Genomic DNA, 45284 nt, shown 5'->3' with positions numbered 1-45284 from the left:
CTTGCGCGCCCGGAGGCGTCCACACATGTCCTCAAGCCTGTGCTTGAGCCTTTCTGCTTATGCCGACTGTCCGGTCGAATTGGGGGGCAGTTCAGGTCGACACTTTCTCACGCTACGTGCCAGCGCTTGATCCGCGTCGCAGTTATCGCGGTGAAGACGTGGTGCAAACGCCGGAACGGGTGTGCCGCCAGGTTGGCTAACCGAAGACGGTCCGTGTTGATCAGGGTTCGGAATTTGTGTCCCGCGATCTGACGAGAAAGAATTCGTTGCTCGCCGGCGGTGCGAGCAGCGGAGAGACTTTCGCTGTGCTCGCATCGCTCGTCAACACACAAGGGACGACGGGACGGCCGAAGCTCGATGACGCGGCGTTCGCAGCGTTCATCAGGGCACGTCGTCCAGTGTCGCCGATCTGGTCGATGAGCGGCCTCCGGCTCTCGTCATCGGCCCGAGGTTTATCGATCCACTTCAGTGGATTCCGGAACTGACTGGCCCGGAGGCCCTGAACCTGCCAATGGAAACAGCCGAGCATCGGGCCGTGCAGACCATCGTTGCGGAATACAACGGGATATCGGCGAGCCTCCACCGTAAGGCCTCGATTGCTGCGCCCAGCGCAGACCATTGGAAACCATTCCAGTCAGGCCATGATGCTGGGCCGTAGCCGGAAAGGGCGCATTCCGGGAAGTGCGCGACGTCAGCACCCGCCATTGCCGCATGTGGTATCAGTTCTAGGATGTGTTGCAGATTACGACGGATGTCGTACTCTACCGGGATTTGGCAAGTGGCCACCTTGAGGCGGGAGGGAGCCTTCGTTGCCGATGGTGGTGCATCCCAAGTGTAGTCGCCATCCCACTTTGCCATCCCCATCTCCCTCGAATCGGATCACATGGCCATCTTAGTCTGGGAGCAGGCATTGTGGGATAAGCGGTACGGCCTGCTTTCGAAGGTTCGAACCAACGGCAGACCGCGTCCCTCATCAAAGACCGCGTTGCCTCGCATTACCAAGGGTATGGTTGGGCCGGCTCTTCGCACACGACCAGATGACAATCATTGTCTCAAGTCAGCACCTTTTGGCTAACGGGAGCCCAAACATATTTGGAACCACCATTAAGAGAACACCTTGCCTGCAGGCGCTGCCGGCGATAGGAGGGCGGTCTCTATGTGCGCGCGGCCACAACTTGACAGACGCAATTCGTTTCGGCAGTGTCGCCACAAGGTTGATGCTACCGGCCGCTCACCTGCAGAATGCGATGGTGAAAGCATCCGATTGACGATCAATCCTCCTGCGATGGTCGGTCCGTAAGTAACGTGAGCACTGGCCTGCTGGACTGACCAATCACAGGACAACAATGAACACTTACCGAGACGCCAAACGCATGGCGAAGGTTCTCGAGGCATGTTTGGCTGCCCGCAATGTTGAAATCTCTCATGGTGAGAGTCTTGACATCATCGCCAGGCAATTCGGGGTGGACAATTGGAATACCTTGTCGGCCCGGCTCAAGCGAGAAAGAGCCACCGAGGAGCGCCGCATTCAAGCCCTCCAGTCCTGGCACTTCATCGGCGAACACCCAACCGAATTTGACCACGGTGCGGATGAGAACGCCTTCAGTTCTGGACGGCGGGCCGCACTCATCCACTTTGAGTATTTGCCCCATAGCCGCTACCGGGACACAAAGCGGGTATTCGGCTGCCTCCTGCAACAAGTATCACCGGTTCCTTACCGCGGCCAGCGTATAGAAATCGTGGTTGAGCTAGCGAGCAAGCGCGTAACTCACGGAGCAACGGTGTGGGCGCGCGTCGACAAATCACCGGGCATATCCTTGCCTTTGACAACCTCAAACATTGCCCAAACGGCGGATGGCTTTATGGCGACAATGGTTGGACAAAGCGCAGGATAGTCATGGACGTTCCGATGCAAGGCACGACCCTTGATTTCGGCTTCTTTCTAAAGGGTGGCGGAACGGTCTGGCGGCGGACTTCTCAATCAACGTCGTGGATAAAACCAGCCCGATCACGGGCAAACCCTACGAAAACAGCACACCCTCTCCAGAGCAATGGATCGTACCCGACAATCTCGACTTTTCGAAAGTCGTCGAGCGGGTCGTGTGACCGGCTCCAGGCTCGCCGAACCCAATCGCGGCCTTGAGAAATTCTCAAGGCCGCTTGCGCCGCGGGGCCCGCCGTCACGCGCTAGTACCAGCAGGGTTCCTGAACCGCAGACAAAATCGGCTGGCCTGGCAGCGATCTTGGAAACCAAAGTGCACCAGCTATTGCCACCAACTGACGGTCACCTTAGCAAGTCGCTGTAAGCAGGCGAACGTGTAGAGGCTTGGATGTTGTATGTGGTGAGGCATGGGCAGACTGAATTCAACGCCGCTGGACGCTGGCAAGGCCAATGCGACTCTCCGCTCACGGATATCGGTCGGGCGCAGGCTTCTCAAGTCGCGGGTATTCTCCATAGGCAGGGCGTAAACGAGAGTGCCGGGATTGTTTCAAGTCCTTTAGGACGAGCGACCCAGACTGCCCAAGTTATCGCTGAGAATTTGGGGCTCGTCCATCCTGTGATACTCGATGATCGACTTAAAGAAGTCGGTATGGGCTCATGGGATGGGCTGACCAATGCAGAGATCGAGGCCAAGTGGCCAAACGCCCGAGACGGGCTGGGGAGCAATGAATGGTTTTTTCATTCTTCCGACGGGGAGAGTTATGACGAGATGCTGGCCCGTGTGCGGGAAGCTTTGGGTGAATTGATACTCGACCTTACCGTTCCGAAGATCGTCGTATGCCATGGCGTAACCAGCCGTCTACTCCGGGGCCTTCATTGCGGCCTCGGTAAACGTGAAATGCTAGACTTGGAAGTTCCTCAAACCGCCGCGTTCCGCTTGTCGCCGGCCGGTTCAATTGAGCGGCTAAGCTAAGACGTAGACGTCACGCGACGTATTCTGCGCGGCTATCGCGTTGATGATGACAGAAGCCCTTGGGCACGTAGCCCGAGATCGTGCGTCTTAAGGCATGACGATGTTTGAGATGGGCTTAACTACGTGGCACGCCGCGATGATCTTTGGGCAATTCATGTTCTAAGTTCAAACTCGCTCGGCGTTGTTCAATCTGGTTGCGGCGTGATTGGTCGCCGGCGCGGCTCTCGTGGATCGCATCAAAGGCGGTCCGAATAGCCAGTGACACATTAACACGCAGAAGCCCTAGCGCATTGCGCCGAGCCTTCAACCAGGCATCCTCAAGCTCTTTGGCGGCTGTTTTCTTTTCCGGATCATCCATCATGCTAGAAAGATCCACCAGGTCTGAGAAATGGCGCAGGCTTGCTTCCCGTCCTCGTTCCCAACCGACGATCTCATATTCGACGTCGGGTTCGTTGCCATCGGTGATGCCCCAAGGCTGTACACGCCCGAGATTCGGGATGCGCCCGAAGTAGACGATGCGGGTGAACACATACCTGCGGTCTGCGATCTCCAGGATCATGTCGCCATTCAGCCTCGTGTCGGGAAGATAAACGTCCGAGTAAAGGCGGAGGGTGCGATGCAGCCAGAAATCATCGTCCGCCCAGTTGCCCTCGGCAGCATCCGCCGTCCACGGGAACTTGGGGTGCAGATCATTGTAGTCCTTGTCGAGAAACATATCGAGACGAGAGGGGAGTCGCCCTCGCGCGGAGGTGAAATCATCGAGAATGACGTGAGACAAGCGCGCTGCGGTGAACAATTCGGCGCCCGCCCGGATCAAGGCGCCAGTCAGCGCCATTTCGCCGATGCCGAACTGGTCCCAGTATCGCGTGCTGTGCTTACCGGACTGATCACGATCCGTCGGCGGAGCAAGCCCGTGTTCGATCAGCACATTGAAATTGCGCAGCGATATGCCTGCGGCCAGCGCAAGCTCGGAGGACGTGAACAGGTTCATGGGTGCGTCTTTGCGGGGTCTAGCCATGTTCATTAGATAACATCCACAAAACGGAAGTTCAAGCTGATACATCCGCTTTGTGGATGTATTTCCCATCTCAACAGCATAAGCCTCATCGTCGGGCGCGATATTCCGGAAAGGCAGCCTCGAGTGCATCTGTATAGTCGTTGACCGAGTGACGCAGGACATGATCTGCCATGGCGACGAAGGTCTTGAGCCGTTCGCCATATCGCCCCGTCAGGTGGCGATTGCCTCCTGAGATAATAGCGCGGATCAGCTTTGCGCGCATTTGCCCTTCCAGGCCTTCTTTCGAAAGAGAAGCAATGTCCGACAAAACGCAGTCATGGAGATACCCCGCAAAGGTGTCGCCAATCCTGTTGGAAAGCGCAACGGTCGCCATGGCCGTACCAAGAGCTATGGCAGCATCCATCGGGATAACGCCTGACGCAAATTCGCCGGCGTCGGAGATCGCGGCGTGCGGCGACGATTTATCGAGGTGCCGGATATTTTTTACCCAGTCGCCGAGGACGGCGAAGATTTCGTACATGAGGCGCGCATTGCGAGTGGGAAATTCGGTGATCGTGTCGATGGTTTCGCTGGACGTATCGTAGATCTCGTCGAGCTCCTTGAGGATGAGCGGCAGATAAAACAGCCACATGTGATAGGGCACACCCTGTCGCATTGCCTCATTCACCATGATGTCGAAGTACCTGATGCCGACAAAGGTGGGGTCTCGCCACCGCTCGTCGTCGAAATTATCCGGAAGGTCGTTGAGGTCGGCAGCGTAGCCGGTCTTCGCCCCGCCACGGATCATGTTAATGATCGCGTCGCCGACAGGTTTCCAGGCTCCGAGCTGATGAGCGACCTCGGCATCCCCGAACAGATGCCGCAATAGGACATTCTCTTCCGGAATAGCATAGCCGCCTTTTTCCGCGAGATTCTGGTTATGTTCGATCTCCTGATAGAGCCTGCTGCCACCGTCAGCGATCAAATCCCGCAGGACCTTGTCGGAGAAATCGAAACGAAGTTGCAGCTTGATCGCCATGAGGTCAGGCAAGGCGTCCGGCCGCAGCGTCACGAGGAACTTCCGGAACTCCTCAGAACGCAAAAGAACACGGGCGACGTTCTCGGCGGTGACCTGAGCTTTATGGCCACTCGGGATAAGGTGCCTTAAAAAGCGAATTTGATGCCGGAAGGCCTCGTACATCCGTTTCCTGTAGCCAGGAGTTGGCAGCTCATCCTCATCCGCGTCCTCCTCAATTGGAACGAACGATCGGACTTTCTGGCGGCGAAACCAGTCTGTATCGGCTACCCAGTCATAAAGCCTCTGCCGCCGAAGACGCCGTTCGGCCACAGCTTCGATCAGGTCGAGATGGGAGCGAAGGAAATCCAGAAGCTCCGCGAAGCGATGCTCATAGAGCAAGGTCTGCACGATTTTGCCGATGGTGGTCAGCGACCGCGGCCCGGGTTTCAGGAGGAAGTTCAGGCCGCCTGCCGCGATCATCCAGACGAACACGACAAGAAAAGCGGCCTGCGGCGGCGTGAAACTGCCGTCATTCGGAAAAACCAGCCAGCGGCAGGCCTCGGCGTTTGGCAGTTGGCACGGTTGCCCCAGAAGCGAAAAGAACTCGAAATAAAGAACAAGCAACACCGCCAGAAGCGCCAAGGGGATTTGAACCGCAAGGTGCAATTGCGCGCGCAGTCGCGTGACCGGCGACACGATGGCGTAGAACGCGATGAAGAGTGCGAGAAAACTCAAGAAACCGTCGAGGGTCACCGAATGTCTCCCATAGCGCCCGGATGACGGCTAAACCTGCCCCCCAGGAAGTCATCGTGATCGAAGTCGACATAGTCCTGAAATACAGAGACGAGGACATCGGCCTCAACCGGCGTGTACCCTGGCGACTGGCAAAGAATCACGTAGTCGAATGGCTCTGTCGCCTGATAACGCTCGACCGAAACCTTCTCGAACGGGATCTCTGGTTCCAATACGTGCCGTAGGGTGCGCAGTTCCTCCTTCGAGCTCGCCTCGTCGAGACGGGGGACGTATCGCAACTCCATCGCGCGGCAGCCCGTGTCGAAATCCCGGAAAAGGAAAGGCATCAGGTCATCACCACCTTGAGCATGATGCACATAGGTCAATGATCTGAGCCAGCGGCATGCCAGTGCATAGGACAGGTAGTTGCTCGGCGCGAGGCGCTGCATTCCTTCGCGTGGGATCGCTCCAACGCGCTGTTTTGGGGGCAAGCCAAGAAGCCTCCCACCGATGTCCTTCCACGACGCATCGCCAAAACCAGTTCCCAGATCGGAATGGGCATCGATGTGGGTGAGTGTGAGCGGTCTGGCGCCGTTTCCAGACAGCGCTTCCAGGATGGGGACGGCTTCGTCATGATGGATGATAAACCGACCTTTCGGCCGCGGCCCCATTGGTCCGCGCTTCAGCACGCACTGGTCTTCAAGAAAACCCCGAAGCTTGGCCTCGTTCCAGGGACGCATCGTCGACGCTGCCCGGGGCCGCCGGTCGATCGAGCAAATCTGATCGAGGAATATGTCGAGGTCGATATCGGCGAGGTGCAACTTCTGCTTCCGGACGTCTTTGATCTCAAAATACTGTTGCTTAAGGGTGCTCTTCTCAAGCGCGCGTTGATCTCGAGCCGGCAGAATGAAATGTTACCAACAGAATTTGTCGGCAAATATTGCGAGGCCTTCAGAATGAGCGAACGAGCGGCTCCTCCGACCATCGATAGCATCACCTCCGGCCTCGTGACTGAGGGTCAGCACTACGAGTTCAAGGCTCGTCTTAATCTCGAAGAGCAACGGGGAAAGTCGAACTTCATCGATGATATCGTGGCTTTCCTAAATTCCGGCCCTGGTTATCTGGTCGTTGGCGTATACGAAAAGAAGGGCGCCTTCGAACGGTTCGATCCTCTGGATGGCGATCGCGACGCCTTGCAGCGCCGCATCACCTCGATCATCCAGGACAACATCGAACCCAAGCCGTTGGGTGTGCGTCTCGAGTTCCTCGATCTCGACTCGTCAGGGTTCGTCCTGTGCCTCGAACTTCCTGACCATCGGCTCCGGCCCTATCAGAACAAGATCACGGGTGGTTTCTATCTGCGCACTGGCGCGCAGAACACCCCGATCCCCCGCGACCAGCTCCACGCTCTTTTCACGCCGATAGAGAAGCTGGAGGCCGATACGGCAAAGCTGATGGAGCGTGAAAACACGGCCATCGAGACGCGCGACATCATGCAAAAGAACGGCGCTACGCTGCATATCGCCATCGTGCCGCAAGAACATTACGAACGGGAGCGCGCTCCCTTCGATCCCGGACGAGGCGTTCTGAAAAGGATGCGCTACTATCACGCCGAAGATGGTGGCATTTACAAGGGATGCGAAGACGGTGTCGAGGTCCTGGAAAAGACTTTTCAGGAAGGCCGCTCGATCTCACGCTTTTTCATCGGAGATGACTGGCTCACGCATTCGTACGTTTCCCATCCGTTCGCTGTCCGCAAGGGCGAAGGCCGCCTGACGCTCCATGAGTTTCGCCCCGCCTTTGCCCGATACATGGGCGATATCCAGCGTGTGTTCGACGACGCCGGCATACGCGGACCGTTTGGGGTCCTGTTCGCAGTGAAAAACCTGCAACGCAACCCGGACCTTAAATGGGCCTTTCCCAACGCCAGCGCTGCGAGTATCGGCAGGCCGATCCGCGTCGCGCGCGTGGATGACCCGGTGCTTCTCGATCGCTTCTATGAAAAAGTGAGTAGCGTAACGGTGTACGGTCGATAACCGTCGGTAGGTGTAGGCATTGACAAATCACCGCCGTCTCGCGATGCTTTTGAACGGACCGTAGCTCCCAACCTGTCGCCAAGTTAAAAGCTACCCTCTGCCTCGACTTTGCAAGCCGAACCCTGTCCATCGGCTGCTGATTAAATGGCGTCCGGCTGCCGAAGCGATGAGGTTTCGCCATGCATTTGCTCGTCCATCAAACCAATCTGCCATCCATCAAAGAAAGCCTGAGAAAGGCCCATCCTGGCACAAAGCCAACGCACCGCACCGAGGCGGCCGCGAAGGGCTGGGGGTTCTTCACCTATGCCAGTTTCCTGGACTCACTGAACACGAACGATCTGCCCGTGAGCGTTGACGATGCGCTCTATTGCTCCAGTCTAGGCGTTCCCCCGACCGTGAACAGTGGCAAGCACGAGCGGGCTCTTTCGCGCGCTGTCGCTCGAGCCATGCTGCGCAACGTGCTTGACCAGCATCCGGACCTGACGCTTCGGGGTTTCGATTCCATCTGGCAGGGCAATAACAATGAGGTGCGCAAGTCGACGACAGAACGGGAAGCTCTTTTTGCGGAAAGGCGGCGCGAGGCCTATGACGGCGACTGGGCCGCAGACCAGTTCGAGTTGGCGCTGATTTTCCTCGCACGGCAGGACAGGATCAAGTCGCTCAACCGCCAAGCGCGGAGCTATGGTCTGAAGCATCGCGCTGAAAACCTCTCCCGAGCATTCGGCCTGTTCACCCATCTGGGCGATTACGTCGCCAACGGCATGCTTATCGCCGCGGCTCTCGCAACGGGCTTCACGGTGAAGCGTGCCGCGTTTGATTCATACGACGCCTATCTCAACATCTCCATGCAGACGGTGAACGCGTCTCGAGGCTGGAGCAAGAACTCGCGGGAAGAGGATCGTGCAATCGTCCTTGCGATGTACGGGCCGCGGGTACTGGCTCACGCCGCATGAACGGACAAGGGCGGGACCCCGTTTCCCGCCCACCTTCATCAAGACGCGATGTGGCAGCAACAACCTCGTCCGATCGTGTTGCTGGCTTTTCGACAATCATTTGCTTTGCATTTCAGAGGGTTCGACGTCTCACGCTCGGGGTAGCATGACCGCAGCATCGATGCGGCGCTGCATCAGCGAAACCATTGAGAAAAGATCTTCTGCATCGACTTTCGACATCTGCCAATGGACCCTTGGGGCATGCGCGGTGGTGTTGCGAAACATGCTGAAGGTGCCTTTGACCAAGTTGCAAAATCCCCGCTGCTCGCCCTTTTCGCTGTCGCTTGCCAGGGTGTTTATCGCGAGCATCGGCTGGTCACCGCCAAAGGCTCGATCGACGAGCACTGCCCCATCATCCGCCAGGCCGGTACGTTGCCGGATTTTTTCGGCAACGCTTTTCACGGCCTCGAGCACGGCATGAAAATAGTTATCTGAGAGCAATTCCTCCCGGCAAAAGCGCAGAACGTCCGGGTGAACGCCCCGGCTGGTCAGATCCGACCTCAATTCACGCGCGCGCCGTGTCGCTTGTGAAAGGGTCTCGGCCGCCTCGACGGACCCCAGAGCGCCGGAGGCTTCAACAGCCAGGCCGGCGAACGCCAAGGCCCGGTTGAGATTGAGCCGCATCGGTTCGAAGCGCTCAGGCTCACGAGCGAAACGCTCAGGCTTCATGGCCTTTCGGATGAAAGCCATGATGTGGGTGCGCATCTGGCGATTGTTCTGCTCATTGGCAAACGCATTATAAAGCCTGTGGCGCTTGGTCATCTGGGGCGTCGTATCAATGATTTTCACCGTCGCCGTCAGGCCGTGTTCCGTATCCCCCAGCGCATCCGCAATGGCCTGCAACTGCGACTGCGTGAATGTCTTCAATGTCAGTCCTTTCTTGCTTCTCATGATCGGGCGAACTCCAGCAAGGGTCCTATATCGTGATCATCGGCTGCTCGAAGCGCCGCAACATAACGGGCGCGGGTCTCGTCCGCATCCACCAGGTTTGCTCGGCCCCAGCTAAACGGCGGTCGCCCAAGCTGGCGCCCGAGCAGATCGCCGGCGAGGCGAGAAAATCGGCCGTTTCCGTTCGGAAAGGGATGGATGGCCACGAGCCTGTGGCTGAACCGGACAGCGATCTCGTCGGGCCGATACGTCTGGTGTTCGACCCAGTAGCACACATCGTCAACCACCTGCCTCACATCCATTGCAATTCGATAGGCATCGACGCCGATGTTGCGGTGGGTTGTCCGATACTGGCCAGCCCAATGCCAAACGTCCCCAAACATGCGGCGGTGCAACTCGCTGAGGAATTCCTGGTCGAGCACGTTCCTTTTTCGCGACGTCGCCCATCGCAAGCCTTCGCCGATGTTGACTTGCTCGGCCTCGTTCAATTCGTGCCGCAAGGTGATGTAGGAGGGAATAAGCTGCTCCCGCTCCTCAGCGGTTAGCGGCGTATTTGCTTCATCGTCGTCCTGAAAAAGAGCGTCCTCCTCCATGGATTCAATCCTCTTCCCACAGGCGTCGTCCGGAGTCTGCAAGCAAAGCGTCAATAAGCCGGCGACGTTCGTCCTCCAGGTCTGACCTGATCAACGCCTGGTTTTCCAGACGCATCGTGTGATCGAGTCGCGTCATCTCCTCATCGACCTTTTCGGCCGCGCGCTCGCGAAGGATGTCGTCAAGCGGCTTGATCGGCACGAAAGCGTAGACGAAGGTGCAATTCATTGCCGCGGCCGCCTCCCGTAACGTCCTGATCGTTGTCGCTCCCGAAACTTCAGCCTTCTCGATCGCCGGTATGCGGGATGGAGCGGCACCCATGCGCATGGCGAGCTGACGCGTTGTCATGCCGAGGGCCTCGCGGATAGCCTTCATCCAACCTCGAGGCGGTGCGATGAGCTTCATCTCCCGCACAGGCGCGAGACGTCTTTCCAACTGTTTACGAGCGAGGGCAGCTTGCTTTTTGTTCATCTATTTATGTCCATTTGTTGGAACAAATAGCATGTAAAAATGAGCAATGATATCTTTTTTGCGCACATGAAAGTATGCATTGTTATTTTGATCGATCACAAATATTTGCGCAACCGTTCAGAAGCTCGGTCTTGATAGCCGCGAGTTTCTCGCGATGGGCAATGGGCCGAGCTGTCGTTGGAGAAGGTTCGCAGCACCGCCGCCAGAGAGGCGATCAATGAGGCCCTTGCGGCGAGCCGCTGACAACCGGAAAATGACAGACCCATCCGCGCCCGCGCCGTGCACCTTCCTCATGGAGGCTTCCTCATTTGTAAGGGTTCCAACCCTCCACCGGCCCCAAGTTCAATAGGATCGATGATCTAACCTTCCATGCCATGGACTGGGACGTCTGCTTCCTGATAGGAAATGGGTTCGCCCCAAGCTGTGGCGGCCCCGCCATCCCCGAGGATGCTGCTGCCATCGCCGAAGCGCTCGTCAATACCCGAAGCTACTTCATGCCAAAGCGCGCAAAACAGAAGTTCTGAAACAACGGGCGGCTCCTCGCCCGTCAACAGACTAAACCGTGGGTTGCTCGTCGCCGCTCACCAACGAAACTCTCTGTTTGAATGTATTCAGTTCAGCGCGGAAAGAGATTCAGTGTCCAATCAGTTATCGTCGCTGACAGCAGGACGTATGATCGCGATCAGTTGCATGGCGAGCACCAATATCGACATCGCCAATCTTAATTGTGCATCAACCCCTAAATGGGTCCGGAACCTGCCATATCACGTTCGTTGGTACTGCAAGGTTTTGAAGTTGATCGACAGGCTTTCCGTTAATTGCTCCGATAAGTGCCTTCGTCAGTTCGCGCCCAGCATCTCGTACGTCTTCGTGAATTGCATGATATTGTTCTCGGAGTATCGGCAATTTCAAGAACAATTGTTTGGTGACAATATCGACCTCTCGTCCAGGAGTTACTCTAGCGTCCGCGAGGCCCGCAATAATCGCCAATAACGCACCGCCGGTTCCGCTAACACCGCCAGAACTATTAATAATGCCATCCGGACAATTTGGTTGATTAAAAAGGTCTCTGACAGCATATCTAATCTGCTCGATCGAATTGTCATTTGTAACGGCGGTGAACCGTATCTCCTCTAGTTCACGCTCTTTCAGTTCTTGTCGGAATCCTTGACGCATATGGTCATGAAAGCTCAAGTCGGAAGGTGGCGCAAATAAGGCTATCCGCCGTCTCCCTAAATTAGCGAGACGGCGCACTGCAATTCTGGCGAAAGCTTCGTTGTCAAAATCATAGAACGGATGCTGCAGGCCCATGAGTGTTCTTCCATGTGCCGCAAACGGCATATTGTGCTCGACCATGTAGCGTACACGTTCGTCGTTCGGCTCCATACGCGAGATAATTATACCGTCTACTGATTCTGTCTCGACGAGATATCGGATAGGTTCCATCGGGTCTTTGAGCCTTGAATAAGGCGTGACAACTAGATGATACGATGTATCAGCCAAGATCTCCGTTATACCGAAGATCATCTCTGACACAAAGCTGCCGACTTGCTCTTGTGTATCAAGCACAAGACTGATGACGTTAGTTTTTCCCGTGCGCAAGCGCAGGCCTGCTCGATTGGGACGATAGCCAAGCCTTCGGGCCGTTTCCTGCACTGACTGGCGAGTTTTAAGGCCGATTTTCGAATCGTTTTTTAATGCACGGGCGACAGTGGTAACGCCGAGACCGAGCAGCGAGGCTATGGTCTTCAACGTGGGATGACTACCGTTGCTAGCCAACCGGGCACCTCTTTTCTTCCTCACCATCGCCTCCCTAAAACCACCGAGGATTCGGGAGAGACAGTTTATTCTAAGGCGGAGCTACCTTTTGGCAAGTATTAAGCGCCGTTCGCCTCGGCGCCTCGGCTCGCTAATCCTTAAAAGGTCATAGACGCTGCTGCCTACGTCTGGCGCGTCACTGTTGCGAGCCCGCGACGAATTGGATTGCCGTCAGTCAAAAGTCTGGTGGACAATTTCGATGTGTATCGATACAACTAACGAGAATTCTCACAGAAGTGCTGATTTGAAGTTTTTATTCGCCACGGTTTGGTATCCGAGGAGTGGATGATTGTGTCGGGAGATATTGTCTCCCCCTAGCAAATATTCATGCGCGGTTTCGGCACGGAATCGCGTGTTAAGTCCCAGGTTGAGTAGCGAAGATTAGTCAAAAATAGGAGCATGTCATGAAGTGTGTTCTCATTTTGGATGGCGAAGCGTCGATGAAGCAAAGGACGGCGCATGACTACTCCCAGCATCAAGTCATTGCGGGTCGTAATGATGCTGGGGCCGTACGGCTTCTAGCCACCAGTATGCCTGATCTTCTACTCTTGATTTGCCTGTAGGAATGAGGCGGCATGGAGATCGTTAGCGATTTCGCCGACCGGGCCGATGCTTCTAACGTGATCGTGAACGGCGACCGTTTCGGGGCGGTTGGCAAGGCTGCCGCGTTTGAATTGAACGCCGGGGGCTATATCGTGGCGCCACTTAATCTACCGGAGACCCCGGCGTTTGCCAGGATCACGCGGGAAGTCAGGCCGCGTCGCAAACAGCGGCGGACGCAAACCCGTACGTTCGATGGAGAGCGTTTGAGCGGGCAGCATTGGCGCCAGTGCAGCTTGGCGGACAATGCAGTCTCACCAGCTAGAGATGAATTAAACCTGCTGACGACTTCCCCTAATTTGAGTCAAGAACTTGTACAAAACGACGATGAAGGCAGGCGTTATATCAACAAACGTTGGGCCCCCGTTTTTGTCTTCGATTGCGTGGTCCGCGCCGAAACACTCGAGGGGCATTCGCCATGAGAATAGCGATCGCTTCATCGGGTGTTGTCGTTTTGGGCCTGGCGATAGCCAACTCAGCAGCGGCTAGGCAACCGGCTGTGCGATCCGATATGCTGGTCGCTCCCAGCGCGGTTGTAGAATGGATCAGTGCGGTGACATCGCGCGAAATCGAGCAGCACAGACGTCACCTGAACTTAAATATGCTCGTGCCGCAAATCCCGATTGAACAGCAAGCCAAATCACAAATACGCCTCGCCTCCGCATCCCAGGAATGGACGTCCCTTTTTAGTAAGACTGGCATAAATCAGCTGCCGCGTTTGATAAAGCGCTCTTTGGAGAACTTCGCTACTTCAAGCACCGAACGGTCATCCGCAGGCAGAAGGCGCAAGTCCACCCCTGGTACGAAGAGCTTTTCAGAACCGGCCATCGCGACTGCCGCGTGGCAGGCCACACAGATGGGAGTGGAGCGAATCGCCATCCCACAGCCACGCCCTTCGCGCGCTTCAACCAGTGCGCACGCGCAGGCAATTCCTACCGTATCGGTTTCCGGGCAATCTGACCGCCTTTTGTTTGCCGGCCACGCCATGCTTGGCATGATGATGGTGTGCTTTGCGTTGGCCGTCGGCGTTGTTCTAGCGCGGTATCGGATTAATACGCGCTTAGTGAGAGAGCGCGCCGAGAAGGCGATCTATGATGCGATCGCCGGACTGCCGTTAAAGGGAAGCGACTTTCGGAATGACGTCAGTACGATCTTGAAAGAGGTCGAGAGAGTTTACGGCTTTTTTGAGTTGTCGCTCATCTCGCTTCAGCCCATGACGTTGGAAGCGCAAAGCGTCTATTGTTCCAACCAGCAACCACATTTGCAGAAAGAACTTATTGAGGATGCGGTTTCCGAGATCCGCAGCCGTGGCACGCAGCTGTCGGACATTACCCTCTGGCGATACCCAAACCTGGCACCCGGTCCCTCGGAAACGGGGCGAGGAATGAACAGCAAGATATTCCCAGAAGCTGTTGCATCGGTGGTCTGGTTGGGCAATCACTCGGGCGCGATGCTGGTCGCACAATGCCGGCCCGGGCGGCGTGCGCGGCTAACCGATGACCGAAAGCTGCAGCTCGTTACGCATTTGTTGGGGATCGTTGTTGAGGGGCAGTACCGGCCGCGTGCTATGACCACCCAGACAATCGGAGGTGCCGCCGAGGAGCTCGCCGGCAGTATAGCGCACGAGTTCAATAACCTTCTCATGTCCATGATGGGATATGCAGAAATGGCTGCGGACGCCCTCAACCCCGGTTCTTCACCCCGCGCCTATGTTGAGCGCATCCAAAGTGCTGGCGAGCGGGCAAAGTGCATGATTGATCAGACGTTGACTTTCAGCAAGCGACAACGGAGTCCGGTCAGTTCACTGGACGTCGTGGCTGCGACCGCCGAAATATTGCCGGATCTGAAGATGTGCATTCCATCCTCGGCAGATTTTCGGGCGAGCCTTCCGAATAAAACGGCACATATCCATGGTAGCCCCACCGCATTGCAACAGGCTATAATTAACCTGTGCAAGAATGCTGGCGAGGCCACTATGGGTGGGGGGACAATCACGTTAAGTGTAACGGTGATCGACCAGAGTTATCCTCGCGCCATGACGCATGGCCAGATAGCTTCCGGCCGCTATGTTCGCGTCAGCGTGGCTGATACAGGATCCGGAATTCCTACGTCCGACTTGCGACAGATATTTGATCCCTTCTTCACAACCAGATCCGGCGAGGGGGGGACGGGCCTAGGGCTCGCGACGGTTCTACGAATAGTCAAGCACTTGAACGGGGGCCTGAATGTGCGCAGTGCGCCAGGTTTAGGAACCCGGTTTGATCTGTTTTTCCCCTGTCTCAGTGAGGTGAGCACTCGCCTACAAAATTGGGCCACAGGAGCGGCGGAATAGTGCTGATATGGGTTCCACATTCCATGCTGAAGCACGGTCTTTGAGCTCGGCAGTTCTTGTCTACGGTCTCGCCTGTCTATGCCGAGTGAAATCTCCCCAAGAGCTGGAGCGCGTCTCGAACGGTGCACAAATAGGTTGCTGAATTTATTCGCCCGCTCGGGGCGCCGCTCACGTACGCGCAATAGCATTCTCGGTCTGGATGGTCTCCCCAAGGTCAAGGCCCTCTCGCGAGCTGGCGGGGAACATCGCAGATCCTGCGAGTTTCTTATGACGAAGCGTCAGGTTGAGGCATCACGATCGGCGATCGACGTCGCCGCTGGTCTGGGGAGGAGAGGGAGCGGTTGGCCGCGGCGACCTTTGAGCCGGGATCCAGCGTTTCGAAGATCGCGCGATCGGCCGGTATTCATGTGAGCCAGCTTTTCCACTGGCGCAAAGGGCCCTGGTAGTTTTCCGGCCGGTCTGTTCCGCAATTCATTCCCGTCGAGGTAGCAGCGGCGTTGCCAGCGCCTGATCCGGTGGAGACGAGATCGCAACCTCGACCGCGCATACATCGCGTAAACGTCTCGCATGGACCCAGCAGGCTGCGTCCGTTATCGGACCTGGCCGTCGATCCGGATGATAGAGTTTGGCGCAGCCGATATAAGCATCCGCCAGCAGAATACCGCTATAGTCGGCGAATTGTGCCTGCGGGGTGCGCGATCATGGGAATAGTAGAACATCGCCGACGGGCGACTGTGCCGCCGAACGGCTCGGAGGAGGCGAGAGCGTGTGGTCCGTGCAATGAGAGACGAGTTTTTTGTTTCAGTACCGTTCCACAGGAAGCGTGAAAGCATAGCCAAGGCCCCGCTCTGTTACGATCATGCTTGGCACACTCAAATCGGCCTCAAGCTTTCGACGCAGCCTTAGGATCTGAACGTCGATGCTTCGGTCGAAGATGTCTTCGTGAACGCGTGTCGCCTGTAACAAGTGCTCGCGTGCAAGCGTACGCTGCGGCGCGTCCAAAAATGCGATAAGCAAGGCATGTTCACCCTTTGTAAGGGGGACTGCTTCGCCACTTGGGTCGAATAGTTCGCGCGTCCGGGAGCGGAGTTTCCAGCCCCCGAACTGGTAAGTGATACCGCTATTTTTTCGACGAGAGTAGTCGCTCGCATGCCGCCGCAGCACCGCTTTAATGCGTGCGAGAAGCTCGCGAAGGCTGAATGGCTTTGTGACATAGTCGTCGGCTCCAAGTTCGAGTCCGACGATGCGGTCGACTTCGTCCTTGCGGTGGCCGGTGGCGATGATGACCGGTACGTCTGATCTCTGGCGCAACTCGCGCAGTACATCGAGCCCGTCTTCATTCTTCAATCGGAGATCAAGCAGGACCAGGTCGAGCGTGTGTGTTTCCATCGCCCTCAGCATTTCGCGACCGCTTGCCACCGACAGGGCCTTCATACCTTGCCCCTCGAGATATTCCGAAATCATTACTCCCAGGGTAGGGTCATCGTCCACGATCATAACTGTCGCGGCAGCCTGCACTGTAGACATCGTGGCCGTCCTAAGTTGTAGCCGCGTCGCATCCTTAGATGAAACCAAGCCTGCAAAGCGAATTCGTCTGTAACAACTTGAACATTGTTGTTGAGCGTTTTGCAACCACCGGCCCAGGAGCTGCAGGCCCACTGCGAGTGCGCGGGTCTCGTTCCATCCTTGGCGGCGCGTGACCCTGGCATCGTGACATATTACAACCGTAACTCACGCGACTTTTGCTGAAGCGAGCGTGTAGTCTGCAACCTGCACATGTCTTCTGCGAGAATAAAATCAGGAGATTGCCAGCCACAGGACCTCATCGCCATTTGCGGCCGGGTGAACGGGCGGAAGTTGGCAAAAAAAATCGCCAGAGAACTCCTGTGTGGCATACGGCCGGTGGAGGGCGGCGAGCCAAAGATCTTCGGATTAAAGTCCATTTTTCATAACTGGTTGGATTGGATCTGGCCCCTGACTGTCGATGTGGAGGTAGCAATGGCAACGCCAAATGCAGTTGATGTGTTTTCGCAGGCAAATGAACTCTTGAAGCGCCCGGTCGGCCCGTGGCTCGATGAGCCGGCTCCGGTTCACGTCCAGACAGCCGCGGACGCGGCTCTTCTGTCCAGTCATCTTTCGGGGATCCGCCAGCGGCTGTTGTCTCCCACCAGCAAAAAAAGGCTTCGGACATTCTCTTCAGGCGAAGCTGCACGGCTCATCGGCGTGTCTGATGGTTACCTGCGTCAGTTGTCCCTGTCTGGCGACGGCCCTCAACCTTCCAGCATTAGTCTGACCCGGCGGCGGTCTTACACGCTGGAGGACGTGAATGCCTTGCGGGCGCATTTAGCGGCGCATGGTAGCGCCAAGGCGAAGTACTATCTGCCGCACCGCAATCCGAAAGCCGGTGAGCAGTTGCAAATTCTCGCAGTGGCTAATTGCAGGGCCGCCTCTGGCAAAACCACGACCGCAACGTACCTAGCCCAGTATATGGCTTTGCAGGGCTACCGGGTATTGGCAATCGATCTCGATGCACAAGCGTCGATGTCCACGCTCCTCGGCTACCAGCCTGAGCTTGATCTAAACCCCAACGCATCGATCTATGGTGCCATTCGCTGCGACGTTGACCACGTTCCGCTCGCCTCAGTTATACTCAAAACCTATTTCCCTGGTCTCGATCTGTGCCCTGGTCACCTGGAGCTGCAGGAATTCGAACACGCGACGCCGCGCAATCTGGCGCCGCGCAAGGCGGGGGAGACAAATAGCGCCGAAGCGCAGATCATTTTGCGACTGCGGTCGGCGATTGCAACGGTTGCCGACAACTACGACGTTGTAATTCTGGATTGCCCGCCACAGCTTGGTTATCTCACGCTAGCCGGCCTATGCGCGGCCACTGGGGTGATTGTCACTGTGAATCCGCAAATGTTGCAGATCGCCTCTATGAGCCAATTCCTCTCCATGATCTCAGATCTGTTGTCGGTGGTGCTTGAGGCTGTTGGCGAGCCGAACTCTACGGTCCTGCGTTATTTGATCACCCAACACGAACCAAACGACGGGTTGCAAACTCAAATAGTCGCGTTTCTGCGCGCACAATTCGGCGAACGCGTCCTGACGGCGCCGATGATCAAATCTCCCGCGATTTCTGAGGCAAGCTTGATCAAGCAGACACTATACGAGACCGGGCGCGACAACTCTGCCCGCGTCACATTTGACCGCGCCATGGAGTCGCTAACCGCAGTCAATTCACAGATCGAAAACCTCATCAAAGCTGCGTGGGGGCGGGCAAATTGATGAACCAGCGGAAGCCGTATCGGAGAATCATCCAGCACATTGTTGACGCGCTTATGCCGGGACGGGATGAGCGCGCAAAACAAGAGATTATCCGCAGCGCCTACCGTCGTTTGAGTGAAGACATTTGGCAAGCACAGCAAGATACGCTCCAGCCCAAAGAGGAACGGGAACCTCAGGCACAATAAAAAGCCTTCAGGCGAATTTCTGGAGGCTTCTCTTGAGATGTGGCAATTGAAAGAGAACCAATCTCCTCCTCAGATTTGGCAAGCGGCCAGGTCGCCTGGTCGATGGTTTTTTGTGCCTTCGTTAGACAACGGAGGATGGGAAGCTCATGAAACAGTCCGGTTGGCGCAAGCCTACGCCGGGGCTCTGCAAAGCGAATTTGTTTGCAGAATACGGCGAACGGCTATCTATTTCCAAACAACAGGCGATGCTTGCAATCCGGCGTGTCGCCCCGATCATCGGTCTGAAACCCGGCGAGCTGATACTGCTTGACACGCTGGTTGCATTCACGAAGCCATGCGACTGGGAACTGGGAGCGCGGCCTATCGTCTGGCCATCGAATGAGTATCTCATCGAAAGCACAGGCTACTCTCAATCTGCGGTCAAGCGGCACCTGCGCAGGCTCGCCGAGGCGGGATTGATCGCCTATAAGGACAGTTCTAATGGCAAACGCTGGGGCCGCCGGGATGATGATGGGCGGATCGTTGAGGCGTATGGGTTCGATTTGTCGCCACTCGCCGCTAGAGCAGGGGAGTTCGAAGTGCTCTACGCGTCCATCCGAGCCGAACGAAGCCTGATCAAGAACCTGAAGCGCAAGATTACAATTCTCAGACGTGTCGTCTGGGCCATGCTGGAAAGCGAGTATGCACGTCTGGCAAGCAATTTGTGGGGCTCAATCAGGCAGCGTTACGATGCGCTTTTAGAGGCTCTGCGTTGTGGCAAGGGGAGCCCTGCAGCTCTCTCGGGCGTTTGCGAAGCCTTCGGGGACCTCAAGAACGAGGCTGAGGACGCACTCCGGAACGCAGAGACGGAGAAGCATGCCGAAATTACCGCAAGCAACTGGCAGACAAGAGAGAATTCTCAAGATATGGACCCCACGGGTGCCGATTGTAGGCCTCACATACCAACTACAAACGACCTGCAAATTGTAAAATGTAGCAGCATTGAAAATGCTCCAGTCGAGGGGCCGGGCGATGAGCGGAATAGGAAAAATTCGGATGATCGCAGTGGAATGCCTGGTCACACGTGCGAGATGGAACGAGATCCAGCTCTCATTAGGCGGGCGGATCCCGTAAGCGCGGTTACCCTCCAGTCCATCCTGAATGTTTGCCCGGCCTTCGCGGACATGGCCAATGGCATCGGCCATGTCCGCAACTGGCGCGACTTTGTCGCCGTCGCGGACAAAATTCGGCCCATAATCGGAATTTCCGCCGATGCGTGGTCCGCGGCGCAGCGTGCCATGGGGCCCGAGGGGGCCGCGATGGCGGTTGCCCTGATCACAGATAAGTTTTCTGAGGGTGATGTGACATCGCCGGGAGGCTATTTACGCGGGCTGACCTTAAAGGCGCAAAAAGGCGATTTGCATTTGGGCCGCACCGTTTTTGGTCGCATGAAGGCACGCAAAGCAACATTTAAAGCCATCGGATAGGTAAAGCATCGATCACAATTCGCCGGCATCCTCAATTGATTCATTCGCAGTCGCTGGCTCATAACCGAAGGTTTTTTTGGCTTCTAACCTTTGTTGAAAAATGACGCCGTGGCTTAGAGCTCCGAAAAAAATGAGCCTTTTGATTTGCGAGATGTCGTGGAATTAATCGATGCTACCAGCCGGACCACGTCGTCCCAAGTCGCACGCCCTTGAACACAGAACGGCAGTACACAATGTCCTCATCAGGAAGTCATGACGGATAAGGATCATGGAGAAAACGATGCGGCGCGGCCTCAGCATGAACAGCGTCAAGCTTACTTAAAGGAACTATATCGGACAGACTTTCTAGGACAATCATCCCAGTTTTGGAGGCGGTTGCCCTGGAGACAACCCCAGGGGAAAGTGCTACCAGTTTACACTCTTTAGGGGTAGCAAAAAGGGCAAGTCAAACCGATGACGTCATTCTCTCTGACATGCATGAACAACTCTCAGCTTTCCGGCAGTTTCGCCGTTTTCCAGAGGCCGCCGGCAACAATGACTCAGGGCGACATACTTTCGCTCGCCTGGTTGGCCCGTCCGACCGCCCCAGGGAGCCGCGTAACCTTCACGTGGAGCCTCGACTATTGCTTCACTTGGTCGGAGACCGGCGTGCTTCAGCCGGGCCTCGCTTTTTCGGCGTCGCAGGTAAGGCCGGCAAATCCCGACGGTGAGAACATGATCCAGCTCACCGAGGACGAGTACGGCGCGACGATGTTCGCCAATCCGAGCACCAACGGTGCGCCTGGCTCGCTCACGATCGAGCAACTCTCGAACGTCGTGCCCAATCGCACCGCCGTCGGCATCGGCATGTCCGGCGCCGGCACGTTTGCGATCCAGGCAGCCCCGAACATGACGGCCGTCTTCACGCCCCACCCCAACTACTGGGTCGTCTTCGGCAACTACGAGATGGGAGACGTCATCGACGTTGAGGATATTACAGGCGCGGTCGAGGTCATCTATGGCGGGAGCCTGACGTCAAGGGCCGCGACCCTCGGTCTCGACAACCTCATCACGATATCATAACCGCGATCGGCGGCGGTTGACGCCGCCTTTTTCGACGGTGAGTGGGGGCTGCGTCGCCGCATCAAGCGACTTTGGCGTCGATGCGGGAGAAGACCTGCCGCTGCGAGCACGAACTGGCTCTTTAAAAAACGCCTGTGCGCTTTCCGAGCTTGCGGCGGCCCTGCGGCTGGTTCCAACTTGCGCAGAAAGTCCCAACCAGATGTTGAACGAGGCCGCGCGAACCCTGTCAGGCCCGGACGCCGTTGCTTCCTTCTTTGCCACCCGCAAGAGCGGAAGCCTGGGGGGCAGATTGAACGACAGCGTCAAAACTGCCGGCTGGCCCTGGCGCGACCAACTACCGATTTCTCTCCATCGCCTTCGATGTTGAAGAGCAGGCCGAGGTCGAGCAGCCACAGGTCGGCAGTTGCCAGGGACACTCCCGCCGTCAGATTGATGGTGATCTTGTCTCCGGCGCCGTTGCGCACCGTGTATTCGTCCACCGTTTCGGAGAAGTAGACTGCGCGAAGCTTCGGTGTCAGCACGGTCGCCTGGTCGAGGTTCCACTGGCCGTTGATCGCCGTGTCCACCATCCATCGCGTCGTGTCGATATCGTTGGCCGAGCCGCCATAGAGCAGGCTCGTATCCCAGAATACGCCCTTGCCGATCTCCAGCGACGCATTGGGGCCGGCGAGCCAGCCTTTGCCGGTCAATTCGGCATCCTCGTCGGTCGGATCGGTCATCCGGTCGGAATGGAAGGAAAGTCCGACCAGGGCCTTGTCCCACAACAGATAGTCGGCACCGAGATTGAGCATCGCAAAACTCCCCACTTGCCGTCGTTCTCATCGCTGTTGTGCGCCAGGAAGGCGAGATCGACCCATGCATTGAAGCGCCGGGCAGGGCGCCAGCGACGCCGTCCGCGCTGTCGCGGGCAGCGTCGAGCTGGGTCAGGCTCGTGCTGAAGTTGGCGGTCGTACCGTCTTCGGAGGGCGTCAAAAAAGGAGTCCCTTTGGACCATCGTTCCTCTAGATGCGATCTCTAGGTACGCGGCCGGCCGATACTGAAAAGAACCATTGGCCGACGGAAAATACAGGTAGTTTGCCTCTTCTGAACTAGCGATCGCTCGTGACATCGCTTCGGCGTACCGGGCAGCGTCATTCCAATCAGGATCTTTCCCTCGTCATATAAGCCGTACTTCGACCCTCTGGCCGAAATACGGCTTATACGCCTGCGATCAAAGTGCCAGCAATGGAAGCAAATCTGCGAGAATAATCTCGAGTACTTCCGCCGCTGGGGTAACCGTAACCTCAGGGGCGACTGTGGCGGCGCTTTCTGCCACCTCCGAGCCTACGCTGACGCCCACGCTGGAACCCGCGTCCAGTCCGGCTGCATTCCCCTCCGTTGCCGAGATAGCCGCGGATGTGGTGCTGCTGGCAGCATCCGAAGTTCCACTCGCACTCGAGCTCGAAATACTGGTCGCCTGGATACCGCTTGCCGAGGACTGGCCGATTTCAGCGCTTTGGGATGTTGCGGTTCCCAACGCCTCCCCTGACGAGGAGTCGGTTATCGATTGACCGTCGACCACTACGTCGTCAGCGGATTCTCCACTCGAGTTTGAACCTTCAGCCAAATTATCCTGGCTATCGGAAACGCGAATGTCGTCTTCGCTCGAGCTAGACTCAGATCCTTCTTCATCACTCTGGCTGCCGCTATCGCTGTCGCTGCTGGCACTGTTCCCGTTACTGTTGCTGCTACTGCTACTCGCGCTGCCTCCCTGGTTACCGCCGCCCGATGCATCGAACATGTCCTCTACTTCAACTCCTTGGCTGTTGTCGTCTGCGCCGTTGCCGTTGTTGGCCTGATCGTTGTCGCCTGCAGCACGTTGTCGATACAGCTTCAGGCAAGCGGATGCGCCGCCCGCACTGGAGAAAAGTCCCCCGACGATCCCAGCGGCACTCGCTGTTATATAGAGCCTGTTCTTCTGCTCGACGGCATCAACCGTCGAGACGGAACCACCCACGGTGCCGATAACGCCCCCACCAACACCGATGAGGCAAGCCGGGAGGCCGTGCCCGCTCGGGTCGAACCCGAATGTGGGATTGTTAAGCAGGAAGGCATAGCGATTGGCGCTGTCATGGCGATAAATGCTCGCACCGTACTGTGAGTCTGCTCTCGTGAACCGGGCGAGTTCAGGCATGTAGTAGCGGTGATTGACATAGTACAGTCCCGTGTCGCGGTCATACGGCAGGCCAAGGAACCCGAATTCAGGTGCGTCGGCGCCGCGGCCAATAGGCAGGCCGTAAGCGTCGTACAAGTACCAATCGAGTGCGTTGCCTTTTGCATCTGTCGTGAGCGCGAGGCTATTTCGTGCGTCGGAGTGCAAGAAGGTTTCCCCGCCAACATTCGATGAGAAGATGTAGGATGGCCCTGTATTGCCATAGATCAGGGTTTGGTCCACGTCAGCTGACCGTTGAAACTGGCGTGAATGGTAGCGATACTCGGTACCGCCAGTATCCTTGCGCCAAACCCTGAAGCCGCGATGATCATAGGCAAACTGTGCATCGGTTCCGGCCGATTTCGCGGCCTGAGCCATTCGTTGTCGTCCGTCATATCCGGCGCGAAACGTGAGGCTTGGCGCAGAGGTCTCCACCAGGTTCCCGGACACGTCGTACTGAGGCTGCAGCCGTTCTCCATTAATTTTGCTGTCAGCATCCAATTGAAATCCGGCACTTTGCACCGCAAGTGCCGCAGATGATTGGAGATTTCCGGCGTCATCGTATCCGTACGTATTTGCAGCACCGAGCCGGCTGTCTTGGTAGTTCGCAAGCCGGGCATCGGTGAAGGACGATTCTTTCGTGTAGCTCGCCCATTTTGACGACGATCCAGTGACCGCCGTGGTAAATCCGAATGGATCGATCGTCGAGCGCTCCTGGAAAATCGTTTCCTTTGCCGTTGACGTTTTGACGCTCACCAGACTGAAGTCCGGGGCATAAATTAGGCTCGTCGTCAGCCCATTGGCAAATTTCACGGTTTGCGGAAGGCCAAGCGCCGTGTAGTCGCTAAATCCAACCTTTTGCATGCCATTAATAGCGTAGCTTGCGACACGTTCCAGATCATAACCCGTGGTCAGCACGGAGCCGTCGGGCATCGTCGTCGTAACGGCACGACCAAGGGGGTCAAAAGCCGTGGATTGAAGCATGGCTTCATCCGCACCAAGGGTAAGCCCATTCACCGCTTGTCTGCCGTAGGCATCGTATCCGAACGAGCGTTTGACCTCAACAGCTTGGCCGCTGACGAGTGCAGACGTCATCCGACCCAAGCCGTTCGCAAGGCTTTTGTCATCGTAGGTATAGGCAATATTGAGGCTGCCTGGATATGCAATATTAACCGGTCGGCCGAGGTCATCTCGGTCGAACACTATTTCCCCGTTCGGGGCGGTTTTCGTGGCAAGGCGGCCATCTAGACCGTATTGGTAGGTCGTCTTGCCGTAAGCGGGCAGCGTGGACTGGGTTAAGCGACCGATACTGTCATAGGCATACTGCGCCGCGGTCGAGCCTCCGTCGTTCGGCGGTCGGACAGCGGTGATTCGACCAAGCGTGTCATGGTCGTAGGTTGTGACGACGGGCGTCACGTTGGCTGCACGTTCGTCATTAAACGACTGGACGCCAATCTTTTTCCGGTTGTTATAGTAGCTTCGGTCGAAGGTCCGCTTTGTCTGATAAGGTGTACCGGCGGCGAGAGTCTGCGTGATCTGATCGCCGGTACTCGTTTCTGCGAACTCCTGTTTGGTTGCGACATTGATCACACCGTCGTCGGACTGCCAGGGCATCGAGCTTTCGACGATCCGATCCAACGGATCAAATGTCGTATTCTCGTAAAAGCGAGCCTGCTCGGTCTCGAAGTAGGGAAGGGCGTCGCGAACGACCCGGTTGGCGGAATCGTATGTGACTTCCTTCATAACCCGACTGGTTGGGCCGCTTTCGTCCGATTGTGCAGACATCCGAAATTGGCGCTCAAGTCCGTCATAAGCATACAGGGTCGTTAGCATCTTCCGCGGGTTTTTCGCGGAGGGCCAGCTGGCAACACTGGTGCGCGAAACTGTAGGTACGCCGTTTTGCCAGCCATGCGTGAATGAGGTGAGTGTGGCGAGTTTTGCGAGCGTAACATCCTTGGGAACGGTTACGGATGCGGCGACACAGGATGTGTCCATGATCGCGGGATCGGTTCCTTCAGGCGCTGGCCCCTGAATAACCTGCCTGCGACCAAAGCTATCGTAGCAGGTCGCAAACTGATTGCCGTTGGCATCGACGCGCAGAGAAAGCTTGCCGAAGCGCGCGTCGTAGCCGAACTTGGTGATGAGTGGCGGCTTACCCTGTCCGACGCTTTTGGTCCGGCTCTCCAGGTACGTGTTGAAACGTGTTTCATATTTCTGTTCGACGCTGGCGCCGCCTGGCAAGGCGAGCGAGGCGCGGTTGCCGAACGTGTCGTATCCATATTGCGTGACGAGGAAATCCTCTGCGCGATCGTCCCAGGCCTTGCTCTCAGTCACCCTCATGTTGTCACCGTAGGCCCAGGCCTTGAGTTCGATATCTGTGGCCGGATCGAACTTACTTGCGTTGGCAAGTGCGGGATTGTGAGAGACCTTCCGGGTGGTCCGGAAACCGAACAGCCATTTCACTGGATCGTTCTGGTAAATCGAATGGATATAGATGCTGTCACCCGTATCCAGGTCGTTTCCCGACCGATCGACGAGGTTCAAACGCGCGGTGGTGACGCGATTACCGTAGACGTCATAGACATAACCGGTGCCAAGCGAATGCTTGTAGGTTTGAGCTTGATATCGGTCGACACGCACAAAGGACGGCCGCACCATTGTCGTGGCGAAGCCGTTGGTCTCTGACTTGGCAGGCGACGTAATGACATAGTCAAAATTTTCCACTTTGAAGAGATCTTGTGCCTTGCAGGTCGTCCCGCCAGCATCCGAGCAGGCGATCTCTCGCGTCTTCATTTTTCCGATGAGCGGAAAGTCCTGGTGATATTTGAGGGTTGTTTCGCGCCCCAAATCTTCATTGATGTGGATCGCGCGTTCGAACCCAAGGAAACCACGTCCTTCATTGCTTACCTGGCCGTTCTCATAGAAATGTGAGGTGTCGTAGGAATAAGTTGCCTGCGAAATCGCCGGATTGTTCGCGTTGGTAGTCGTCGCGACCACGTAGAACCGTCCGGTCAAGTGCGAGCGGGAGCGATAGTTTGGCAGTGACGGATTCTGGTCAATCGGGCGATAGCGCTGGAATTTTGCAAGTGCGCCGGGGCCCGAGCTTTCTGAATACACCGTCGGGTCTGAGATGGGCTTATAGGAGATGTCGACAGTTCCTTTTGACGACCGCTCGATCCTCTTCAACAAGTCTGGAAATGCTCCCGAGGTCAGGCCAACTTTCACGCCGTCGTGGGTAAAGGCGATTACATCCAGCATGCCGTCCCCGTTGACGTCGACGATCATTCGCTGGGTCTGATCGACTGTGCCCCCTTCCGAGAGCCCAAGACCGTTCAATGAGTTCTGGTTCCAGTTGCCAGCGGCAAATGACGAACCAGTCGAAAGTGCGACCTGAACGCCCCCGTCATTGACGCCGACGATATCCGCCTGGCCGTCGCCGTTGACGTCGGTAAACATCCTCGGCGTGTTCTTCGACCAGTTTGGGGTGTTGAAGGATTGTGACCATTGCTCAGGCGCTTCGAATCCGGCGCCATTCGACAGCCCAACCATCACGGTTGTGCCAAAACCGACGATGTCCGAGAGACCATCGCCATTGACGTCTGAAATCATTCGCGGTGTATCGGCCGACCATTGGGTACTATCGGCGAAGTTGGCATAATCCTGGTTCCAACCGGTTTCGGTGAACGAACTCCCGGTTGAAAGAGCGACATTAACCGATCGTGTCTGCTGGTTCATCGCGATCACGTCGCTCTTGCCGTCACCGTTCATGTCAGCCAACAAAAGATTGGCGCCCGACCAGCCCTGCTCGACACCAAAATCGTCGAACCAGCGGGTAGGGGGGGCAAACCCGCCCGAGGCGGTCGCTAATGAGACTTCAACGCCGTTGTTAAAGCCGACGATATCGGCTGCTCCGTCACCATTGACGTCCGCAAGATATCTTGGCGCATCACTTTGCCAGCCGGTATCGGGTGCAAAATATGGAAGTGAGTTGGGGGATTTGGCGAATGCGTTAGCCCCGGGCTTGGCGAACGCAAACTCGACACCGTTTTGCGAGAAGCCGACAATATCGGCCAAGCCATCACCGTTAACGTCGACGAGATAGCGCGGTTCGTCGCCCGACCATCCGTATTCGAGGCTGAAGTCTTCGAGCCAGGTCTGCGGCGACGCATAACCACCCTGTCTTGCGAGGGCGACCTGAACACCGTTCTTAAAGCCGATAATATCGACAAGGCCGTCACCATTTACATCAGCAAGCTCTACCGGGTTGTTCTGTGGATCCCAGCCGCTGTCGGGCGTGAACGCTCCCTGAAGCCAGGTTTGTGCCTCCGCAAACGCATTTCCACCTTCCTGATAGGTGAACTTGGAGCCGGCGAGCGTTTTCGCGCTCTGATCGGAAGGCGAGAGCCGCTGTATTGTTGAGATACGGGAAACCCCCGTCGATGCGGAGGTTTCGTAGGACAGTTTATAGGCCGCAACCGCGTCTGCAGCGAGATAGGTGGTTGCCCCTGCCAATCTCAGCGTGGTCTCGACCTTTGCGCCCGCGGAGAATGTTCGAAGCGCGTCGGGCCGTGCCTCATAGGTCATACGGACGAAACGGTCGGCTTGTTTGCCAACTTTGACGTTTGCGCCATAGGCGATCTCGACCGGATAGGCCTGCCCGCCCGGTTTGCCTGTGTTCTGAGGATCGAGGCTGTAGGTGAACGAAATTTCGTTGCCGTCGCGATCGGTTTGAGACGAAAGGAGCCATTCACGGACGGTTGGGCCACCGGGCACAAGCACTCGGCTATCGGGGGTGCCTCCAAATACCGACGTCTCACCGTTCGGTTGCTTAACCGTGAAGGATTGCGGACCTGTGCCCGCCGCGCCCGACGCGGAAACCAGCTCCCAGTTGTCGAGCTCGGTACGATAGGTACTATCGGACGCACCATAATTGCCGGTCATCACAAGCAACCTTCGGCCATTAAGCGCGAAGCGGTCATTGCTGGTAAAGCTCACGTCTCCAGCCTTACCGTCGATCGCAATGATCTGACTGGCGCGGCTGATCTTTGAAAAGCCGCTCAGGTTCCAGCCTAACCCGAGCAGACCGTTCTGGCTCGTGCTGTTGTAGGTGAACGACAGCGCCGGCTCGTACCCCTGGATTCCCGGCGGAACATGCAGCTTGATCGTGTAACTCGCACTTCCCGATGCCGTGACGGCAAAACGGCCTTTGTCGGAGCCCATTTCGTCATCGACACTCGACGTGCCAACGGGTTGTGCTCTGATGGGCTCCATACCCGCTAGTGTCAGCGTCAGGGCTAAACATATGTGCAGCAATTTTCGCATGTGTCTCATCTTGGTGCCTCTAAGCTGGAGTTTATGTGGTCAGTCGCTCATTGACGTAGATGCGGGCAGGTGGACGCGATCGGCCATCAATCCCGTCGATGCCGTCTTTTCCTGGTTTCGCCTTTAACTGCTTTGGGCTTGATGTCGGATCGGGCATGCCCGCCAAACCGCCTTGCCCGCCTTTGCCGCCGCAACCACCCGGACTTGGACGACTTGATGCACGCACCAGGTTTGCTTGTTCCGCTGGACAGGTGATGAAAACGATGGAGGAAATGCCTCCGTTTCCACCGTGCCCGCCGTTTCCCCCGTTCCCGCCGTTGCCGGGGCGGCCAGCTTGGCCATTGCGAGGCAGGCAATCATTCTTTGCAAAGCCGATACCCGGCGCGCCAGGTTGCCCACCAGGCCCGGCGTGTCCACCGTTGCCACCGTTGCCGCCACGTCCGGCCTCGGCATGAACACGCAACACGCCGCTGCCTTCTAAAAAGTGCCGAACCGTGATCTCGGCGGTCTTGCACATGCCTCCGGTACGGCCCCTGCGTCCATTGCCTCCGTTTTGGCCGGCCTCGCCGTCGGCGCCATTGCACCTCTCAAGCGGTATCGCGTCGCTCGCGAAGGAGCCGAACATGGTATGCCGCAGGCGGGAAGTGGCCCCCACCGCGCCATCGTGGCCTGAACCGCCGGGTAAACCATCGTCTCCATCGAGGGGGCCCGTAATGCGGGTGTCGACAGGAAATGGCGTTCCTAAGATCTCGATATGAGGGGCTTCGTCTGGGCCGTGTGCTGTGATAAGGCATTGTATAAGGATCGAAGCGACATTGCCGCGAACGACTAGCTTTGCTCCTCTACCGATAGAGCAGCGATCGATATTGATGAGGAGGTAGAGCTCCTCCCGATGCCCGACCGCCCATTCGTCGGGGTGAGTGCTCAGATCGAGCACTTCGCCGGGCTCGAGCGTCAGCCTGGCGATCGACACAGCTTTCAGTCTCGCGGGAAAGTGCTCAGCCATGAGTTCGTGGTCGCCTTGAGCGAGCGTCCCGCTGGCGAAGATGTACGCCTCGCCCCGATCGTGCACACCCTGCCATAGGCGCTTGCGATTGCTGAGCTCCTCAAAAGCCACAAGCCGCGCTTGCTTGGTCGCCTCGTCAACGTGGCAGAGGTGCCTTTGCAGGCCTTCGATATTATCGACCCGGATTTTTGAGGCGAAGTGGAAGGACGGGTGCTGCCGCAGATATGTGTGGCCGCATGCGCGCGCCACGGCGTCAAACTCCGCCGTGGCGCCCGTTCCCGCCTCCTGTGTTTCAAGGTGGCGCTTGCGCATCGGTCAGCCCAAGGTTCCAACAGTGACCGGTCCAGGATTGCCTTCAAACTGTCCGGGCGATCCACCCTTGCCGGTGTTGCCAGGCTCACCTGTCGCGCCCGCCGTGCCTGCAGAGCGATGCTTCCCGCTACCAGATCCGCCGGCTCCTCCGAAACCGGCAACGCCGGCCTTACCTGCCAGGCCTCCTTTGCCCGCTGGGGCCATCAATGTTCCATATTGAAACTGCGATGCTGCGACGCCGCTTGCGAGGGTAACGTTGATCGGGTGGCCCAATACGCCGTTGCCACCATTACCTGCGTCCCCGCCATTGCCGCCATTACCGCCGTTGCCGCCATTTGCACTTTGGGTGCCTTCGCAGCCGGACTGGCACCCATCGCCTCCAGTCCCGCCCACTCCTCCTGCGCCACCTTGCCCGCCACAACCGCCGTTCCCTCCGGCACCGGATTGGGTCAGTAGGTAGATCGGGTTGCCGGTAATTGCCTTGAACGTGAGGTTCGCCGTCAAGTTCGGAGTACCGTCAGAACCCTGTTGTCCTTCGCCACCCGGGGCTCCATTTCCACCGGCGGTCCCAGGCGTGGGATCTTTCGCTCCGGTACAAATGCCAGGCGATGGTGTCCCGGAACTGCTCCCATTCTGGCCCGCTGCACCGGGCGGCTGACTGGCGCCCGCCTGTCCGGCTGCACCGGCCGATCCAAAGATACCAAACGTATAGTTGGCGCCAGCACCGCCGCTGGATTTGTTGTTCACCGACTTTGCTACGAAGGTGACACTCGTTGCGACGGCGTTGACAAAGCCACCCTGGTCAATAGTCAAGGTCTCCACGTTGACAGCGACTGGCCCGCTGTTGGTTCCCAGGTTCCATTCACCGGAGATGGTTTTATCCTGTGCCGATACCAGCGTGACTTTGACTGGGAAGATATGTTGCAGAGCTAGGCGATCGTCATTCGATAAGGCCCGGCCTGTGTGGACAGCAACCTCTGCCCGGAAGTAAAGCGCTTCCAGACTTGCATTCGCTTCATCCATTAACTCAGGATAGTTCATCTGGTATCGGCGAAGCCTTGCCTGATGTTCCCCTTCGCCTGCGTCATCATCCATGAGGCGGCGGAGTTCTTCCAGCGAATGGACAAGACGTATTGTTCGAATTTCGTCGCCGTTTGCCAGAGCCTCAATGTCATGCCCGAATAGCCTGGCGCGCTCAGCGAAAGATGCCATGTTTCATTCCTCCATGGATAAACACGTGAAGTGTGTATGGTGAGATTCTCTCGGGCGCAGGATCGCGTCCCCGTTCGCGAATTTCTCGCAAAATGAGACAGGAAGAATAAGCGCCGTATGTGATGGCTGATATAAAGTGGTGGTGATCGGTGCACGTGCTGGTGGAGATTATGGATGCATGACGGGCCTGGCAATCTGCACTTTGGTAATATTTGGCGCGATTGTGAGAATGGTTTATACAACCTGTGCGAGTCTCAAAACGTGTCGAAAACTCAGCCGCTGGTAGCGCATTCGCAGAACTTCTCGCGCCCACATTATTTTAGGGGTTACGAAGGATAGAGGTTCAAAACGACCGAGGTTTAGGGCAATTCTCAAGGGAACCTGTTGCGTCAACCTTTATGCGGTCCCGAAATGATGCATCGTCAATGACAGGTCCGATGAAATTAGAACCCGCCACCTTGCCTCGGTCTCCGCCACCGCGAAACCTTCAAAAGCCGTTTGTTGCGGAGCTGAGGCCCTTTGATGGAAGGATAGAATTTGCCGACTTCAAAGCGGCTCGATGGCAAATTCGATTGAATTTTCATCGGTGCGGACCCGGCCCTGATTGAGGACGACTGCCCCGAGCCGGGTCTTAACGTGCGTAGTCGCGCCATAACCCTGCTGGTCTGAGATTGAGGCAAATAACGCGCGCCGCCCTACAGTCTTTTGTGCTCAACTGTAATGCTGTAAGAGTGCTTCCATCGCCCTAAGCGGGAATCACCGGAGAGAACAGCGCATGGAACTTCTGACGCTTCAAAATTTTGCAAGTTGCGTCGGCCAGGCCTTCGATCTTTCTCTTGGCGAGAGTACTGTGCCACTGACCTTGGCGGAAGCCACTCCCGGAGGACCGCAGATCATGCCCGGCATGAGGCGAGCTCCGTTTTCCCTGTTGTTCCGCAGTCAATCGGCAATAGTCCTGCCTCAGCAAATCTATCGCATGAAGAACGCGTCACTCGGCGCGTTGGAAATCTTCCTCGTACCGGTTGCCCGGGATAAGCAGGGTATCGTCTACCAAGCTGTCTTCAATTGATTGCGGGTCAGCGCGGCGTCGCGTTGGAGACAATACTGCAGTGCCATTCCATCCGGATATGCGAGCTACCACCCTCCACATCACGAAAGCCAAGTCGGCGATAAAGCGCCTGTGCTGCTATATTGTGGTGCTCGACATGCAGCATCAGTGACTGGACGCCTGATCTGGTCATCTCACGCTGAATGGCAGACAGGAGAGAGCTTCCTCTGCCCTGGCTGCGCCACTCCGGCGCCAGGCCGATATCGACGATAAGCCACTGTTCTCGGCTGAAATTCAGGTAGAGGCGACCGATCGGCATTCCCTTGAGTTCGATAATGAGGAATTCGGCGTCAGGGAAAGCCGCCATATAGTGGCGGTGTTGAAAAATAAACTGCTGCTCCAGAAAGGCGTGCTTCTGCTCCATCGGCCATCGTACGCCCGCAAGCTCGTCCATCCGAAAAGATCGGTAAAGCCGCTGGAGAAACGGCATGTCATCAGACGTGGCATGGCGTAAGCCCATATCTGCCACCGTCAACCGGGGTGGATTGCGGCGTGTCGGAAATCCTGTCGCGGCTATGTCGAGTGGCGACATCACCCGAACGACGGGTAGTTGCCGTAGAGGGCGATGCAGAAGTTCACGGCAAGATAAGGTTGCCTGTTTTCATGCGGCAGGTTGTTGCCGGCCAAGCCGATCATCTTTGACGCGAATTGCGCGTTCGGCTGAGCGTCCTTTGCGGTGACCGAGGTCTCGATGGGAAGTGTCAACGCGTTGCCGGCAGAAGGTGCGCTTACCCGTTTTGCCGTATCGCTCTGGTTGTAGATCGTGAACCCGTGCGAATGCGCCGGCATCTCAGGATTGCTCAGCGTCACACCGCTTTCGCCCACAACCTCGCCCATCGTGCGTTGCGAAAGTCCCGGTGCCATGCCCTGACTGAAGCCGGCGCGACCGGTGAAGTTTGGCAACTGGAAAGTGGTACTGCCATTGCCGCCGTAAGCCACGCCCAGCAATGAGAACAATGCCGTGTTCTGCTGAATTGCAAGCGTCGCACCATTACAAAGCGCCCAATTGCGGGGCGCGAAATTGAAGCCGAATAGCTGGATTTCACCAATGAAAGGCTCTGACATTTCTTCTCCCTTATCGTGCAATGTGGGCTGTATCAGCTTTGCGACGGAAAGACGCCGTAGAGCGAAATGCAGAATTGCACCGTCAACGTCGGCATCATGTTGTCGTGGGGCTGGGTCTGGCCGGCAGGGCCGGTCGAATTCGGGGACGTATTGAACCCATTGAGGCCAGTGACATCAGTGGCATACATCGTGTTGCCCGAGAGTGCACCGAGCTCGGTGTTCGTTCCGATAGCGGTCGCACTGGCTGCTGTCGTTGTTGCAAACATCGGATGGTTGTGCGGCGGCAGCTGGGTCCCGAGAAGCGTCACGGTTTCGGAGCCGCCAAGTTCGCCGGGTAAGCGCGTGCTCAGGCCTTGCCCGGTGCCCTGATGCAGGGGCACGCGACCGCGAAGGTCGGGCACGCCGAACGTGTTCTGCCCATCGCCACCATAGGTGGTGCCAAGCAGCGTGTACAGCGTGTCATATTCCGCGATCGACAGCAGCGATCCATCGCAGGCCTGCCAGCCGGTCGGCACGCGGGAAAAGCCAAACATCCGAATTTCCCCGATATAGGGAGTGCCCATTAGTTATCCTCCGGCGGCTGGGTTCAATTGCGGGACGGGTAGACGCCCTGTAGCGCAATGCAGAAATTGATGACGTTGAATGGCTGCATGTTTGAGTGCGGCTGTCCGCCGCCCGCTGGCGCGACGCTCTGGGGCGCCAGCACAACCTGCCCTTCGCCTGCTGGCGCATAGATCGGCAAGGAGGTGGTGCCGTAAAGTGTGTTCGTCGGGTTGCGCTGATTGGCCTGCGCAGTCGTCCCGTTGCCCTGATGTTGGTGGGCAGGAATCTGCTGCTGCGTGAGCGTCACAACTTCAATGCCACCGACCTCTCCAATTTCATAGGGTGTCGGGTTCCAGCTGGGGTCGAAGGATGGACCGGCCGCTGCAGGCGTTCGCCCCTGCAGATTAGGCAGTGCAAAAGTGGTAGAGCCGTTGCCACCGTAGTAAGTCCCCAACAAGGAGAACAGGGCCTGATTCTGATTGATCCCCAGAATCTGGCCGTTGCACAGCGCAAAACCGCGTGGCGCAAACCCGAATCCGCTCATCATGATCTGCCCCACAAAAGGTTCGCTCATGGTTCCCCCATCCCGATAAAACTTGACGACTCTGGATTTATCCTGCGGCGCACTCTCTCTCATAACGAGCACGTTGGGAAGGGGTGGCCTTGCAAACTTTTTATCAGGTTTCCCGCAGAAGTCGCACGATGCAGGGTTGTGTGACTCAAAAATACATGTCAATCAGTGGGTGAGGCGGTGAACGGATTAATCGTGGCGATGGACTTCCGTCCATGTGACGTGCCGTGCGCACAAGGGCGGGACAATGGCGCAGAAATCGATTGGTTGGGCAAACCTGGTGTGCGGATATCGCACGAATGTTGCCTACCTCCTTGCTTTGGTGATGTTCGCTTGCCTGGCGGCTCTGTGGCCGATCTCAGCGGCTCAGGCGGCCTGTAGTTCACCGCAGACTGCCACGATAACGTCAGGCGGCACTGCGACGTTCAACTGCGCCGTTTTCGGCTTTGAAGGTCCTGCTGACACCTCCCCGTCCCACGGCAGTCTGACCTTCGGCACGCCGCAAAACGTGTCACTGCTCATCTATACCAACAACGGCGACGGCGCGACGTCCGACACGTTCATCGTCAAGGATGATTTCGGCATTCCCATTACTTTCAACATTACGATCACGCCTTCATCCTCGCCGCTGACGGTCACGCCTTCGAGCGTTGCTACGCCGGTGATCGGCACGTCCTATAATCAGGCGCTCAGCACGAGCGGCGGAACCGGCCCCTATACCTATTCGCTCGTCGCAGGCAGCAATCTGCCGCCCGGCCTCTCCCTTTCCTCTTCCGGCGTCATCTCCGGTACGCCGACCGGCTCGGGTCCCTACAATTTTACCGTCCGTGTTGTCGATTCGACGACGCCGACGGCCAATACGCTCGATAAGGCCTACAGCGTTCTCATCGCCGCGCCTGTCATCGACGTGACACCGGACACTCCGCCGGACGGCGGCGTGGGTGCGGCCTATAGCGTCCAGTTCTCGGCAAGCGGTGGTACTCCGGGCTATACCTATACCCGCGACAGCGGCAGCCTGCCCGTTGGGCTTACGCTCTCGGCCAGCGGGCTCCTGTCCGGCACGCCATCGGCGGTTGGCAGTTCGACCTTCAACCTGAAGGTCCAGGACAGCACCACCATCTCGACCGGCGGGGTGCACTTCATCACGCAGAACGTTACCGTCACCGTCAATGCCTTCCCGCCGGTGTCGCTGACGCCGGCAAGCGGCACGGCGCTTTCGGCCGGCGTGGTGGGAACCTCCTATTCCAACGCATCGATCTCGGCGAGCGGGGGGTCTGGTACAATCACCTACGCGGTCACCGCCGGCGCACTGCCGGCAGGCCTCAGCATCAATGGATCGACTGGCGCGATCACTGGCACGCCCACAGTGGGCGCGATTGGAACCGCGAATTTCACGGTGACGGCGACGGCTGCGACCAGCGGCTCGGCCAGCGCCAACTACTCGATCACGGTGGCAGCTCCCCCGGTGGCACTGACGCCGGCGAGCGGCGCTTTGACCGCCGGTACGGTTGGGGCTTCCTACTCCAATACCTCGATTTCGGCGAGCGGCGGTGTCGGGACGATCACCTATGCGATAACGGCCGGCTCGCTGCCGGCGGGTCTTTCGATGAACACATCGACCGGTGCGATCAGCGGAACGCCGACGGCGGGTGGGTTCGGCACGGCGAACTTCACGGTGACGGCCACGGCCGCGACAACGGGCTCGGCTTCGGCGAGCTACTCGCTCGCGATCGCGGCACCACCGGTTGTGCTGACACCGGCAAGCGGCGCCTTGGTGGGCGGCACGGTTGGAGCGATCTATCCCGGTGCGTCAATCTCGGCGAGCGGTGGCCTCGGAACGATCAGCTACGCGGTCACAGCAGGTGGTCTTCCAGCGGGCCTCGCCCTGAACCTGTCAACCGGTTCGATCAGTGGTACGCCGACGGCCGGCGGGTTCGGCACGCATAATTTTACGGTGACGGCGACAGGCGCAACCGCGGGCTCGGCTTCGGCCAGCTATTCCATCACGGTGGCCGCGACGCCAGTGGTGCTGATGCCGGCAGACGGAACAACGCTTACGGCAGGAACGGTCGGCGCGGCCTATTCAGACGCATCGATTTCGGCGACCGGAGGCGCGGGCCCAATCTCCTATTCGGTGACCGCTGGCGCTTTGCCTGCGGGCCTCACCCTGAATGCATCGACCGGTGCAATCAGCGGCACGCCGACGGCGGGCGGGTTCGGTACGGCCAATTTCGAGGTGACGGCCACGGCCGCGACCAGCGGCTCGGCTACCGCCAACTATACGATCATAGTCGGAGCACAACCAGTGGTGTTGACACCGGCCACAGGTACGGCTCTGACGGCCGGGACGGTCGGTTCTGCCTACTCACAGACGATTTCGGCGAGCGGCGGTGTGGGTGCGTTCACGTATGTGGTTAGCAGCGGAGCGGTACCCGATGGCCTCTCTCTGAATGCGACGACCGGCACGATCAGCGGCACGCCGACGGCGGGTGCATTCGGCACGGCGAACTTCACGGTGACAGCCACAGCGGCCACCTCTGGTTCGGCTTCGGCGACCTACTCGATTGAGGTCGGAGCTCCGCCCTTGGTCATGACACCGGCCAGCGGTGCGGCGCTTTCGGCCGGTACCGTTGGTGCGTCCTATCCGGGTGCGTCGATCTCCGCAACCGGCGGCCTGGGGAGCCTCAGCTTTTCGGTGACATCCGGTGCACTTCCAGACGGCCTTACGATCGACCCGGCAAGCGGTGCGATAACGGGCACGCCGACTGCAGCCGCGCTCGGCACGACGACTTTCACCGTGACGGCTATCGCAGCGACAAGCGGCACCGCATCAGCAAGCTATACGATCACGGTGGTGGCGCCACCGGTGGTGCTAACGCCAGCAACCGGCACGACCCTTGCGGGCGGCATGGTCGGATCGTCCTACTCGGAGACGTCGATCTCGGCGAGCGGCGGTGTGGGTGCGATCACCTATGCCGTGACATCGGGCGCTCTCCCGGCAGGCCTTGCCATTGATCCGGCCACCGGCGAGATATCAGGAACGCCGACGGCGGCCGGCTTCGGCACGGCGAACTTTGGTGTGACGGCCACGGCGGCCACGGCAGGTTCTGCTGCGGCCAACTACACGATCGTAGTCGGGGCACTGCCGGTCGTAATGACGCCGGCAAGCGGCACGGTGCTTTCGGTCGGCACGGTCGGTTCGTCCTACTCCGACACTTCCGTCTCGGCGAGCGGTGGCGCAGGGGCGATCACCTTTGCGGTGACCGCCGGATCCCTGCCTACCGGCCTCACGCTCAACGGATCGACCGGCGCGATCACCGGCACGCCCACTGATGCCGCGCTCGGCTCGGCGAATTTCACCCTGACAGCGACAGCGGCGACCAGCGGCAGCAGTTCTGCAAGCTATACGATTGTCGTGGGCGCGCCGGCCGTCGTGCTGACACCTGCAACCGGTACGGCGCTTTCGGGCGGGACGGTGGGTGCCGCCTATTCGGGCGCCACGATTTCTGCCAGTGGCGGTGTCGGAACATTCAGTTACGCGGTGACATCAGGCGCTCTGCCGACCGGCCTGAGCCTCGATGCATCCACCGGGGCAATTACCGGCACGCCGACCGTTGCAGCGCTTGGAACGGCGAACTTCTCGGTGACGGCAACCGCGGCGACCAGCGGCTCGGCTGCGGCCAACTACTCGATCACCATCGCAGCCCCGCCGGTGGTGCTGACGCCGCCGGGCGGCGCACTGGCGACTGGCGTCGTCGGCGCGTCCTATTCGGATACCTCGATCTCGGCGAGCGGCGGCGTGGGTACAATCAGCTATGCCATCACGTCCGGTGCATTGCCGGCGGGTCTGAGCATCGATGCGACAACCGGTGCCATCACCGGCACGCCGACAGCGTCCGGGTTCGGTACGACAAACCTCACGGTCACGGCGACGGCTGCAACCGCTGGCTCCGCCTCGGCCAGCTACACGATCACGGTGGGTGCTCCGCCCGTCGTCCTCACCCCGGCAACAGGCACAGCGCTTTCCGGCGGGACGGTGGGATCCACCTATTCGGACACATCGATCTCCGCGAGTGGCGGTGTCGGTACGTACAGCTATGCGGTGACATCCGGCGTGCTGCCGGCGGGTCTGGCACTTGATGCGGCGACCGGCGTGATATCAGGCACGCCGACGGCGGGTGGCTTCGGAGCGGCAAGTTTCACTGTGACGGTAACGGCAGCGACTAGCGGTACGGCCTCGGCCACCTATTCGATCGCCATTGGAGCACCGGCTCTGGTGCTGACGCCGGCCACCGGCACGGTGCTTACGGCCGGCACCGTCGGCTCGTCCTATTCGGATGCGTCAATCACAACGGTCGGCGGTGTTGGTACGATCAGCTATGCGTTAACGGCCGGATCACTGCCGGCGGGTCTGAGCCTGAATGCCTCGAACGGCGCGATATCGGGCACGCCGACGGACGGCGCGCTCGGAACGGCGACCTTCACCGTGACAGCAACTGCCACAATCAGCGGCTCTGCCTCTGCAGCCTACTCCATCACGATCGGGGCGCCGACCCTGGTGCTCTCTCCGGCCACCGGCACAGCACTTTCCGGCGGCACGGTTGGCTCGTCCTATTCGGACACTTCGATCTCAGCGAGCGGCGGTGTTGGTACGATCAGTTATGCGGTAACGGCCGGTTCGCTTCCAGCGGGCCTCAGCCTGAATGCGTCGAACGCCGCGATATCAGGCACGCCGACAGTCGGAGCGCTCGGCACGGCGAACTTCACGGTGACGGCGACTGCGGCGACCAGTGGCTCCGCCACTGCGAACTATTCGATCACGGTCGCCGCTCTACCGGTCGTGCTGACGCCGGCCACAGGCGCAGCGCTTCCATCCGGCACACTTGGCGTCGCCTACTCGGACACGTCGATTTCCGCAAGCGGCGGTGTTGGTGGTGGTTTTACTTACGCCGTGACATCAGGCGCCTTGCCAGGAGGCCTTATGCTGGATGGGGCCAGCGCCCGCATCTCCGGAAGGCCGACCGCTGACGGTGACTTCCGCTTCACCGTGACAGCAACGGATGCGAGCGGTGCCACAGGGCAGGCGAACTATACGCTCTCCGTCCTTTCCACCAGTTTCGTCTTCAGCCCACCTGCCGGTGCGCTGCCAGACGCCATGGTCGGCGAAACCTATTCCGCGCGCATTTCGGTAACCGGAGGCGTCGGCGGGCTCATTTACAGCATTAAGAGCGGCGACTTGCCGAAGGGCATGGTCCTAAACATATCCACCGGAGAGCTGACAGGGCCAATCGCCGGCGATGCGACGCCCGATGATTACCGCTTTACGATTGCCGTCGTCGACAGCCGCGGCGCAAGTGGATCGGCGGCCTATACGCTGAGACTGAAGGGGCGAGCGGTGACCGTACCCGACGTCGTCGTTGACGTTCCCGCCGGGTCGACGCCGAAGAACGTCTACCTCAACAGTGGTGCAACTGGTGGTCCATTCGTCAGCGCCGCGATTGCTTCCGTTACACCGCCCAACGCTGGCAAGGCTGAGATTATCGAAGGTGAACTCGCGGCTGCCGGCAGCTTTACACCGGTCGGCTATTACCTCAGGTTTACGCCCAATCCGTCCTATTCTGGCTCTGCCGTCATCGGTTACACGTTGCAGAGCGCGCTCGGGACTTCGAATGTCGGACGCGTTACCTACAGGATTGCCCTGGACCGAGTGGCTGCGGGAGAGGAAATCGACAGTCTTGTTCGCGATTTCGTCCGCACGAGGCAGAACCTGTTGTCATCGACAGTCAGGGTCCCAGGCCTCCTGGATCGGCGCAAGGCTGCAGGGAGCACCGATCCGGTAACGACGGCCGTCACGCCATCCGAAAGAGGCGCACGTCTTGGCTTCTCCTCCAGCCTCGCCCAGATCCAGGCGGCACGCGATGCCGCCGATGCGGCCGCGGCCGACGAAACCTTCGTGATGACCAATCGCCCCTTCGACATCTGGATGAACGGCAGCTTCCTGTTCCATAAAGACGAAGACGACAAAAGCGACAAATGGGGTAACTTCGGGCTGTTTTCCGTCGGCGCCGACTATCTCGTCAATGACCGCATGCTCGTCGGCCTGTCGTTCCACTACGACTACATGACGGACCCAACCGACGAGGACGCCGAACTGAAGGGCAATGGTTGGCTTGCCGGCCCCTATGCCTCGTTCGAAATCGGTAAGGGCCTCTTCCTCGATGCCAACTTGCTCTATGGCGGCTCGTCGAACGACATCGACACGGGTATCTTCCACGGCAGCTTCGACACTAGCCGCTGGATGGCGGATGTGAAGCTCACTGGCGAATGGCAACTGGACCAAATGACCGTGCTCACGCCGAAGCTCCGCGCGGTCTATTTCACCGAGGAGACCGACGATTACAGCGTCACCAATGCCTTGGGCGAGGCGATCGATCTCAGGGGCTTTGTCGAAGAGCAGGCACGTTTCAGCATGGGCTTCGATGTCGAGCGGACGCTGGAACTGGAGAACGGCGTGACTCTGTCGCCCACGGTCGGCGCGGATGTCGGCTTTGCCTCGCTCGATGGCGAGGGCCTGTTCGGGAGGGTGTCGGCCGGGCTTACTCTTTCAAACAACCACAACTGGGACTTCGACTTCTCGTTACTATTTAATATCGAAGGCGACGGTTCACAGTCGGCTGGTGCCAAGATCGGTGCGCGCGTCAGCTTCTGACTGACCGCGCGATGACAGATCGCCGAACTGCGATCGATCATCATTAGTTGTGAAACTAAGGACACCTGGAAAGCGCCATTACGGGGTTTCCGGGAGCTGTGAGGACGACGTTTACGGCGGCCTTCCGGTAGATGCCGATGAAGCTCCAGCGCATAATCTTCCTTGCCGAAGATGAAGCGACAACACGCAGGGCGCTCACGTCATCGCGAGCGTACGTCCGGCGATCTGTTCTCGTGTACCAATACGATCTTGCTGATGTCCTCCGCCCGGTCTCGATCCCGCGTGCCTGTGGGGCGTTGGACTTGGATCGGTCGACCTACCACTACACCTCTCGCCGTGCCGATCAGGCCGGTCTGGAACGTCGTATTCAGGAGATTTGCGAAACGCGCGTGCGCTACGGCTACCGCCGTGTGCATGTGCTGCTGGAACGCGAAGGTTGGAGCACCCACATCAAGCGAACCTATCGCATTTACAGAGACTTGGGCCTGCAGTTACGCAACAAGACGCCGAAGCGCAGGGTCAAGGCAAAGCTTCGGGAAGATCGGCAGATGGCGATCGGTCCGAACGACGTGTGGGCGATGGACTTCGTGCATGATCAGCTCGCGACCGGAAAGAAACAGCGGGTTCTCGCGACAAACGCGTTGCGTTTGCGCTGCGGTGGTCGACACCTTCTCGCGCTACGTACCAGTGCTTGATCCGCGTCACAGCATCGCGGTGAAGACGTGGTGCAAACGCTGGAACGGGTGTGCCGGCAGGTTGGCTATCCGAAGACGATCCGTGTCGATCAGGGTACAGAATTTGTGTCTCGCGATCTCGACCCGTGGACCCATGCCAAGGGCGTGATCGTGGACTTCTCACGGCCGGGTAACCCACGGACAATGCTTTTATCGAAGCCTTCAACGGCCGCTTCCGACGGAGTGCCTGAACCAGCATTGGTTCCTGACCCTTGCGGACGCCCGCGAAAAGATGGAGGGTTGGCGCTGAGACTACAGTATTTCGGCCCCATGGTGCGATCGGCAACAAGGCACCGCTCTCACTGATGAATCCGGGAAGCGTCGCCAGCCCGCTTCGCTGAGATAGACCGGAAAACTCTACCCTCAGCTGGTCCAGAAACTTGGGGCGGTTCACGCGAACATACGGTCTAATCGCAGCCGGATGAAACTTCAGTGGCATGTATGGACGGCCTCCGGGTGCCAAGGGGCAGTTTAGTGTTTCGACAGATTGGTCGGGTGCAGGCATGTATTCGGCCTTTGATTGCGGCTTGTTCGTGCCGCTGGCCCTGATGTAGTCCGCTGATCAGATCCCAGACAGGTCAACGCGCTTTCAAGCGACACCCACTGATCGGGTTAGTCCGATCCCGGCTCCACCTTTCGCCATCACACCATTTGCACCTCACCAATTCCTGCAGCCGCCTGATTTTTCAAAGGACGCGGCCGCCTCAAATCGCATGCCTGTTGTCATCAACGCCCAGACGATCCGCGCCATCTTGTTCGCCAGGGCAACAGCGACAACGTTGTACTGCTTCTTCGCCAGTAGCTCGGCCGCCCAACGCGTCGGCGCAACTTTCGCCTTGCGGCTGAACCGAAGGACCGCATGCGCCCCGACGACGAGAAGCCTGTGGAGATAGGAATCACCTTGTACGCTGATCCTTCCGAGCCGGTCTTTGCCACTCGATGAGTTCTGCCGCGGCACCAGGCCTATCCACGCCGCCAATTGTCGGCCGGACTTGAAGGGCGACGCGTCTGTTACTGTCGCTGCGATTGCACTGGCAGTGATCGGGCCAATTCCAGGGATGGTCTCGAGGCGACGGCTCAGCTCGTTCGAGCGATGTAAGCATGAATTTGGCGATCCATCTCGCCAACCTTCTCGTGCACCTCCCGCAACTGCCCGGTCAGCGAAAGAAGCGCGGACCGCGCAAGCGGAGGGATGAGATTATGGCCCTCGTCTTCGATCAAAGTGATCAGCATTCCAACACCGACTATGCCCTGTCGCGTTACGATGCCAAACTCCGCCAGGTGGCCACGCAAAGCGTTCACCAGCATTGTCCGCTGCCGGATCAGAAGTTCACGGACGCGATGCAGCATCAGGACACTCTGTTGCTCCTCGCTCTTCACCGAAACGAAGCGCATCGTCGGTCGCGCCACCGCCTCGCAGATCGCCTCAGCATCCGTCGCGTCATTCTTTTGCCGCTTCACGTATGGCTTGACGTAGGACGCCGGCATCAGTCGTACCTCGTGCCCCAGCGCCATGAGGACCCGGGTTGTCCGGTCGCGCACACGCTTCGATTCCGATCAGGCACGGCGGCAATACCCTGAAGAAGCCTGCTATATCGTCACGTCGCAGCTTTCGCCGGACCACTACCGCGCCCACCGCGTTTACCCCATGCACTTGAAGACATGCTTGGCGATATCCAAACCGATTGTGCTAACCTTATCCAAGGACGGCCCTCCCTCATGTGACTTTCGACAGCCACACTTTGGAACATTGCGATGCCGGGAGCGGAGGCCGAGGTCAGCAGTTGTACGGGTTCCTTACGGTTGTCCCCAAAAACACGTTAACCCCACTTGTACCTAGGGTTGCGCTAACTCATGGTTTGCGATGTGGCCTCAGGGAGGAAGGGGACGTTGTATTGGCTGCCTACGCCATCTGCTTTACGTAGATTTCGGGATCGAAGTCCACGCGCCGAGCTTTTCCATCAGGCGTTTTCAGAACAATTTCGACGCCACCTCCAATTGAGTGCATGTAGCGCACAACAGACGAAATGAGGACATCATCTGAGCGTTCGATCTTCGAGACGGTGTTTTGCGTCATCGAAGCGCGTGCAGCCACATCCTGCTGCGTCGCCTGCATCGCCTTACGCACTTCCGACAACGCCCTACCCAAGCGGCGCTCTTCACGTTTAGAGTTTAGCCGAGCCTGAACATCTTCAGGAAGTTCGGAGCGTAAAGTCTTCCAATCAGCGCTCATTTTTTTAACTCCTCTAACCAGGCGTTGAACCGAGGGTCTGCCTTTTTGATCAGCCGTTTATAAAACAGGTCCTGGCTGATACCTTGCTTTTCCCCTCCACAAAGGACAATTGCTTTTTGGTTGGGGTCAAAGGCAAATGCGAACCGCCAAACCTGCTGTCCATACTTAACTCTAATCTCTTTCATATTCTTATGAGTGGAACCCTCAAGCGTATCAACCTCCGGACGCCCTAGAAAAGGGCCTTCCTCTTCGAGATGGTCAAGCACTTCGCCTACTAGTTCCTTTAACCCCATTTCCAACTCCTTCCATTCAGGAACGAAATCAGTATGGAATTTCACCTCATAGCTCATCTGTGGCCTCAAAATATATATTCAAAGATATAAAGTCAAGGGCAACGACGCTTTGGACTTGGTCGCTCTACCTTAGCTTTCACAGCACCCCGCACCCGCAAAGGTTGAGGCTAGGTTAGTTCGCCCGATGTGCACTCGCGACGCGCAATCATTCGATGGGCCTCACATCCGAAAATGCGCGAGACCTGCCGTAAGCGCGAATTTCTCCGCACCTTCTGCAATTGAGTGAGCTTTGGCATGAGGTGTCCACCTAAAAGAGGTGGACACCAAGTGATGGATGAAGGTCAAAAACTCGCGGTACGACTGGTCGGTCGGAATGGAAGGCGGCGCTTCGATCAAGGGTCGAAAGATCGCCTTGTTACAGCCTGCCTTGAGCCCGGTGCATCAGTATCGAAACTTGCGCGAGAAGACGGGGTCAATGCGAACCTCGTTTGGAAATGGATCAGGAAACACACCCAGGCACATCCACCATCGCCGTCTTCGACATCTGCGTTTATTCCGGTCCAGATCGCCGCCGCGAGCAGCAAGTTCGACCAT

The 45284-nt window shown here is 58.0% G+C and carries 33 protein-coding genes and 6 pseudogenes; 17 read left to right on the top strand and 22 right to left on the bottom strand.

What is annotated here, in order from left to right:
- Positions 1-305 precede the first annotated feature (305 nt).
- A pseudogene (locus BLU15_RS35530) lies at positions 306-580 on the top strand (YecA family protein); the annotation flags it as partial.
- Here the strand turns inward: BLU15_RS35530 and BLU15_RS41065 are convergent.
- Complete coding sequence (locus BLU15_RS41065) at positions 466-858, bottom strand: nitrilase-related carbon-nitrogen hydrolase (protein WP_176960461.1); 393 nt, start codon at positions 856-858, stop codon at positions 466-468. The pseudogene BLU15_RS35530 and the gene BLU15_RS41065 sit on opposite strands and share 115 nt — an antisense overlap.
- Before the next feature lie 488 nt (positions 859-1346).
- On the opposite strand from BLU15_RS41065, the gene BLU15_RS35520 reads away from it, so the two are divergent.
- A complete protein-coding gene (locus tag BLU15_RS35520; RefSeq protein ID WP_090301888.1) occupies positions 1347-1895 on the top strand; it encodes a glyoxalase superfamily protein in 549 nt (182 codons plus the stop codon).
- A 435-nt stretch (positions 1896-2330) separates the two neighbouring features.
- Positions 2331-2915 (top strand): histidine phosphatase family protein, encoded by a 585-nt coding sequence (locus BLU15_RS35515; protein ID WP_090301886.1) that lies wholly within the window; start codon positions 2331-2333, stop codon positions 2913-2915.
- A gap of 115 nt (positions 2916-3030) precedes the next feature.
- Here BLU15_RS35515 and BLU15_RS35510 read toward each other — a convergent pair whose 3' ends face one another.
- The 3 genes from BLU15_RS35510 to BLU15_RS35500 all read right to left on the bottom strand — a co-directional run bounded on the left by BLU15_RS35510 (position 3031) and on the right by BLU15_RS35500 (position 6483).
- Positions 3031-3906: a hypothetical protein gene (locus tag BLU15_RS35510; RefSeq protein WP_090301884.1), complete on the bottom strand. Its 876-nt coding sequence runs from the start codon at positions 3904-3906 to the stop codon at positions 3031-3033.
- Positions 3907-4018: 112 nt separating this feature from the next.
- Complete coding sequence (locus BLU15_RS35505) at positions 4019-5683, bottom strand: hypothetical protein (protein ID WP_090301882.1); 1665 nt, start codon at positions 5681-5683, stop codon at positions 4019-4021.
- Positions 5680-6483, bottom strand: coding sequence for a UPF0489 family protein (locus BLU15_RS35500; protein ID WP_176960460.1), 804 nt, complete (start codon positions 6481-6483; stop codon positions 5680-5682). Before BLU15_RS35500 ends, BLU15_RS35505 begins: the two co-directional genes overlap by 4 nt.
- Here BLU15_RS35500 and BLU15_RS35495 point away from each other — a divergent pair.
- Together BLU15_RS35495 and BLU15_RS35490 are read left to right on the top strand one after the other, a co-directional pair.
- Positions 6478-7698: an AlbA family DNA-binding domain-containing protein gene (locus tag BLU15_RS35495; RefSeq protein ID WP_176960459.1), complete on the top strand. Its 1221-nt coding sequence runs from the start codon at positions 6478-6480 to the stop codon at positions 7696-7698. The genes BLU15_RS35500 and BLU15_RS35495 overlap by 6 nt on opposite strands.
- Before the next feature lie 179 nt (positions 7699-7877).
- Positions 7878-8651 (top strand): hypothetical protein, encoded by a 774-nt coding sequence (locus BLU15_RS35490; protein ID WP_090301878.1) that lies wholly within the window; start codon positions 7878-7880, stop codon positions 8649-8651.
- A 129-nt stretch (positions 8652-8780) separates the two neighbouring features.
- Here BLU15_RS35490 and BLU15_RS35485 read toward each other — a convergent pair whose 3' ends face one another.
- The 3 genes from BLU15_RS35485 to BLU15_RS35475 are packed head-to-tail and all read right to left on the bottom strand — an operon-like array spanning position 8781 to position 10640.
- Entirely contained in the window at positions 8781-9581 is an 801-nt protein-coding gene (locus BLU15_RS35485; protein WP_244546922.1) for a TIGR02391 family protein, read from the bottom strand.
- Positions 9578-10171: a mobile mystery protein B gene (locus BLU15_RS35480; RefSeq protein WP_090301874.1), complete on the bottom strand. Its 594-nt coding sequence runs from the start codon at positions 10169-10171 to the stop codon at positions 9578-9580. The genes BLU15_RS35485 and BLU15_RS35480 overlap by 4 nt, the downstream gene beginning before the upstream one ends.
- A gap of 4 nt (positions 10172-10175) precedes the next feature.
- Positions 10176-10640: a mobile mystery protein A gene (locus tag BLU15_RS35475; protein ID WP_090301872.1), complete on the bottom strand. Its 465-nt coding sequence runs from the start codon at positions 10638-10640 to the stop codon at positions 10176-10178.
- Between the two features lie 335 nt (positions 10641-10975).
- Between BLU15_RS35475 and BLU15_RS35470 the strand changes: the two are divergent.
- Positions 10976-11164, top strand: a pseudogene (locus BLU15_RS35470) (YecA family protein); the annotation flags it as partial.
- Between the two features lie 208 nt (positions 11165-11372).
- Here BLU15_RS35470 and BLU15_RS35465 read toward each other — a convergent pair.
- Entirely contained in the window at positions 11373-12443 is a 1071-nt protein-coding gene (locus BLU15_RS35465) for a LacI family transcriptional regulator (protein WP_371590374.1), read from the bottom strand.
- A gap of 590 nt (positions 12444-13033) precedes the next feature.
- Between BLU15_RS35465 and BLU15_RS35460 the strand changes: the two genes are divergently transcribed.
- The 3 genes from BLU15_RS35460 to BLU15_RS41060 all read left to right on the top strand — a co-directional run bounded on the left by BLU15_RS35460 (position 13034) and on the right by BLU15_RS41060 (position 15836).
- A complete protein-coding gene (locus BLU15_RS35460) occupies positions 13034-13480 on the top strand; it encodes a hypothetical protein (RefSeq protein WP_090301868.1) in 447 nt (148 codons plus the stop codon).
- Positions 13477-15390 carry an ATP-binding protein gene (locus BLU15_RS35455; protein WP_090301867.1) on the top strand — a complete coding sequence of 638 codons (1914 nt, stop codon included), beginning with the start codon at positions 13477-13479 and terminating at the stop codon, positions 15388-15390. The genes BLU15_RS35460 and BLU15_RS35455 overlap by 4 nt, the downstream gene beginning before the upstream one ends.
- Before the next feature lie 290 nt (positions 15391-15680).
- The gene (locus tag BLU15_RS41060) at positions 15681-15836 is read left to right on the top strand and encodes a transposase (RefSeq protein WP_090301864.1); all 156 of its coding nucleotides are present in this window, start codon (positions 15681-15683) and stop codon (positions 15834-15836) included.
- Positions 15837-15948: 112 nt separating this feature from the next.
- On the opposite strand, the pseudogene BLU15_RS35445 reads toward BLU15_RS41060, so the two are convergent.
- Both BLU15_RS35445 and BLU15_RS35440 read right to left on the bottom strand, forming a co-directional pair.
- A pseudogene (locus BLU15_RS35445) lies at positions 15949-16138 on the bottom strand (transposase); the annotation flags it as partial.
- A gap of 53 nt (positions 16139-16191) precedes the next feature.
- Entirely contained in the window at positions 16192-16917 is a 726-nt protein-coding gene (locus BLU15_RS35440) for a response regulator (RefSeq protein ID WP_090301862.1), read from the bottom strand.
- A 471-nt stretch (positions 16918-17388) separates the two neighbouring features.
- Here BLU15_RS35440 and repA point away from each other — a divergent pair, with 471 nt between their 5' ends.
- From repA to BLU15_RS35420, 4 genes are all read left to right on the top strand, one after another.
- Complete coding sequence (repA, locus tag BLU15_RS35435) at positions 17389-18678, top strand: plasmid partitioning protein RepA (protein WP_090301892.1); 1290 nt, start codon at positions 17389-17391, stop codon at positions 18676-18678.
- The gene (locus BLU15_RS35430) at positions 18678-18863 is read left to right on the top strand and encodes a hypothetical protein (RefSeq protein WP_090301861.1); all 186 of its coding nucleotides are present in this window, start codon (positions 18678-18680) and stop codon (positions 18861-18863) included. The genes repA and BLU15_RS35430 overlap by 1 nt, the downstream gene beginning before the upstream one ends.
- 146 nt (positions 18864-19009) lie before the next feature.
- Complete coding sequence (gene repC, locus BLU15_RS35425) at positions 19010-20329, top strand: plasmid replication protein RepC (RefSeq protein WP_090301859.1); 1320 nt, start codon at positions 19010-19012, stop codon at positions 20327-20329.
- Positions 20330-20863: 534 nt separating this feature from the next.
- Positions 20864-21391: a hypothetical protein gene (locus BLU15_RS35420; RefSeq protein ID WP_143034329.1), complete on the top strand. Its 528-nt coding sequence runs from the start codon at positions 20864-20866 to the stop codon at positions 21389-21391.
- Positions 21392-21693: 302 nt separating this feature from the next.
- Here BLU15_RS35420 and BLU15_RS35415 read toward each other — a convergent pair whose 3' ends face one another.
- The 4 genes from BLU15_RS35415 to BLU15_RS39760 all read right to left on the bottom strand — a co-directional run bounded on the left by BLU15_RS35415 (position 21694) and on the right by BLU15_RS39760 (position 31434).
- A complete protein-coding gene (locus BLU15_RS35415; RefSeq protein WP_090301855.1) occupies positions 21694-22182 on the bottom strand; it encodes an autotransporter domain-containing protein in 489 nt (162 codons plus the stop codon).
- Positions 22183-22601: 419 nt separating this feature from the next.
- Positions 22602-28904 (bottom strand): FG-GAP-like repeat-containing protein, encoded by a 6303-nt coding sequence (locus BLU15_RS35410; RefSeq protein WP_176960457.1) that lies wholly within the window; start codon positions 28902-28904, stop codon positions 22602-22604.
- 31 nt (positions 28905-28935) lie between these two features.
- A complete protein-coding gene (locus BLU15_RS40790) occupies positions 28936-30222 on the bottom strand; it encodes a hypothetical protein (protein ID WP_090301852.1) in 1287 nt (428 codons plus the stop codon).
- A gap of 3 nt (positions 30223-30225) precedes the next feature.
- Positions 30226-31434 carry a hypothetical protein gene (locus tag BLU15_RS39760; RefSeq protein ID WP_176960456.1) on the bottom strand — a complete coding sequence of 403 codons (1209 nt, stop codon included), beginning with the start codon at positions 31432-31434 and terminating at the stop codon, positions 30226-30228.
- A 775-nt stretch (positions 31435-32209) separates the two neighbouring features.
- Here BLU15_RS39760 and BLU15_RS35395 point away from each other — a divergent pair.
- Positions 32210-32503, top strand: a complete 294-nt coding sequence (locus BLU15_RS35395; protein WP_090301848.1) for a DUF6916 family protein — start codon at positions 32210-32212, stop codon at positions 32501-32503.
- Between the two features lie 7 nt (positions 32504-32510).
- Here the strand turns inward: BLU15_RS35395 and BLU15_RS35390 are convergent, their stop codons facing one another.
- The 4 genes from BLU15_RS35390 to BLU15_RS35375 all read right to left on the bottom strand — a co-directional run bounded on the left by BLU15_RS35390 (position 32511) and on the right by BLU15_RS35375 (position 34724).
- Positions 32511-33002, bottom strand: a complete 492-nt coding sequence (locus tag BLU15_RS35390; protein WP_256386720.1) for a GNAT family N-acetyltransferase — start codon at positions 33000-33002, stop codon at positions 32511-32513.
- 71 nt (positions 33003-33073) lie between these two features.
- The gene (locus BLU15_RS35385; protein ID WP_090301844.1) at positions 33074-33607 is read right to left on the bottom strand and encodes a phage tail protein; all 534 of its coding nucleotides are present in this window, start codon (positions 33605-33607) and stop codon (positions 33074-33076) included.
- A 32-nt stretch (positions 33608-33639) separates the two neighbouring features.
- The gene (locus BLU15_RS35380) at positions 33640-34140 is read right to left on the bottom strand and encodes a phage tail protein (RefSeq protein WP_244546921.1); all 501 of its coding nucleotides are present in this window, start codon (positions 34138-34140) and stop codon (positions 33640-33642) included.
- Positions 34141-34193: 53 nt separating this feature from the next.
- Positions 34194-34724: a phage tail protein gene (locus tag BLU15_RS35375; RefSeq protein WP_090301840.1), complete on the bottom strand. Its 531-nt coding sequence runs from the start codon at positions 34722-34724 to the stop codon at positions 34194-34196.
- 505 nt (positions 34725-35229) lie between these two features.
- Here BLU15_RS35375 and BLU15_RS35370 point away from each other — a divergent pair.
- Positions 35230-41430, top strand: a complete 6201-nt coding sequence (locus tag BLU15_RS35370; RefSeq protein WP_176960455.1) for a putative Ig domain-containing protein — start codon at positions 35230-35232, stop codon at positions 41428-41430.
- 68 nt (positions 41431-41498) lie between these two features.
- Here BLU15_RS35370 and BLU15_RS40440 read toward each other — a convergent pair.
- Positions 41499-41609 (bottom strand): annotated as a pseudogene (locus BLU15_RS40440) (IS30 family transposase); the annotation flags it as partial.
- 90 nt (positions 41610-41699) lie between these two features.
- Here BLU15_RS40440 and BLU15_RS35365 point away from each other — a divergent pair.
- Positions 41700-42505 (top strand): annotated as a pseudogene (locus BLU15_RS35365) (IS3 family transposase); the annotation flags it as partial.
- A gap of 317 nt (positions 42506-42822) precedes the next feature.
- Here BLU15_RS35365 and BLU15_RS35360 read toward each other — a convergent pair.
- From BLU15_RS35360 to BLU15_RS35350, 3 genes and pseudogenes are all read right to left on the bottom strand, one after another.
- A pseudogene (locus BLU15_RS35360) lies at positions 42823-43868 on the bottom strand (IS110 family transposase).
- 199 nt (positions 43869-44067) lie between these two features.
- On the bottom strand, positions 44068-44397 hold the full coding sequence (locus BLU15_RS35355) for a helix-turn-helix domain-containing protein (RefSeq protein ID WP_090301836.1): 330 nt from the start codon (positions 44395-44397) through the stop codon (positions 44068-44070).
- Complete coding sequence (locus tag BLU15_RS35350) at positions 44394-44747, bottom strand: type II toxin-antitoxin system RelE/ParE family toxin (RefSeq protein ID WP_090301834.1); 354 nt, start codon at positions 44745-44747, stop codon at positions 44394-44396. The genes BLU15_RS35355 and BLU15_RS35350 overlap by 4 nt, the downstream gene beginning before the upstream one ends.
- Positions 44748-45017: 270 nt before the next feature.
- Between BLU15_RS35350 and BLU15_RS35345 the strand changes: the two genes are divergently transcribed.
- Positions 45018-45284, top strand: a 267-nt coding sequence (locus BLU15_RS35345) for an IS66-like element accessory protein TnpA (RefSeq protein WP_143034328.1), incomplete at its 3' end; no start/stop codon positions are given.

The organism is Ensifer sp. YR511 (genome assembly GCF_900103045.1).
Classification (GTDB): Bacteria; Pseudomonadota; Alphaproteobacteria; order Rhizobiales; family Rhizobiaceae; genus Ensifer; species Ensifer adhaerens.
This window is presented reverse-complemented; position numbering and strand designations above follow the sequence as displayed.

Excerpts from the sequence above, each read along its gene's own strand:
- BLU15_RS35510 (WP_090301884.1), bottom strand. The coding sequence starts at position 3,906 with ATGAACCTGTTCACGTCCTCCGAGCTTGCGCTGGCCGCAGGCATATCG.
- BLU15_RS35375 (WP_090301840.1), bottom strand. The coding sequence starts at position 34,724 with ATGAGCGAACCTTTTGTGGGGCAGATCATGATGAGCGGATTCGGGTTT.
- BLU15_RS35395 (WP_090301848.1), top strand. The coding sequence starts at position 32,210 with ATGGAACTTCTGACGCTTCAAAATTTTGCAAGTTGCGTCGGCCAGGCC.
- BLU15_RS35430 (WP_090301861.1), top strand. The coding sequence starts at position 18,678 with ATGAACCAGCGGAAGCCGTATCGGAGAATCATCCAGCACATTGTTGAC.
- BLU15_RS35355 (WP_090301836.1), bottom strand. The coding sequence starts at position 44,397 with ATGAGCGCTGATTGGAAGACTTTACGCTCCGAACTTCCTGAAGATGTT.
- BLU15_RS35475 (WP_090301872.1), bottom strand. The coding sequence starts at position 10,640 with ATGAACAAAAAGCAAGCTGCCCTCGCTCGTAAACAGTTGGAAAGACGT.
- BLU15_RS35455 (WP_090301867.1), top strand. The coding sequence starts at position 13,477 with ATGAGAATAGCGATCGCTTCATCGGGTGTTGTCGTTTTGGGCCTGGCG.
- BLU15_RS40790 (WP_090301852.1), bottom strand. The coding sequence starts at position 30,222 with ATGCGCAAGCGCCACCTTGAAACACAGGAGGCGGGAACGGGCGCCACG.
- repA (WP_090301892.1), top strand. The coding sequence starts at position 17,389 with ATGGCAACGCCAAATGCAGTTGATGTGTTTTCGCAGGCAAATGAACTC.
- BLU15_RS35515 (WP_090301886.1), top strand. The coding sequence starts at position 2,331 with ATGTTGTATGTGGTGAGGCATGGGCAGACTGAATTCAACGCCGCTGGA.
- BLU15_RS41065 (WP_176960461.1), bottom strand. The coding sequence starts at position 858 with ATGGCAAAGTGGGATGGCGACTACACTTGGGATGCACCACCATCGGCA.
- BLU15_RS35380 (WP_244546921.1), bottom strand. The coding sequence starts at position 34,140 with ATGTTTGGCTTTTCCCGCGTGCCGACCGGCTGGCAGGCCTGCGATGGA.
- BLU15_RS35490 (WP_090301878.1), top strand. The coding sequence starts at position 7,878 with ATGCATTTGCTCGTCCATCAAACCAATCTGCCATCCATCAAAGAAAGC.
- BLU15_RS35480 (WP_090301874.1), bottom strand. The coding sequence starts at position 10,171 with ATGGAGGAGGACGCTCTTTTTCAGGACGACGATGAAGCAAATACGCCG.
- BLU15_RS35420 (WP_143034329.1), top strand. The coding sequence starts at position 20,864 with ATGACTCAGGGCGACATACTTTCGCTCGCCTGGTTGGCCCGTCCGACC.
- BLU15_RS35415 (WP_090301855.1), bottom strand. The coding sequence starts at position 22,182 with ATGCTCAATCTCGGTGCCGACTATCTGTTGTGGGACAAGGCCCTGGTC.
- BLU15_RS35385 (WP_090301844.1), bottom strand. The coding sequence starts at position 33,607 with ATGTCAGAGCCTTTCATTGGTGAAATCCAGCTATTCGGCTTCAATTTC.
- BLU15_RS35350 (WP_090301834.1), bottom strand. The coding sequence starts at position 44,747 with ATGAGCTATGAGGTGAAATTCCATACTGATTTCGTTCCTGAATGGAAG.
- BLU15_RS35520 (WP_090301888.1), top strand. The coding sequence starts at position 1,347 with ATGAACACTTACCGAGACGCCAAACGCATGGCGAAGGTTCTCGAGGCA.
- BLU15_RS35485 (WP_244546922.1), bottom strand. The coding sequence starts at position 9,581 with ATGAGAAGCAAGAAAGGACTGACATTGAAGACATTCACGCAGTCGCAG.
- BLU15_RS35440 (WP_090301862.1), bottom strand. The coding sequence starts at position 16,917 with ATGTCTACAGTGCAGGCTGCCGCGACAGTTATGATCGTGGACGATGAC.
- BLU15_RS35460 (WP_090301868.1), top strand. The coding sequence starts at position 13,034 with ATGGAGATCGTTAGCGATTTCGCCGACCGGGCCGATGCTTCTAACGTG.
- BLU15_RS39760 (WP_176960456.1), bottom strand. The coding sequence starts at position 31,434 with ATGGCATCTTTCGCTGAGCGCGCCAGGCTATTCGGGCATGACATTGAG.
- repC (WP_090301859.1), top strand. The coding sequence starts at position 19,010 with ATGAAACAGTCCGGTTGGCGCAAGCCTACGCCGGGGCTCTGCAAAGCG.
- BLU15_RS35390 (WP_256386720.1), bottom strand. The coding sequence starts at position 33,002 with ATGGGCTTACGCCATGCCACGTCTGATGACATGCCGTTTCTCCAGCGG.
- BLU15_RS35410 (WP_176960457.1), bottom strand. The coding sequence starts at position 28,904 with ATGCGAAAATTGCTGCACATATGTTTAGCCCTGACGCTGACACTAGCG.